This is a genomic window from Chroococcidiopsis sp., assembly GCF_051657925.1.
In the GTDB taxonomy this organism is placed as follows: domain Bacteria; phylum Cyanobacteriota; class Cyanobacteriia; order Cyanobacteriales; family Chroococcidiopsidaceae; genus Chroococcidiopsis.
In genome coordinates this window covers 1-42,715 of record NZ_JBOFLP010000250.1, presented here as the reverse complement: position 1 = coordinate 42,715, position 42,715 = coordinate 1, and the positions used below count along the sequence as shown (strand labels likewise).

Here is a 42,715-nt window from a genome sequence, read left to right as displayed (position 1 = left end):
ACAAAAAAACTAATCTAAATATAAACTAGCAATTTGGGCTATAACTCTTGAGATGGATGTTGATAAAAATGTTTATATATTAATGACTGTTGCTGAAAAGCCTGATTGAGAAACCAAACTGAAGGAGCATACCGTGTAGCATTTTCAGGAGCCTCAAAGTAAGAATAATAGTCATCTTGAAAGCGTTCTTCTTCAGAGGTTTTCCGGTCGGTGGTAACTCTACGAAAAACATGCTATCTATCCTCAATTGGATAGATTAAGTTATGTATTGAAGGTCACATAGACTTGAAACTCTTATATTCGATCTCTTTTGTCTCCATCTCCTTTTACGTCATTTTCCAAGCAGATTTCGACTGAATAGCCTACGTGACTTTAAGGTCATATCTAATTTAGGAGTTACTTTAATAGCGATAATCAACCACTGGACAGATTTCATTTTCATAATTCGGGTAGCAGAATTAACAAGTAACAAAGTTTTTACAAATCGTGATGAATTGGACTGACACGCCTCGGCGTGTTTTTCAGCATGGCAAAAAGAATTGGCGCGATCGCGAAGCATCAACCTATCAAAGTTGGTTGTTCGAGCGATTTCATCAGCCTTTAGTTACAACTCCGCCCCTATCCCAGTGCGAAGTTTGCGTTATCGTTCCCGTGCGTAATGAAGCCGACAATTTAGAGAGTACACTCTTGGCTTTGTACAATCAGCTCGATTTAACTGGAAAGTCGCTCGATCGCAATCGCTATGAGATCGTGCTGCTGGCAAATAATTGCAATGACGAATCGGCTGCGATCGCGCGCAATTTTGCTACTACTCATCCCGATCTGGTTCTACACGTAGTTGAAAAAGTATTTCCTGCGGCTGAGGCTTATATCGGTCGAGTGCGTCAAGTCCTGATGGATGAAGCTTATCGTCGTCTGAGTTCTATTGGTGGTAAAAGACGAGTCATTGCCTCTACAGATGGAGATTCGCGAGTTACACCGACTTGGATCGCTGCTATCTTGGACGAAATCGCCAGTGGTGCTGACGCTGTAGGAGGACGAATTATTACAGATCGTGAAGGTCGCACGGCTTTAGATCCTTATACAAGAGCTTGCCATCTGCGCGAAGTAGGCTACCGCTTTCTTATTGCCGAATTAGAAGCTTATCTAGATCCCGATCCAATCGATCTCATCCCCCGCCACTTTCAACACTACGGAGCAAGCCTTGCCGTCACAGTGGAGATGTATGCTCAAGCAGGAGGAATGCAACCAGTCCGCACTCCTGAAGATGTAGCGTTCTACCAAGCACTATTGAGAGTCAATGCCCGTTTTCGTCACAGTACCCGCGTGCGTGTCTTCACATCAGCTCGGACTACAGGACGCACAGATGTAGGATTGGCAAACCAACTGAGTAAATGGGTGGAAATGGGGCGATCGCAGCAACAATTTTTGGTAGAGTCGGCGGCTGAAGTAGAAGCTCGATTTGAGTGGCGACATCAGCTGAGAGTCCTGTGGTGGAGTTATCTTTATGACTACCAACCAACCCACAATGCGATCGCTCTGGTAGCAAATGCTGTGGGTGTGAATTGGCAATGGTTAATGTCAGAGTTAGCTCAACCTCAGAGCTTCGGTTTACTTTGGGAAAAGGTAGAACAGCGTCAACAAGTAGAAGGAATCTGGAGACAGCGTTGGCAACTCATCCCAATTCAGGAAGCAATCTCAGCTCTGCGCATTCGTTTAGAGAAATTGCGTCACCAGCGAAGAAAGATAAAAGTTAAAAGTTATGTATTTGTAGGGGCGGGTTTTCATCAAAAATTTATGGATTTGGCTGTCAATCTATCTGCTAAACCCGCCCGTACAAAAGTTAAAAAAGAGTAGGGTGGGCAATGCCCACCTCAGGCTTGAAGTTTACGAGATTTTAAATGTATTGTGATTTAGGCTTTATTTCCTTCTACGTAGACGCTGACAACATCATTTTGCCAAGTTGCATTAACACCTGACGCAGCAACAATTGCTTGCCCTATTGGATCTTTTGTTTCTGCATCTCCACAACAAGAAAATGCTTGTCTAACTGTTACCTTGACATTTTGAAATCCAGCAGTTTCGACAATCTTTTGATATTCATCTACTAATAAAGCACCAGCTACACAACCAACATAAGCAGCAATATCTTGTCGCACTGACTCAGAAAGTTGCTGTTTGAGTGCTGTATCGGAAATGGCAATTCTGCCATTTGGTTTTAAAACTCGATAAATTTCTTGGAAAACTTTTGGCTTATCGGGAGATAGATTGATGACACAATTACTAATAACTACGTCTACAGTCTCGTCTGCTACGGGTAAGTTTTCAATTTCTCCCAATCTAAATTCTACATTTTGTACATTCGATTTTTGAGCGTTTTCTGTTGCTTTGGCGATCATCTCTGGTGTCATATCTACACCGATCGCTTTGCCTGTAGCACCAACTTTTGTCGCAGCAATAAAGCAATCGAAACCCGCACCCGAACCTAAATCGAGAACAATCTCACCTGGCTTTAGTTGCGCTAAATCGGTAGGATTACCACAACTCAGTCCTAAATTCGCCTCGGCTGGAATTGTATTGAGTTCCGCTTCTGCATAACCTAAAGCCACAGCAAATTCTGTTGTGTCAGCGGTAGGAGTACCGCAGCCACAACCTGTTTGTTGTTGAGCAATCTTACCGTAAGCCGCTCTCACGTTTTGTTTTACTGCATTGCTGTCCATAGTTTTAATCTCCTCAATCGTTAAAAAGCTGAGTGAATTTTATGATTTAAACATTGGGTTTTTCATTTCTAAGAGATTGAATAAGTTGCTCTACTCTTTCCTTAATTTGCGATCGCACCTGTCGAAAAGTTTCTATTGATTGCCCTTGAGGATCTTCCAATTGCCAATCCTGAAAGACTTCTCTTAATACCCAAGACTCGGGTAAGTTGACACCACAACCACATAGAGAAATAACGACATCGTAATCTGCTGGATTGAAATTGTTTAAAAGCTTAGAGGTCTGGCTGCTAATATCTATGCCAACTTCTGACATAACTTGAATTGCTAGTGGATCGATTTGATTCGTTTCTAAACCAGCACTCATTACTTGAACTTTTCCTACTCCCAACTGTCGAGCAAAACCCTCCGCCATCTGGGAACGACGGGAATTTGTTTTACAGACAAACATGACTCTTTTCATAAGTCAAAAGTTAAAAGTTAAAAGTTAAAAAATAAGTCAACTATAGCCTGTCTAAACCAATTGTGAAAATACCGTTCATCTGTCTGTGACACGCTAATTGCGCTTTCACAAATGATAAATGACAATCCTCACTTAAAAGCACTGACACAACGCGGATCGCGCAGAGAAGCTTTTTCTGGCTCGCGAGGAAACCAAGCTGCTGTACGCTTACAAATTTCTACTAGCATGAGCATAACTGGTACTTCAATCAAGACTCCCACCACAGTAGCCAAAGCAGCGCCAGAATTTAAACCGAATAACATCACCGCCGTAGCGATCGCCACTTCAAAATGATTGCTGGCTCCGATCAACGCCGCAGGTGCAGCATCTTCATAAGCAAGTTTGAGTTTTAATGCTGCTACGTAGGAAATTAGAAAAATAAAATTCGTCTGAATAAACAGCGGTACGGCAATTAAAACGATATGTATGGGATTGTTGACAATTAGCTCACCTTTAAAGGCAAACAGCAACACGAGAGTCATTAAAAGTGCAGCAATCGCACCGGGACTGAGATATTTCAAAAACCGCCGTTCAAACCACTCTCTACCCTTATGTTTCAGTATCCAATAACGACTGTACATTCCCGTAGCTAAAGGCAAGCTAACATAAATCAGCACTGATAGGACGATGGTTTCCCAAGGTACGCTGAGATCGTTTGCTGCTAACAACCATCTTCCCAAAGGTGCATATAAAAACAGCATGGCTAGAGAATTTACTGCTACCATCACCAGCGTATGTCCTTGATTACCGTAGGAGAGATAACCCCACATCAATACCATTGCCGTACAAGGGGCTATGCCTAGTAAGATTGCCCCAGCAATATAGGAATTCGCCAACACAATTTCGTTACCTCGGATAATTTCCGTACCAGATAGCAAAGGACGAAATAACCATCCCAAAAAAAACTGCGCGAATACAACCATCGTAAATGGTTTAATTAACCAATTCACTACCAAAGTGAGAATTACAGGTTTGGGCGATCGCATTGCATTTGTTGCCTGAGTGAAGTCGATCTTCACCATAATTGGATACATCATGAAAAAGAGGCAAATAGCGATCGGAATTGACACCTGATAAATGCTCATGGCATCGAGAGCCACTGCTATGCCCGGAAACAACCTACCCAAAAGAATTCCGGCAATAATACACAGAAAAACCCAGACAGTCAGGTATTTTTCAAAAAAACTCAGACGGTTGACAATCGGCTTTGATGCAAAACTGTTAATACTCATGATAAAAGTGTGGGGAGTCGGGGATAAGAGAGCTGGGGGAGCGCAAGGTTGCTGAGGGAGCTAAGGGAGCAATTACCAACTACCCATTACCCATTACCCATTACCAATAACTAATCTTCTTTTGCTTTCCAGGCGATCGCTTTTTGGGGTTGCGGATCGGGTAATTTCAAAGAAATTGCAGCCGCCATCAGTACGAATGCCATCGACACCCACAAACAACCCACTAAGCCAAATAGCTGAAAGATCAAACCAGATAGCACTGTACCCGCTAAGCGCCCACCAGAGTTAGCCATATAATAAAAGCCAACATTTAATGCAACCTTGTCATCATCGGTGTAGGCAAGGACGAGATAGGAATGAATTGCTGAATTGAAGGCAAAGATAACCCCAAAAATTGCTAGTCCTACCACAATTGTTAAAGCTGGGGAAACTCTGAGTTGAAGGGAAAGGGCGATCGCGGCGGGAATCGCACTCAGCACAAACGTCCAAATTTGAATCGTTCTTCCTTGGGGAGCCGCTCCCGAACCCAACCAGCGCAGCAGATCGGGCGCTAAAAATTGTACCGTTCCGTAGCCAATCACCCAACAAGCCATAAATCCCCCAACCTGCTCGAACGTCCAGCCAAGCGTGCTGTAGAGAAACACGGGGAGGGCAACTACAAACCAAACATCCCTCGCACCGAAGAGAAAGAAACGAGCCGCAGAGAGAATGTTAATCTCCCTACTTTTAGAAAAGAGCTGGGTAAATTTAACTTTCGCCTTAATCTTACCCATGCCTTGTGGCAGTAGTACCCCCGTACCCAGGATGAGGCAAAGACCACCTGCCATTATCAGCAGGGCATTGACAAAGCCAAATTGAGCTAGCAGCATGCTACCAATAAAAAAGCCAACCCCCTTCAGAGCATTTTTTGAACCAGTCAAAATTGCCACCCATTTAAACAGTGACGACTGTGCCTCCTGAGGTATGACCAAGCGAATCGCACTCTTAGAACTCATCTTAGTCAAGTCTTTGGCAATTCCAGAAAAGGCTTGCGCGACCATCACGTAGGTGACTTGCAACCACACAGCCCATTCTGGATTGAGCAGCGCCAGCATAGCTAAAGCAAAAACTTGTAACCCGATCCCGCCGTAGAGAGTTAGCTTCAGACCAAATTGAGAACCGATCCAGCCTCCGAACAAATTGGTAACAACGCCAAAAATTTCGTAAAACAGAAACAGCATGGCGATTTGCAAAGGAGTGTAGCCCAGCAGATGAAAGTGCAGTAACACCAACATCCGCAACGCTCCATCGGTAATTGTGAAGCTCCAGTAGGCAGCAGTAACGAGGGCATAGTTACGCAAATTGGCTTTATTTCCAGCAGTGGAAGTCATGGTTGTTAGCTAGGGTGAGACAGAAATTAAGCATTTATGTCAGAGATCTCGATCCCCCCTGCCCCCCTTGACAAGGGGGGAGTATATAGCCTCCTTTTTAAGGGGGTTGGGGGATCGATCTAAGCTTTGCAATATCTGTAAAGGTTAGTAGCAACGGGCAATCTTGCGGGCAAGTTCAACCATGCGATTTGCATAGCCCCATTCGTTGTCATACCAAGCTAAAACTTTGACTTGTGTTTCATCGATGACCATTGTTGATAGTGCATCCACAACAGCCGATCGCGGATCGTCTTTGTAGTCTACAGAAACTAAGGGACGTTCTTCGTAACCGAGAATGTCTTTGAGTTCTCCTTCTGCCGCAGTTTTGAGCAAACCGTTAATTTCTTCTACTGTGGTGGGACGCACGACTTCAAACACGCAATCGGTGAGGGAGGCATTTAATAACGGTACTCGCACTGCCAAGCCGTTGAGCTTACCTTGCAGTTCGGGATAAATTAACCCGATTGCTGTAGCGGAACCCGTTGTCGTTGGAATTAAAGATAAACCCGTCGCTCGCGCCCGTCGCAAGTCTTTATGCGGCGCGTCTACGATTGTCTGCGTGTTGGTGTGGTCGTGGACTGTGGTAATGACTCCATGTCGAATTCCCAATCCTTCATGGATGACTTTTACGACTGGAGCCAGACAGTTTGTGGTACAAGAAGCCGCTGTGAGTAAGTGGTGCTTGTCATGTTCGTAGAGGCGATCGTTGACTCCCATAACGATGTTTAATGCCTCTTCCTTAACGGGTGCAGCCACGATGACTTTTTGCACTCCCCGCTTAAAATAGGGTTCGAGTAAAGTTGGGGTGCGGAATTTACCAGAACACTCCAATACGAGATCGACTCCCAACTCATCCCACGGAACTTCCCCTGGTGTGGGTGACTCGCTGAAACTCAAATACTTGCCGTCAATGGAAATGCGATCGCCCTCCGCTGCTACTTCTGGTGTCCAACGACCGTGAACCGAATCAAATTTAAGTAAATGGGCAGCAGCGACTGCACCACCTTTAATTTCGTTGATATGTACGAAATCTAGTTCCGACCATGCCCAAGCAGCCCTTAGTGCTAATCGCCCGATCCTACCAAAGCCGTTGATACCAACTCGAATTCCCATGACTTTACCTGGTTGTACTTAAAATTTTGCTTGTCTGCGTAATAACTGCCCAATTGTCAAACCAATTTGGGATTTGCCTTCAAAGACAGTTCCCACTTTGCCTCGATTGAAGTAGATATAAGTCAGGCGATAGCCTTCCGCAGGTAAGGGGATGTAACCTACGGAGCTAACTAAAGTTGGCGCACGCTGAATATAGAAATCGACAAATCGCCGCACGGCAGGTTTGAGCTGAACCGATCTGGCATTGACGTAGATAAATAATGGTCGAGACAGAGGCTCGTACTGTGCCTTTTCTACTGCCTGTCGCGATGGTAAAACTGCACCCCTACCGCTATCTACTGCCAGAGCCTTCAGCTTGTCCTGGTTTGCCTCGTAATAAGCAAAGCCAAAATACCCCAACGCATTCAGGTCTTTGCTAACTCCCTCTACCAACTCATCATCATCTTCGCTTGCCGTGTAGTCCTGGCGGCTAGCCCTGGCTTTACCGACTACTGCTTCAGTAAAATAATCAAACGTACCAGAATCTTTTCCAGCACCGTATAACTTTAACGGGCGATCGCTCCACGCAGACCTGATTTGCTGCCAATTCGTAATTTTTCCCTCTGCCGCTGGCTCCCACATCTTTTTCAATTCGGCTACAGTAATATTTTTAGCCCAGGTATTTTGCGGATTAACGGCGATCGTCAGCGCGTCGTAGGCTACAGGTAGTTCGATATATCTAATTTTGTTGTTGTTGCAAGCTTCCATCTCGTCAGTGCGGATTGGTCTGGAAGCATCGCTAATGTCTGTTTCTCCGGCACAAAACTTTTTAAACCCAGCACTCGTACCAGAAAAATTCACGAGCAACTGTGCGTTCTTGCCCGTTGCCGTCGATTTAAACTCCTCGGCTATTGCTTTGGTGATGGGGTAAACCGTGCTAGAACCATCCGTCTTAACTGTAGCTGTGGGTTCTGAATTATTCGCTTGAGCGAACCTTAACGGTTGCTTGGTTGGACTAACTGCGTTTGGCATTGCCATAGCAGTTGCGATCGCAACACCACATCCCGCCAGAAAAATAGAAATACTGGCTATCGTTTTCATATGCCTCACCCCTACACTTGAAATCAATTTGCGATAGGGGAGTTTACCTTTCTATCATTTCAAAAAAAATTGATTTGTCAAGAGGGGATGTTTGGTTCAGGATGAGGGCGTATCCTCGCAGGGACGGGCAGGGAGCAATTGACTGAAGCGGCGATATTCTGATAAATATTGTTCTAGTGCAACGAACTGTGATAAATTCAAGCTGTAGTAAATCCAGCGTCCTTCCTGACGCGATCGCACTAAATTAGCTTCCTTTAGGGTTTTGAGGTGAAAAGATAGCTTAGATTGAGCAATTCCCAGTTCCTCCGACAATTCGCACACGCAAAGCTCTGAGGAGCGTAAAAGTTCTAGTATCCGAATGCGTAACGGCTCAGACAAGGCATGAAAACCAGATGCGATCGCGTCGGAGGTGACTGAGAAAGAAACTTGCATCAAATTTTATTGAAATTTACGTCTGACTATATGCTATTCTTTTTCGCGCAACACAGCTAGCATTTGTTGCCTGACGGCTCTTGCCCACAAGTCAAAGTTAAAATCTTCTCCATTGGCGATCGCTGAGTTTGCTGGATGATTGCGGTCTTTCTGGTTGTACTTGGCTTCGACTTTTGTTTCTTTCATGATGGCAAACAAAATGATAGTTTAATAAGTAATTTTACTCACACATAAATTACTGTAAAAAAGCTTTACTCAAATGTAATTTATGCATTAGCATTGGTAAGAATAAGCTATCAATCGCTTTGGGAAAAAACTTCTCTCCCTTGGATGAGATCGCTACTAGTATTATCAAATACAAAGTTATTGAGATCGACTGTTAACTCTCAAATTCCACTTTTAAGAAATTGCCTTTGCTCAATGAATGTAAAAAAACTATAAAAACAAATTAAAAGTGTAGCCGACCGCGATCGCAATCATTGGTATTTTATTCAAAATCAGCAAAAATAAAAATTATCAAAAATAAAAATTAATTATTTTGCGGAATATAAACTTATTTTGTCATCAACCCATACAGCTTTGAGCCTCATGGTTATAATTGTTGTTGCCATAAATTTAATTTTATCTGTGCTGCTTTGCTATGTAGCGCAACGAATTTGGCAAATTCGACGCAAATTAGCACGGACGGCTGATACACTAATTGCGATCGAGCGTTGCACTCGTACCGTACTGCGCGACGCACCAGAAATAATTTATTGCGGACAAGACAGTATTTATCGCTTGAGACAGAGTGGCGAACCACTGCAAATACAACTACAACAACTCAGACAATTGATGTCACTCTCGGCGATCGGATGGCAAACTTGGGCTAGAGTTCGGAATTCGGAATATCCTTTTGGAGCAGCAAGCTACAAAATTCGGAAGTCATGAATGCCTATTTATTGAACTTACTCATTAAGTCAAAGTAAGAACTTCATCGCACAGCATATCACTCTAGCAGTGGCAAGAAAACCCAACAAACGACTGTTATGGTCGAGCGCCCGATTCCCAAGCCGCTTGAAAGAAATCTCGCTCGCACAACATGGCATAGCGATAAGTTTTTTGTACGGTATCGGAGTTGCTAGTGTAGCGATCGCTCAATTTTTCGAGTTGTTGTGCTAGCTGCTGGAATTCTGGGCTGTTGTAGGTACGAATCCAATCGCTGTACTGATGTGTGAGAATACTCTTAGTTGCCAACTTCTGTCCCAAATAAGCATAAAGTCTCATACAAGGTGACATTGCAGCAGCGGTTAAACCCACATCTTGACTCCAAGCAGTAGCCGACAAAAAATCGATATAGCGACGAGTGGCTGTACCTGGTTCGACAGAATTAATATTGACTCCCCATGTGGCTGCATACCCTGCATGAAGCTGAAGTTCTTGCAGTACGCCCCCAGCTAAGCCGTGAAACAAATTAAATCCTTCCCAATCAGGTGCTTTAGCAGCGGCAATACTGTAGGCACGGGCAAAGGCTTCAAGGAAAAATGCATCTTGTCCGACATAGTAAGCAAACTTTTCTCGCTCCAAGGTTCCATCGGCTATACCCTGGACAAATGGATGATTTAGACAAGCTTGAGCTAAATCTTGATTAGTTTGCCACAATTCGCTGGATAGAGACATATGGGGAAGTTGTAAGTCGTAAGTCAGCGGTGATGGTAGTTGGTAGTTGGTAGTTGGTAATTGGTAATTGGTAATTGGTAGTTGGTTTTCCCCTGCTCCTCAGCTCCCTCTGCTCCCTGCTCGTGCGCTCCCTCCTAGTTAGGTTACAACAAAAACCTTAATAAAACTGAAGTTACGCCACCGAGGAAGTTAAAGAAATTGGGTTTGCTCTTGGGTGTTTCTGTTTGCGGTGCTTGCAGTTGGTTTACAAAGGCTTGGGCGGTGTCATAGCCTTCATTATTTCTCTGCCGTAAAAATAACCATTTGGCGCGTTGAGCATCCTGCATCGCTCCCGATCGGTCTAGCAGTTGGTAGCGGGCAATACCTCGCGCCATGTAAGCTGGGGCGTATTTGTCGTTTAAGCTAAGAGCTTGATTGAAATAGCCAATTGCGCCTTTGGGGTCGCCTTTTTGTCCTTGAGCAATGCCCCAACGATAAAATTCTTCAGGCTTTGCTGCTTGGGTAGGAATGGCGATCGCCCCCTGCAAACTAGTACCGCTAAGATTAGCTGTCTTCAAGTCTACATTAGCTAAATAGGCATCACGCAGATCGGCTCCACTCAAATCTGTTTGCTCCAACTTAGCACCACTCAGATTTGCCCCAAACAGAGAAGCACCACTGAGGTTTGCACCGCTTAAGTCAGCCTTGCTCAAATTCGCCCGACTCAAATTAGCACCACTTAAATTCGCCCCCCGCAGATTCGCCTGACTTAAATTAGCTAAGACCAGACCCTCACCACTAAGATCGCATCCTTCGCACTGTTTTGTTGCCAGAAGTTGTCTAGTATGTTCCAGATCTCCCGCACGAGCTGGAGGTGCGAAGTGCAAAGCAGTCAAAACAGTAGTGATGACGATGAGTTGAGTTTTCATAGGTGAGGATAGAGTCAATTGCTAGGCGATCGCAGATGGACAATACATCTTAACCCAGAATTTTTCGAGAGTCGGGAGTCAGTTGTCAGTGAAGAAAGGGTGTGGGGTGTGGGGTGTGGGGTGTGGGGAGAATTCCGAATTCAGAATTCGGAATTAATGCGTGAATTTTGAGTTGCTTCCTCTGCCCCTCTGTCCCTCTGCTCCTGAAGCTCTCTTTTCCCTACTCCCTACTCCCTACTCCCTGCTCCCTGATAACTGTTACCCGTCAACCAACAACTAACCCTTTTTCAAAGTTTTCAAACTCAACGTATAACAACCCAGTCTACCTGGAATGCGCTGCCATCGTCCTTGGGTAGCTCCTCCCCAGAGGGTTTTACCAATTCGGTCTTTAGCTTTGACTAAGGCGCGTCCGTCAATGTCATCGCCATATAGCACTTTGGCAACTTTCTCAGTGGTAATCACTTCACCAGGATGCTCGTTCACCACCACTTCTACAGCCGCAGTCAGACTGAGATGATTGTAGCGAGGGAGCATATCATCGCTTTTACCACGCCGCGACGGTCGCCGACGAGAACTTACGGGTAAGCGGGAGGTGTTAGCCGTGGCAGATTCGGAATCTGCTGTAGGTTCCACTAGGCTCAACTTGTAGGTATAGCAAGCTGGTTGATCTGGGACTTTTTCCCAAATCCCTTTATCCGTACCTTGTCCGAGGGTATCATAGATCCTGGGTTTTTCTGCTTTGACCGCTTCTGCATCCATGTCTCCATACAATGACCAGATGATATACTCCACAGTTAAAATCTTGCCCTGGTTTTCCCGCAATAGCTTTTCCACTGCTTGAATTTTCGTCAGATTCTGATATTCTGCTTTCATCGGAGTTTTAATAGCCGAGGGAGATCTGGCAGTATCCTCGCTCGTCTCTCCTACCTCCAGAGGTGTTTCGGCAACTTCTGCTTGGAGCTGTGATTGGGCAGGTTCAGCTTCTGTTTGGGGCTGTGGTTGGGCAAGTTCAGCTTCTGTTTGGAGCTGTGGTTGGGTAAGTTCAGCTTCTGCTTGGGGCTGTGGTTGGGCAAGTTCAGCTTCTGTTTGGAGCTGTGGTTGGGCAAGTTCAGCTTCTGCTTGGGGCTGTGGTTGGGTAAGGTCGGATAGAGGCTGAGAGAATGATTCGGGTTCGGGTGCAGTTATACCAGATAGGGTTTGCCGTGGCTGTTCTTCAAAAGCAGTCGTTGGCAGCTCAAATGCATGTTGCATTGGAGGTAAGCTCACTTGGTCTGCGAGGAGAGCATTAACGTGAGTTATTTGTTCTCTAGCATGGGCTGCTTGGCGTTGGTTCGCTTCTAGTTGAGCATGACATTGCGATCGCATATCGACTAGGCTTTGTACAAACTGTTGATTTTCTACCAACTGTGCTACTAGTAACCCATTGACATGCGACAATTGCTCTTTGAAGCGAGCTACCTGTTTCTCAGACTCTACGAGCTGGGTGTGGTAAAGCTCTTTCAGAGCAATTAAGTTTTCGATTAAGTGTTGAAGTTGTCTATGAAGAGGCATTTTTTTCGGTATTAAACTCCTTTCTAGTTAGCATATTGGATACACCATAGCTAGGTTTTGTTTGTCATGCCATCCAAAAAGGTTTTTGTTCGAGAGTACACAGTCCGCGCCCACGAACGTACAATCCATACTCGGTTATATAAATTCATCTGCCAGCAATGCAGTCAACCCACGGAACGGGAGAGTTATGGTCCTAGACCTCTGTATTGTGAAACTTGCCGTCCTCCCATGTCTCGTATGGTGGAAGACCCGAAATACAAAAAGAAAAAACCTAGACCCGTACTGGTTAAGCAGGCAAAAAAAGCTCGGTCTAGGTAGTCATTTGTCATTCGTCATTTGTCATTTGTCATTTGTACTGATAGAGAACTGGTGCTACTAGACGATCGAGAAATCCTGGTGGTATCAGCGATCGTCCGCAGATAGGAGACAGAAGGTAAGAGTAAAAGATCTTAGTAATTTATAACTAACTTCTCTCACCTCTCACCTCTCACCTCTCACCTCTCATGACCAATGACTAATGACTAATTATGATTCGACTTTTACTCCACGCCAGAAGGCAATGTAACCCTCAATATTTTTTGCCTTCTCTTTGGCTGTGGGATAGTACCAAGCAGCATCTTTGTTGACTTGTCCATCAACGACAACATTGTAGTAGCTAGCAGTTCCTTTCCAAGGGCAAGTTGTATGAGTGGAAGATTCTTGAAAATACTGCTTGTCGATCGCATCGGGAGGGAAGTAGTGGTTGCCCTCAACGATCTCTGTTGTGGAGCTTTCAGCTAATACAGCTCCATTCCAAGTTGCTTTTGCCATATATTTTTCGTCAATTCATAAACTCTCCAGATACATTATTACCCTCTTGAGAGTGAGTCGTGAGTGGTGAGTCGTGAGTGGTGAGTCGTGAGTCGTGAAAATCCAAATGACAAATGATAAACGACAAATAACTACTCATTCCTCTTCGTCATCAAAGTAGAAAGGAGGTGATTTGAGACGATTTTCTTCTGGGATGACTGTATCTTTGTCGAAGTCACTATCTGAACTTTTGTTGAAGTATGTGGGTAAGGGTTGCCTTGATTCTGCTGGAAGGCGATCGCGACTATGGCGATTAGGGGTGCTACGGGTGAAATTTTTCCAGGCTGCTTTTACACCTGTGAAGACGCTGCGAGTATTCACCTCAACGCTTCTTGCTTGTTCCTTGGCTCGATCTAAACTGCGATCGACTTGTTTTGCAATTTGTGCCGCACTTTTTACCCCATCGCTCACATCATCGGTCAAATCGCTAATTTCTAACCCTGTCAAGCGAATTGCTTCTAAAGTTGGAGGCAAATCTCGTTTGAGCGTATCGAAGAGTTTTTCGGCGCTGCGGGCTGCCCGTGCTAATTCATGAAAAGCTGGCACGGCTGCCACTAAAACTGCTGTGAGGCTAATAGCAACTAGCAGTAGTGACAGTCCGAGCCAAAACAGTGGATCGATCGCAGTGGCACTACGGGCGATCTGTATAAGCAGTACGGGAATCGGAAGTAATCTCATTATTTTGCCGTTTGATGGCTTGACGCTCTTGCTGACTGGCTTCAACCCCAGCCGCGATCGCCTCTCGCAATCGTTCTAATGTATCATCCCAACTACGTAATGCCGATCCTGAAAGACGGTCTGCCTGGAGTTGCACGCTAGTCGATAAATCTTCTGCTAGTTCTGGGATAGCATTAGCAGATTTTTTCAACAACTGTCGCGCTTCTCGTCCGCTACGTGGGGCGATTAACATTCCAGTTAAAGTGCCGACGGCAGCACCTAATAAAAAACCGCCGATAAAGACTCCTGAACGGTTGTTAGGCATATATGAGGGTTTTCTCTCTACACTCATTGTAAGGTCAGTTGTCAGTTGTCAGTTGTCAGTTATCAGTTATCAGTGAAGAAAGGGTGTGGGGTGTGGGGTGTGGGGAGAATTCAGAATTCAGAATTCGGAATTAATGCGTGAATTTTGAGTTGCTTCCTCTGCTCCTCTGCATCTGAAGCCCCTCTGCCCCTCTGCACCTGAAGCTCTCTTTTCCCTACTCCTTGCTCCTCATCTCGTATATCGATGCTTGACTCCTACGGGGAAGTATTCTGGATCTCCCGTGGGGGCGAGGGAGATTTGGGGGATTTGATATTCAGGGGGAACGTAATTGGCAAATTCGCTGTTGAGTCGGAGCAATTGCGTGTGAATTGAGGTGGCGATCGCATTTCTTTTTGCTTCATTTCCCTCTACTCCTGGTGCTAACTCTACCACTATAGAGAAGAAACGGTTTCGATCGGCATCTTCCTTCACTTCCATGACGAATTTACCTGTCACCCATTCTTGAATCTGCGATTGTTCTAAGCCAACGATGACATTTTCGGGATAGATATTTGCGCCAAAGTAAGAAATAGTAAAATTAGCACGCCCAAACACGTAGACGAAAGGTAGAGCATGGATGCCTCTCGTTCCTTGTTGCTGTAAAGTGACGATCGGGTCGAATCCGTGCGATCGCAAAAATTCCAGCATGGCATCGTAAGCAATGATTCCACCTGTATCGGCAATATGATATCGCACGAGGGGAATGCCATTATCGCCCGAAAATAGCAGCGTGCCGTCCTGCACTTCAAAATAGCGGCTGAGCGGATCGTATTGTACTAAGGTGGGTAAGCGCGATTCCCCAAATAAGCTACGGGCTACTTCTGGATGAGCTGCTAAAAATCGGCGGATGCAGATACTCAAAGGTGTTTCATTTCCTAACACGCCAGCATCAGCCGTGCCGTAGAGTGAAGCAGAATCATAGTAGGGATTGTTTGCTCCCACTCGCTCCCCTACTAAACTCCGCCACTCTTCGCTGAAGACTTCTCCTGCTAGAACCAATTTGATTTGGTAGCGCTGCCACTCTATGCCGTTAGCTTTGCCAGTATCAATGACATCTTTGAGAAAGGGCGGATATCCCAGCAATACTACTTGCTCAAATAAACTACCCAGTTCTTGCACGACACGGCAGATTTCTGTTTTGTTATTCCCTGGAGTTACAACAGTGATGGGATAACCCTTACTTGCCAAGTGGCGACAGCAATCAGTTGTAAACATCCCACCTACCCAAGTTCCCAACGTAAAACAGACAACTGCTAGAGTGGGGCGGGTGTCAGCAGAAAAGCTATCGTGAAATATTTGTTCAAAGCGGGTGGCAATTTGCAGTTCGTCGGTTAGGTAGCGCAACCAATATGTTGGTTTCCCCGTAGAACCCGATGATGCTGCTACCATATCGCATCTTTCTAGTTGTCCGTGCCGACAAAAATTTGGTAGGGAATGACAACGTAGGTAGTTGTCTTTTGTCAGTAGCGGCAGTTGTTGAAAGTCTGCCAAAGTTTGAATTGCTGTTGGTTCAATTCCCCGTGCCGTCAAAAAAGTTTTGTATGCTGGTACAGTTGCAGCCACATCGCGAAATAACTCTAAGGCAGCAGCTTGAGGAGAAACTTGTTGATGCTTGCTTAGTTTCGTTGCTAGAGGTGTAGTGAAAAACTCTTGCAAGGCTGTTAATACGCGATCGCTTTGTTCTTGCTGCATTACCTGTGATTGTTTTCGATCAACCGGATTGGAACGATCTTATCAAGACTATTGCATCAAAGTCGATTTACCTAAACCACTTTGTTGTTTCATTCTTCTTGCTTTTTTGCTGTTTGCTTTTCTCGGCGATCGTGTTGTTACTCACTAAAATCTCTACAATGTTAAGTAAGGTAAAGCTGTTGTTTAGAGATTGAGAGTTAGGAAAACAATAATGATATTCGGATTTGGTAAAAAAATCGCTATGCCTTCTCCCCAGGAGGCTTTACCAGGACGGTCGCAAGCAATGCCCGTACCTCAGACTCACTACACAAATGGAAATCCTCTCAAGCCGCCATATCCTGCCGGTATGGAGACAGCAATGTTTGGTATGGGCTGTTTCTGGGGTGCAGAACGCAAGTTTTGGCAGTTAGATGGCGTTTTTATCACTGCTGTTGGCTACGCGGCTGGCTATACCCCCAACCCCACTTACAAAGAAGTTTGTTCGGGGATGACGGGTCACAATGAAGTTGTGTTTGTCGTCTACGATCCCAAAGTCATTAGTTACGAACAATTGCTGAAAGTTTTCTGGGAAAACCACGACCCAACTCAGGGTATGCGACAAGGAAACGATGTCGGAACCCAATACCGTTCGGGAATTTACGTCTACTCTGACGAACAGAAAAAATTAGCGATAGCAGCGCAAGATGCCTATCAGCAAGCCTTGGCTCAGGCAGGATACGGCAAGATAACCACTGAAATTATTGATGCTCCCGAATTTTATTGGGCAGAGGAATATCATCAGCAATATCTGGAAAAGAATCCTGGCGGGTATTGTGGTTTAGGGGGTACGAACGTTGCTTGTCCAGTGGGATTGATAGCAGGTTAGTACAACATAGGGAGCGTTAGTAGCGCTCCCTAGTATATAAAATATTTATAACTAAAAATAAAGTTAATAATGACTCAACTCATTTTATTTTTCTTGACGCGATCGCAACAAATATCTTTAAAGTTTCACTGCAATAACACATAAAGTTTTTCTTAAATTTTCCTGACGCGGCTCTCTACCTCCTATGTCTTTGTTCGTAAAGCTTTTTACCATCAAGCAATCTATCGCGAGTTAGATGAGAATTTTTTTTCTTCTCATTTGAATTGCAATAGTAAAAGCTTTGCATTGTCTGAATTAAAGATAAATTCAGACAGACCTTGCTGCACGAATAACTATTTCAAATCTAACTAAAGAGCTATTTTATATTTACTGAAAACACATCTATCTTTGGATGATTAACAAAAATTAACAAACTCGTATATGATAAGGGAGGTTTGCTTAAAATGCTCTCAAGTTTGGCTTGTCTACTTCTACGTTTGCTAAGGATTCTACTCTGACATGGTTGCATCGATTCCGAACCCTTTACAACAAAGTGCTTTAAACCAAAGTGAAACGCGATTGAATATCGGTTATTCATATACATATAAGGGGATTGTAATTGCCTTAACGATTATCGTGACGTGGATAGCTAGTTTATGCTTTCTCCTCTCAAGTCAATTAGAAAAACTGGGAATCTGGGGAATTCTATTAGCAATAGTTTGGCAAACATTTTTGTATACAGGCTTATTTATTACAGCCCATGATGCCATGCATGGACTAGTCGCTCCAAATCATCTCCAAATAAATCGCTGGTTTGGTAGAGTAGCTGTAAATTTATATGCTTTATTTCCTTACAATCGATTGCTGCAAAAACACTGGGCACATCACCGACATCCAGCCAGCCAACTCGATCCCGATTTTCACAACGGCAAGCAGAAAAACTTTTTTGGCTGGTACTTGTATTTTATTGGAAACTATTGGAGTTGGCGACAAATCATTGGATTAACCATCCTTTTTCAGGGCGCAAATGTATTATTAAATATATCTAGAACCCACCTCATTTTATTTTGGGCGTTACCAGCAATTCTCAGTTCGGTACAGTTGTTTTACTTTGGTACGTTCTTAACTCACAGAGAACCAAGAGCAGGCTACGAAAATATTCATCGCGCCCAATCAACTCATATAGTGTCTTTCTGGTCGTTTCTTGCTTGCTACCACTTTGGATATCACGAAGAACATCACGAATATCCCCAAGTTCCTTGGTGGAAATTACCAGAAGTCTATAGGATGAAAAGAGAAGAATCAGTTATCAGTGACCAGTGACCAGTTATCAATGGAGAAAGGGAGTAGGAAGCAGGGAGCAGAGGGAGCAGAGGAGAATAATGACCAATGACCAATGACTAATGACCAATGACAAACGTAGCAATGACAATTGCTGGATCGGATAGCGGCGGCGGAGCTGGAATTCAAGCAGATCTAAAAACTTTTGCCTTTCATTGCGTACACGGTACGAGTGCGATTACTTGCATCACGGCTCAAAATACTTTGGGTGTTACGCGAGTTGATGCTCTACCAGCCGCCGCTGTTGTCGCTCAAATTCTAGCGGTGGTTGAGGATATCGGGGTTCAAGGTGTAAAAACTGGGATGTTGCTCAACCAGGAAATTATTACGGCTGTAGCCCAACAAGTTGAGAGCTTGAGTTTAGATAAATTGGTGGTCGATCCCGTGATGGTGTCGCGCACGGGAGCGCAGTTAATTGACGATGCAGCAGTAATAAGCTTGCGATCGCAACTCATCCCTCTAGCAACTATAGTCACCCCTAATCGCTACGAAGCGCAAATTTTGAGTGGGAAAGAAATTCATAGCTTAGATGACATGAAAACTGCGGCTGAGGACATTTTTCGCCGGACGGGAGCAAAGGCTGTGTTAGTCAAGGGTGGAGGAATGTTAGGAGAGGCGCGCGGCGTTGATGTTTGGTTTGATGGCGATCGCTTGGAGATAATAACGACAACCCAAGTCGATACAAAGAACACTCACGGTACGGGTTGTACCCTAGCCGCCGCGATCGCAGCCAATCTCGCTTTGGGGAAAGAGCCATTGATAGCTGTACGACAAGCAAAAGAATACGTTACCACAGCCTTGAAACACGCCCTCAACATTGGCAAAGGACAAGGACCTGTCGGGCATTTCTTTCCCCTAAAGGAGAGTCGGTAAGTCGGTAAGTCGGAACTAACTGCTCGTGCGCTCCCTACTCCCTGATAACTGAAAAATATTACAAATTAGCTGTGAAAGTAGCAAAATCTGGCTAGACTGGTGGCGAATATTTCTTTTGACGGCGCTACCCATGCGATCTAGCTCCAGCTCTGCTCATCATCATCCAACAAATTCTCATAACTATATGCCCTCTGTGCCACTTTCGGTCTATCGGGAATTGGCATTGGAGTTGCAAGCTACCCAGGAGACAATTGACGCTCTCAAGTCGCAAAATCAGCAGCTAGCCAGACAAAATCAACACCTCCGCCAAGAAATTGAAAAAGTCGTACAGCACGTTTCCTATTTACAACAAGTGGTTGATACGACTGTGGCGAACCAAATAGAAAACGATCGCCCCGAACGAGAGTATCAGGTTAAACCAAAACGCCCGCCGTCTGGTCGTGCCGGACACCAAGGCGGTGTGACAATGAAAACTGGCGGCGGACATGCTTCAGAATTTGTAGCAGTTGAAGAAGTGGAAGCGGATAATCACCATCACCGTTCCCAATCGGACGCTGCTCGAATGAATGGCTGGGGATTGGCGATCGCAGTTTCAATCGTAGTCGTGACAGCATTTAGTACTGGATTTCTCCTGGTTCGCCCTCTAACATCCAATCGTTGAGCGATCGCACTGACTGCCTTCTTCTAAAAAATGTATTAATTAATACGATACTTCATACTAGAGGATGATACTACAAATAAGTTCCAGCTATTGCATTTGGGATCGATCGAGTGTAGAAAAACAGGATGGAGGCAATCTACGCAGCAATTCAAACAGTGCGATCGCACTCAAACTAAGAGATAATTTTCCTTTGGTGAATCACAGCAGTAAAACACACCAATATAAAACGATAAACAAACGGGAGTGAGAAAATTGAAAAAGGTAGAAGCAATTATCCGACCCTTTAAACTCGATGAAGTGAAAATTGCCCTCGTTAACGCTGGTATTGTGGGCATGACGGTTTCAGAAGTCCGAGGCTTTGGACGACAAAAAGGACAAACAGAACGCTATCGCGGTTCCGAGTATACGGTAGAGTTTCTGCAAAAACTCAAAGTAGAGATCGTCATCGAAGACGCACAGGTAGACATGGTAGTAGACAAAATCATCGCCGCCGCCCGTACTGGAGAGATTGGCGATGGCAAGATCTTTATCAGCCCTGTAGAAGAAGTTGTCCGCATTCGGACAGGTGAAAAGAATCTGGAGGCAGTTTAGGCAGTTATCAGTGACTAGTGGCTAGTGGCTAGAAAAGAGTCTAGCTGCTAGTCACTATCCACGCACCACTTCTTGCAAATGGGGAATCAGGGCTTGAAAGGCTCGTCCGCGATGGCTGATTTCGTGTTTCAGTTGGGGTGGCATTTCGGCAAATGTCATTTGCCGATCGGGAACGTAGAAAATCGGATCGTAGCCAAAGCCTCCTATGCCCCGTGGTGCAGTCAAGATTTCACCGCGACAAATGCCTTCGGCTTGCAGGACGATCGCGCCATCGGGACGGGCGATCGCGATCGCGCAGACAAATTGTGCCTGTCTATTTGTCGCGTCTCCTAGTTCCTGTAAAACCCGTTCGATCCTCTCTGCATCGGTTTTAGCATAGCGGGCAGAGTAGATCCCAGGAGCGCCACCCAAAGCATCGACTTGTAAACCAGAATCGTCAGCGATCGCCCATTTTCCAGTTGCTTTTGCTACCTGAGAAGCTTTTAAGCAAGCGTTGGCGACAAAAGTATCGCCCGTTTCTTCAACTTCCAATTCTGGCGGTTTGAGGGTCAATTCCCAGTCTAAATCGGTCAGGTAAGCTTGCATTTCTTTTAACTTACCTGGATTACCAGTTGCAACTACTAGGGATTTTAAATTTTGGATTTTGGATTTTAGATTCATTTACTTTTATCCGTCTATAGCCTACGGCGAGCTATGTATTGACCGTGGACGTTGACGCAATAAGGCATTAGGTAGGTCAGCACTCCAGACATCCAGCGTTCTCGATCCATTTCTCCACGCAGCAATGCTCCACCATGATTAATCGTAAACAAGATCGTGCCTACAAATAGAGCAGTCTTCAAACCCGTAAAGACAAATTTCCGATCGAACAAACTGCGGAGGTATCCTGCGATCGCTTTCATGGAGAAGTGACGAATAACTAGTGAGGGAATTTTAAATTGAAGGGTGAAGAGTGAAGAGTGGCGAATGCAACCATTTTGGATTGGTAATTGGTAATTTCTCCCTCTGCTCTCCTACTCCCCTGCTCCCTCTGCTCCCCTGCTCTCTTCCCCAACTCCCGACTCCCGACTCCCGACTCCCTATCCTTCCGCCCAATCTTTCGCCCAATTGAGGGTTTGATGCACCTGTTCAATTGTCGGTGCTTCGCAGTATAGGCGCAAGACAGGTTCAGTGCCGCTAAAGCGAATCATCAGCCAGCTATCATCATCCAAGCGGAATTTGTAGCCGTCAATGGTTTGACAATTGACTACGGCTTTTCCAGCAATTTCTTTGAGGGGCTGAGTTTGCAACTGCTCCAAGAGACGCGATCGCACTTCCATACTTGCTAAGGGTAGATCGATGCGATCGTAGGCAGAGTGAAAGTTCGTTTTTGACTGGAGTTGCTGGTAGAGGGCGCTTAAATCTAGTCCAGATTGCGTAACTGCCTCTAGCACATATAAAGCAGAAAGTAAAGCATCTCGTTCGGGAATATGCGTTCCATAACCGATCCCGCCTGACTCTTCCCCCCCAAGTAAAACTTGAGTTTCCAACATGCGATCGGCAATATATTTGTATCCCACCGGAGTCTCGGAGACTGGGATCTGGTGTAAAGCTGCAACGCGGGGCATTAAGTCAGAACCACTGACAGTTTTGACGAGTTCGCCTTTCATTCCCCGATTTACTGCCAAGTGTTCGATCAAAATGGGAATCAAGACTTGGGAACTGAGAAAATTGCCTTGTCCGTCTACAGCCGCAATCCGATCGCTATCGCCATCAAATACTAAACCTACAGCTAAGTTGCCTTTTTCGGCACTATGGGTACGGATGGTTTCAAATAAACGAGAAAGGTATTTTGGCAATGGTTCTGGCGCACCGCCACCAAATAACGGATCGCGATCGCTATTCAGTTCGTTGACTGGTACTTCTAATATCTGTGCTAGTCCCCCTGCGGCTGCACCGTGCATCACATCAGCAAAGACTGTTAGTTTACCTTGAGTGATATACGAGCGAATGCGATCGAGATCGACTTTTGCCCGTAGAGTCTCGCAGTAACTAGACCAAGGATTGAATGTTTCAATTTTCCCTGGTTTATCACTGGTAGGCAGTGGATAATCTAGCAAAGATTCAATATTCTTCGTCACCTCTGGCGGGACAGAACCGCCAAAAGCGCCTTTAACTTTCAATCCTGAATAGCTACCTGGGTTGTGACTAGCAGTAATGACTAAAGCACCCAGAGCATTATGCTGTTTTGCCGCTAGACTAAAAGCTGGAGTAGGAGCATAGGTTTCCGATAAAAGTACGTCAAACCCTACCGCTGTAACGGCTTGGGCTGTTGCACGGGCAAAATCCTCTGACATGAAGCGGCGATCGTAGCCCACAATAATCGTATTACTACCTGTAGTATTACCATACGTTCGTGCTAAAACTTGAGCGGCGATCGGTGCAACTAAGGCTAAGCGTTCAAACGTGAACTCATCGGCAATGATACCGCGCCAACCATCCGTACCAAACTTGATTTTATTGCCAATTCCTGGCATGGTATTTACCCCAGAACCCTAACGCTGGATCTTAACATCTCTGGTTTAATAAGCAATGAAGAAGTTCGCGCCTCTGGATTACGTTTGATGAATGTGAGGAACTTTTATGGAATCTATTTGCATATTCTGCGGTTCCAGTACGGGTAATCGTTCTATCTACCAAGAAGCTGCCCAAGCAATGGGTGAGGCGATCGCGCGTCGAGGATTAAGCTTGGTTTATGGTGGTGGTAATGTAGGTTTAATGGGTATGGTAGCCGATGCCGCTTTAGCTGCAGGTGGTGAGGTAATTGGGGTCATTCCCAAGTTTTTAGTTGATAAGGAAATTGCTCACAATGGACTGACGCAACTGCATGTCGTCGATTCCATGCACGATCGCAAAGCATTGATGACAGAATTAGCCGACGCATTTATTGCCTTACCTGGCGGATATGGCACGTTGGAAGAATTTTGCGAGATTCTCACCTGGGCGCAGTTAGGATTGCATCAAAAACCCCAAGGTTTATTAAATGTTGAAGGCTATTACGATCCGCTATTACAGTTATTCGATCGCGCCGTTACAGAAGATTTTTTAAAATCGGAATTACGTTCTTTGGTATTAGAATCGTCGTCATCTGAATATTTACTTGATTTGTTAGCTAACTATCAGCCAATAACCGTTGAAAAGTGGTTAAGGCAGGATACTGAGGCATAACCTTTCTATTCGGCGATACATATCTTAAACTATTGTCGAAGTTTGTTCGATATAAGTGTAGTAAGTAATTGAATATTGGGCGAATAAAGTTCGCAGCTATGCAAACTAATTCCGCGTGCGCGAACTGAAAGAAAATGAGATAACTTCAACCTACGGAGGCAGGTTTTGCCTGTGTAGCCGCGACTTTTAGTCGCCTAATATCTAAGTACGGGGGGAATAAAATTCGCGTCTACACAAACTAAGTCCGCGCAGGCGAACTCATGAAACATATGTTTTCTCTTATAGAAATTCAGACATCTCGTCTTAAACTCCGTCCATATACAGTGGAAGATCTAACTACGTTACATCGCATTTTTGTCGATCCTCAAGTCAGAAAATACTTGTGCGATGATAACATTATGCCGCGAGAGTGGGTTGCCACAGAAATTGAAAATAATACTAAGTGTTTTGAACAACACGGTTTTGGTCAGTGGAGCGTCTTTTTAAAAGAAAATTCAGAATTAATAGGTTTCTGTGGCTTCCGATTTTTCTATGACAATCCACCAGAATTACAACTACTCTATGGCTTTTCACCTCAATATTGGGGACGAGGACTAGCAACAGAAGCTGCAACAGCCATGATTCAATATGGATTTACCGAACATAAATTTCAGCAGATTATTACCAATACTGATGTTGAAAATATTGCTTCGGTGCGAGTCATGGAAAGAGTCGGTATGAGATTTGTCCAGCGCGTTAATAAAGAAGGATTAGACTTGCTGTATTATGCTATCTCTCGCGAAGAGTATCAATTCGATCGCTCTTTATATAGTCTGCATATAAAATCTGACTTTTCCCACCATAGCTAGGATTGCTTGTAATTGGCTACCCTCTGGAGTTAAACAATAATTTTGTTGCATAATTTTGATAAGGCTGGCTCAACAACAAAAGCGTTACTAAAGCCGAACAATTGCTTTGCTCAGTAATGCAGATTATTGAGCAAAGGATTGGCAAACAGTTCCAACTGCCCTTGACCTATTACTGAATAGGTTAGGAGATAGAACTATGACAACCACTGAGTCTTATTCTATCAAACAGGAGATTTTGGCATATTTACTGAAACAAGGACAAGCAACGGCACAGCAGTTGGCGAAAGCTTTATCGATTAGTCGGCAAGCAACACAGCAGCATCTGAAAAATTTGCAGAATGAGCAGCTGATTGAGTATCAACCGATGCCAGTTGGCATGGAGCGACCGCATCTTGTCTATGTAATTCCAAGGATAAATTTGTCCTCACCGAACATAACTGCGCGATCGCCAAAATTGCCAAGTCATGTCCCTTTGTTTGCGGTCATGAGTTAGAAATTTTTGCGGCGGTTTTGCCAGAGTGTATTATCGAGCGCACCCAATGGATGAATAGCGGCGATCTCTGCTGCGGCTACTCGATTCAAGCGAAATGATACATGTAAATTTATTCATCCTCAAAGCTTGTTAGGAATTGCGATTGGCATCGCCTGACGGCTACAAAGACGATCTTGCTTCCTTCCTGCTCGAAATCTTCTATATGCGCTAGCTGAGCGAGTTTGGCAGTCTTGGCTGTGGCAAAAGGTCCAAAGTAGTAGGTACAAAGGGGGCGATCGGTCACGATTTCTGCCCACCATTCCAAGTTTTGTTGCTCTAGTTGAGACATGAAATGCTCTCGAATTCAGATTATGCTTAACTCCAATCTGGTTTGATGTTTTGGCGTTGGTTTAGGTATCGGTCGATCGCCATTGCTGCAATACAACCATCTGAAGCTGCAACTACTGCTTGCTTAAACGGCGTATTGCGGATATCGCCGATCGCCCATACTCCTGGTATATTGGTCTGCATCATGTCATCTACCCGAACGCCACCATCCGGTTTCAGTTCGATTTGACCGCCTAAAAAATCTGTAATTGGTTTGGCTCCCTGTAGATAGATAAAGACACCATCAACTGGAGCGATTGAGACAGAATTCTGACCTTTGGGAAGTATTTCAACCGCCGTGACACCGATTTCCTCACCGTGGATCGCCAGCAGGCGGGTTTTGCTCCAAAGCTTAACCGACTGATAAGCCAGAAGATCCTCAATATGACCATTCGTTGTTGTTGGGTCTTTAGGATTTACCCAGTGGATTGTAGAAGCAAATTTAGTTAGCACGAGGGCTTCTTCAATTGCTTCAAAGCTACTACCGACCACAACCACCTCGCGATCGCGAAAGAAAGCCCCGTCACAGGTAGCGCAGTAGCTCACTCCCCGCCCGAGATACTCTGCTTCGCCAGGAATCGAAGCAACTCGACTCATTGCACCAGAAGCAAGTACGAGAGCGCGGCATCTGAACGTACCCTGTGGAGTGTACACTTTTTTCTGAAGATCGCTGAAATCGATCGCGAAAACCTGTGCTTGCCGATAGTCAGCTCCAAATTCAAGTGCCTGAGTGCGCATCACTTCCAATAACTCGTGCCCGCCTACTTGACCCCACACGCCTGGATAGTTAGCAATCTTGTGGGTAACAGCCAAGGCTCCAGCAGCCGAATTTTTGTCGAGAATGACTGTCTTCAATTCAGAGCGTGCCGTGTAGAGCGCACAACTACAACCTGCTGGTCCGCCACCAATAATGACGACATCATAATCAAAGTATTCCATAGTCCAGGTTTTCCTGCCTTAGTCTACTAAAGTGCAGTTGCCCTCACACAAGTGCTAACAGTTGTGGGAGCCGATCTCGCCGTGCTCGGAATGAACTGATGATTCGCAGACGCGAAGGCGATCGCAAGGAATTTTATCCGACAGAATCGAGCCGCTCGCCGCACCTGTATGAATTTCTAACCGGGCATCTGGTACGGCTTCAAATAATAATCTTTGCCCTGGAAACACAACTCGCTCAAACCACCAGTGAGGAATATTGGTAATGCGGGCAATTTGAAGGCTGTTAGTAGCATTGGTATAGCAGCACAGAACGCTACTTTGGTTTGTTGCAGCGCAATCGAGTACTTGAATCATGATTATGGAAACCCTTGAAAACTCAGTTTACACCCGAAGAAATGCCACATTTGAGTGCTGAATGCTGATTTTACTGGGAGTTCGCTCTTTTATGCCAAATCTGCTGAAACCGTCAATGTTTCTGGTTTACAGCGTTTGATTGTCGCTGTAATTCCTGTAGCTCCTTCTTGTTCTAAATCTTCTACATAACCAGTCTCAGCAGCTTGAGCTTCTCTAGCAGTGAGGAAGGGACCGAAGTAATACGTACAGATTGGATTCTGGGTGTCAATTTCTAGCCACCATGCCCAGCCAAAGTTGTGGCAGAAGTCGATCGCACCCTCTTTAATGTTGTTCCGGATGGTATTCATATCTTTCCTGTAACTGACTGGATCGCAAGTTCATAGGTTCAGCAGCACCTTTTCTGCCTTACTCACTTCCACTTGCCCTGGCTGCTCTACTTCTATAGACTTCAGCACGCCATCTTCGATAATCGCGGCGTAACGCTGCGATCGCAGACCAAACCCTTTTCCTTGTAGGTCAAATACCTGACCAATTGCCTTGGTAAATTCAGCATCACCGTCAGCTAGCATCAGTACTTTGTCACCGACGTTGTGACCTTTACCCCAGGCATCCATGACAAATACATCGTTGACAGCGACACAAGCAATAGCGTCAACGCCTTTGGCTTTCATATCATCAGCAAGTTGCACGAAGCCAGGAAGATGCTGCTCCGAACAGGCTGGTGTAAATGCACCAGGAACGGCGAACAATACTACTTTTTTTCCTTTGAACAGCTCGTCAGTAGATATGGTTGTGGGTCCGTCAGAACCCATCCAAGATAGAGTAACTGATGGAATCCGCTCGCCAACTTGAATGCTCATCTACTTTTCCTCTGTAGCTAAACCTTTAGTGGGTTAGGAATAAAGCTTGCCAACCCTTCGATCGCGTTACTGTGAATCCGAATCTCAACAAAAACGCAATCCGCTTTTGTCTCGATTGCAAAACTCCTCTCCACACTACAAGCTGGTGCTTTGACTATCTTGCTCCTCTTGGCAATAACTCAGTGCCGAGCCAAAGACAAGATATACTGTTTCAAAGCTTTACCCAGCTAACTGCGTATAGCTCAGCGAATGCGTGCATCAGATAATTGTCAGAGCGTCTGTTATTCACTTAAACAACATATCTGTTGTTTAAGTTGTTGACTAGTTTAGCAACATACTTGTTGTTTAAGTCAAGTGAGCATGATGGTGATTTATTGTGCCGAATTGTCTAAAAATGCTCTTAAAACAACCTTGATTGCTTATTTACTCCTTTTATATCGGTTTTAATAAGTATTAGTGTTAAACGTTCTTTCTTGGCAAGGAAGCGCTAAAAATTGACCTACATGTGTTTGCAGCGCTCGTTACTAGCAGAAGTTAGTCGGATCTTCCACACTTTTTTCTAACAATTGATAGTGCTGTATATATGAAATTTATGTCATCTAACTGAAAGGCGATCGCTAATTTTAACCAACCAGAGCGGCTAAAGTTTTTAAATCAGGTACTTCTAGATCTGCACCAGAATCTTGCTTAACTCCGCGCCGATTTACCCACACCGCAGTCATACCCAAAGCTTTAGCGGGGACAATATCGTGATACACGCTAGCTGCAACGTGTAAGATTTTCTCTTTAGGCAAGCCGATTCTATCAAATGCTGTGTAGAAATTATTATGAGAGGGCTTATAACTTTTTAGCTGTTCTGCTGTAATAACATAATCAAAATCAACTTGTAAATGTTTCACTGTTTCAGCAAACAAAGCGTCATCCACGTTAGAAATTACAGCCAGTTTAAATTTCTGTTTTAAGACTTTTAACGCCTCTACACTATCAGAAAAGGGTTGCCAACTAGTTAAAGAAATGGCTAGCGCATCTACTTCTGTGGGATTTGGTGTAAAGTTGAAGCGATCGCCCATTTTTTCTACAACATTTCTCAGCACTTGCCGATATTTAATATACTCGCCCGCTTCTATCTCATTTTCGATTTCACCAAAAGCATCAAATATCTGTTCGTTGGTTAGTTGTATATTATGGTTAGAAAGAATGGGGGCGATCGCTGTTAAAACTCCAGTTTCCCAATCAATCATCGTACCGTAACAGTCAAAGGTTAAAGCTTCATAGTTGTTCAAATCGAGCATCATGTTGTCTCCTCATATCGAATCTTTGCATTATGTCAGAGCAAAACTGCATATGATTTTTATATTTTAAAAGTTTTTGATTTCTATTTTTTTAAATGTTTAATCAATTCTTCCCCATCGGCATTATGTTCCTTCGCAATTCGTTCGGCAATAGCTGTATTTCCAGAACAAATTGCTTCAATTAATAACCTATGTTGTTCGATAATTTCTTCGACATCGGGAATCAGAGTATTACAAGAGGCAATATACAAGCGAATTTGTTGTCCGACAATTTGATATTGTTGTAGCAATCTCTGATGTTCTGATAGCTGGACGATCGCTTGATGTAAGGCAAAGTCTGCATCTGCAACTTTACCACGGCGATCGCTTTTTGTTGCCTCGATCAGTTGTTTGAAACTACTATTTAAAATTTCCGCTTTATCGGCTGTCATTGCAGCAGCAGCTAATTTGGCGGCTAAACCTTCTAATGCACTGCGTAACGTATACAGTTCCCAAGCATCTTGAGAACTCAGTTCCAACACAGCACAACCTTTGTAGGGAATTTGTACCACCAAACCCTCGTAAGTCAGCTGTTGTAATGCAGAACGGATCGTTCCCCGACTGAGATTGAGTTGTTCTGATAGCGGAATTTCTAGCAGGCGCGAACCAGGCGGAAATCCACCACTGAGAATTTGTTCCCGAATCGCCTCAGCTGCTTGAATGTCCAAACTTTTCGCGACTATTGCTAGGTTCGAGTGTCTGCGTTCCACCACTTCGTACCTCTTAATACCTCAAAAGGTTAGCACTACGAAGAATGATAGATTGTAGATTGTAGATTGTCAACAATCTACAATTTCTAGTTATAGTTATGAAATCTTGCACCACGATATGTAAGGGCGCACAGACGTGCGCCCTTACAACGTACACCTACAACGTACACTTACTTGGGAATGCGATCGCCAATTTCTCCTGCCCAGGTTGCTAGTTCGTCTGTATTTCCTGGGATTTTAGCTGGAGATATCTCAGAATGGTGTTGCTGCTTATCGACCTCTATACGTAGCTGGGTAATTCTAGCTGATAAACTACTCAAAATTGCTTGTGTTTGTTTGCGTAAAGAGCTAATTTCTTTAGCAAGACGCTGAGTCATTTCTGCATTTTGCTCGTAGCTTGCTTGTAGTTCTGAAGATGGCTGGCGATCGCAATTTTCAGTTTGTGCGGTTGAGGCTGTTGCAATTATACATTGGAGTTTTTGACTGACCGATTCAACCTCTCCTTTCAGAGATTTTGTGACGCGCTTAGATTCTATCAAGCTATTTTTAACTTGTTCGTTAAGTTCTTCTAATTGTGCTATCCGATTTAAGAATTCAATGAATGGTAAACCATTAAACTGCCGCTCTAACTTTTGAACTTTTTCATTAGTTTGCGTCTGTTGAACTCGATCTTCGGCTTGAATATCTGAGTAGCTTGCTACCTGAATACTTAAATCTTGAATCTGCTGAGTCAACGTCTTAAGTTTATCCTGAAAGTTGTTGGGGGCTAGTGTATAGCTTTGAAAACTATTTGACAATTGTTCTTCTAATTGAGCAATCTGTTCTTGTAATTTTAGTTGTGATTCTAATATTTGACCCTGAGTGTATTGCCGTTCCGTCCTTTTAATGTTTGCTTCTACCCCGTTGAGAAGTTGCTGTAAATTTAAGTTTTGAGTTGCAAGCCTGTATGGTTTTAAAAAATCTTCTATGCTAACAAATCGCTGCTGAATTTGAGAAAATTCTATATAGAGTTTATCGATTTCGGATAATGTAGCTTGGATGTCAGCAAGATTAGTATCGCGAGATAGGACAAGCTGTTCTAGTTGAAAAACTCGCTCTTGTGGCTGACGACTTTCATGCAGATACTTTTGTTTAGATATATTAGCGTGCAGAGATAAAAATAAAAAGATCGGCGTTAGAATAGTAAAATTATTATTGCCTGAGAAAGAAGCAATAAAACTAAGAATAGAAATTGCTATGAGTAAGTATTCTAATTTACTCAACCATTTGCGATAGAGAAGACTGAAAACACCAGACATAAGTGAATTTTTGTCAGATTCCGAGCTATTCACATCTAAATTAGAGTATGCCTGCGGCAAACTTCCTCAGTAAAACTGCTGGATAGTCGGCAAATAGAGTGTGAAGCGATCGCCAAAATTTCGGAGACGGTCGAAACGGTTACAATCGAGATTGGTAACTACTGCTTTCAAGTCAAGCAAGACCATGCGATCGCACACCTTCGTTCAATTTCTCGATGCCTATGATGTCGTTGTCGTCGGCGCAGGGCATTCTGGTTGTGAAGCTGCCCTAGCTGCGGCACGCCTGGGTTGTAAAACTTTGCTGCTAACACTGAATCTCGATAAAATTGCTTGGCAGCCTTGCAATCCAGCAGTAGGAGGTCCCGCTAAATCCCAACTCGTTCATGAAGTGGATGCCTTGGGTGGAGAAATTGGCAAAATGGCAGACCGCACGTATCTGCAAAAGCGGATACTGAATGCTTCTAGAGGACCGGCTGTCTGGGCGTTGCGGGCGCAGACAGATAAGCGGGAATACGCGGCTGTCATGAAGCGCATCGTAGAAAATCAGGAGAATCTGACAATTCGTGAAGGGATGGTGACAGATTTAGTTCTGGGTGCAAACGATGAAGTTGTCGGGGTAGAAACTTACTTTGGCGTAGCGTTTGAGTGCAAAGCAGTCGTACTGACAACAGGAACGTTCCTCGGCGGACGGATCTGGGTAGGAAATAAATCTATGTCCGCCGGACGCGCCGGAGAATTTGCCGCAGAAGGATTGACGGATACTTTAAATAAGCTGGGTTTTGAAACCGGACGATTGAAGACGGGAACTCCCGCCAGAGTAGACAAGCGATCGGTAGACTATAGTAATTTAGAAATTCAGCCAGGAGATGAACAAGTCGGCTGGTTTAGTTTCGATCCTCAAATGTGGGTAGAACGGGAACAAGTGCCTTGCTACCTTACCCGCACGACGGCAGAAACCCATAGAATTATTCGGGAAAACTTACACATGTCGCCCGTGTATGGCGGTTGGGTGGATGCGAAGGGACCGCGCTATTGTCCCAGTATCGAAGATAAGATCGTCCGGTTTGCCGACAAGGAAAGCCACCAAATCTTTATCGAACCAGAAGGACGAGATATTCCCGAACTTTATATTCAAGGGTTTTCTACAGGGCTACCAGAAGTAATTCAGTTGCAAATGCTGCGATCGCTACCCGGTTTGGAAAACTGTGCTATGCTGCGTCCTGCTTATGCGGTGGAGTACGATTATCTACCCGCAACGCAGTGCTATCCCACGCTGATGACGAAGAAAATTGAAGGCTTATTCTGTGCGGGACAGATTAACGGTACGACGGGTTACGAAGAAGCCGCCGCCCAAGGTTTTGTCGCTGGGGTGAATGCAGCGCGATTTGTCCGTCACCAAGAATTTATCGTATTTCCCCGCGAACAGAGTTATATCGGCACGTTAGTTGATGACTTGTGTACCAAAGACTTACGCGAACCATATCGGATGCTGACCAGTCGTTCGGAATATCGGTTATTGTTGCGATCGGATAATGCCGATCGCCGTTTGACTCCCATAGGTAGAGAAATCGGCTTAATTGACGATCGCCGTTGGGAATTGTTTACATGCAAGCAAGCAAATATCGCCGCTGAAAAAGAACGGTTGCATACGACACGGTTGAAGGAACACGACGAGATCGGAATTGCGATCGCCTCTGCGACTCAACAAGCAATTAAAGGTTCGATTACTCTGGCCGATCTGTTGCGTCGTCCTGGTTTCCACTACACCAATTTAGAAACTCACGGATTGGGCAATACCGATCTGAGTCTGGTAGAAAAAACAGCGGCGGAGATTGAAATTAAGTATTCTGGCTATTTACAACGCCAGCAAAATCAAATCGACCAAATCGCCCGTCAAGCAAATCGTCCCTTACCTCCAGATTTAGATTATGGGGCAATTGACACCCTCTCGAAAGAAGCGCGGGAAAAACTGGCTAAAGTTAGACCGCTGACTATCGGACAAGCAGTGCGAATTGGTGGTGTAAATCCAGCGGATGTAAACGCACTGCTGGTTTACTTGGAGGTGCGTTCTCGTCGTACCTCTACTGAATCGACAGTATTAGCATAGACAGTAGGGTGGGCATTGTACCCACCCTACATTTATTACTTGGAGTTCTCACAGTGGGTTTATTTGACGATTTCAGCCGTTTTTTAGAAAGCCGTTTAGAAGAATTCTTGCGGAACAATCCCCATCTAGAAATAGAAGCGCTATCGGAACAGTTGCGGCAACAAGAGGAAGATACTTTAAAGTTAATTGCAGAACTCCAGTTACAAGAAAAGCGATCGCAGGACGAAGTTCTCACTACAGCACAAGAAATTCAAAAATGGCACATTCGGATTGAGAAGGCAAAAGCGGCTAATCGGCTTGACTTAGCAGAACCAGCACAGCAGCGAGAAGCAGCGTTATTGCGCGAAGGAAATCAACGCTGGGGACAAATGCAAGGAATTAAGGAACGGATTAGTCAAGCTAAAGAATTACTCAAAAAAGTGCAGCAACGCCGTCAGGAGGTACAAGCAAAAGCCGCACAAGCGCAGGCTAATCGTGCTACTCAGTCTTCTCAACGCTTTGATACGGCTGGCTGGAATCAAAGTCGCAGCTTCTCCAGCGGTGCAGACGATTTGGATGCAGCTTTTCGCCGTTGGGAAACTGACGATGAGTTGGAAAAGCTAAAACGGAATTTGGGTAAATGAGAAAGGCAACAGTTAAAAGGTAAAAGTCAAAATACTGAAAACAAGATTTTTCAGATTTTATCATTAAACCTAGTTGCCGACCTGATGAGAGGCAATGGCGATCGCCCAATAGGAAAAGGATTTTGACGCGATCTTTTTGAGGCGATATCTTTGACGTGCGATCGTGAAAGCGTTTTGTCTTAAGATCGTTCAATTGAGTGGTAGAATAATCCCATTTGGCAATTCGATTTAAGCTATCTTAAGTTGTTAGCAGTCTGTTGTAGATAAAGATGAAAATATAGCTAAAGAGTATTAATAACAATGAAAACTAAAAAAAGATTCAATCAAAAAGAATTTCAAAAAGTCCTTTCTGGATTGTTTTTTTTACTGGGAATTCATCTGGCTATTTTAACAGTATTAAAAATCGTAGCATTTTTTGTTAGCACGTTTAATCCTCTGTTAGCTGCAAATACAATTTTAGTAGGATTCTATTTAGGAATATGGCAATTATTTTATGCGATTCCTATTATTTTTTGGTTAAAACGCACGCAACAGTGGGGCAGAATGAAAGGAGTCATTATTGGTGCAGTAGTTACATTTATGACAAATATTTCTATTTTTATGAGTTTTTTAAACTGATAGAAACAGCGAGTAACGATCCAGAGAGTGGTGTGTGGTGCGTAGCTGAATTCTTAGTATATAGTCACCAGCCACCAGCCACTAGTCACTAACAACTGATTACGATTTTGTTTCATCTAAAATACGATCGCCACTATCCGATCCAGATCGATCGCCAGGATAGTCAGCACCAGCTAAGAGATCGTCAATAACTTTACCAAAAATACTTTTGTTAGAATTTGAACCGATCGCTAAAAACAATCCTCCTAATATATAAATAGGTAGCGGCAGGGACAAGTGTTTCATCCAGTCGAATAACTGAGCGATCGCAAATAGGATAAAAAAGCAGGCGATCCAGATTCTCATCTCCACTTCCTCACAATTGTAGCTAGATAGAGGATAATCGATTTCTCACCTAAATGACAGCTTCTATGGACGATCTGGTAAAAACGCGAAGTCTCCTTTGCGCCTCTGCGTCTTTGCGCGACATTACATCTCAGCAGATATTACCACTCTGGACGCGATCGCCAGATTCATTTGGCTTTGTTCCCAATTTAACTCGATAAATGTCATTTTATTATACGAAATATTGCAAAAGATTGACATCACAAAGATTTTCTCCATGACGCGCTCATGGAAATGATTGCTTCATGTAATATTAATTAGTGTAATAAAATATTTATTAAGAAAACAACTGTTTCTATAATTATTAGTAGTTAAATTTACGTGAATGACGTTCAGTTATCAAATGCAAATATTAAGAGGAATAAGTCAACAATGCAATTGCGTTCGAGAATTGCCCCGACGCGATCGCGGCTTCGATCCGGCAACAAGTTTAGAACTCTATGCGATTTCTGTATAAATTCCCTACCCAAGTCTTAGGTAAGACTTCTTTACAAAATCTACTTCTAACTGCTTTTGTGTTGCAAGTTATTGCAGTAGTAGGATTGGTAGGAAATCTTTCGTTTAAAAATGGACAAAGGGCAGTCAACGATCTTGCCGAACGATTGCAAACTCAGATTGCCGAACGCCTTTACTTACAGCTAAAAACTTATTTACAAACACCACATCTACTCAATCAAGTCAATCAAAACGTCATTGAAGAGAGTTTAACAAAAGCACCTTTAGATGAATTTGAAAGCTTATTGCTAAACCAAATGCAGTCGTTTGAGATCGTTCCCTATACAGCGTGGGGAAATCAGAAAGGAGAGTATGTCGGGATCGATCGCCTCAGAGATGGCAGGCTGCATATTGAAGTTGTAAACGATCCATCTAATCCCAAATATTATACATATACAGTCAACAGTCAAGGAGAGCGAGGAAAACTCGTTCAAGTCACTCCATATTACGAGCCAAGAACTCGTCCCTGGTATAAAGAAGCAGTTCAAAAGGGTAAAGCTGCGTGGAGTCCTGTTTATATTTGGTTCAATCAAAAAGAGATGGCGATCGATGCAGTTTTACCAGTTTACGACCAAAACAGAAATCTACTTGGGGTCTTAGATACTCCTTTAAAACTCTCAAGAATTAGTGATTATCTACAACATATTTCAATTAGTAGATCGGGACAAATTTTTATCCTCGATCGCTTTGGTTTATTGGTAGCCTCTTCAGATAGTTACCAGCCATTCTCGATTGCGCAAGGAGGCAAATTGCAACGCCTCAAAGCATCAGAAAGTAAAAATCCATTAGTTCGATCTACGGCGCGATATCTAACTACAAACTCGAACAAATTAATAAATATCGCTCGCCCACAACAGCTGGAATTTAGCCAAGATCGCCAGCGATATTTTGTAGACGTACATCCTTTTCGAGATAGTTGGGGGATTGATTGGCTGATAGTCGCAGTCATTCCAGAAGCCGATTTCATGGAGGATATCTACGCTACGACTCGGACAACAGTTCTACTGTGTGTTATGGCTTTACTCGTAGCAGTCATAATTGGAATTTTTACAACTCGATGGATTGCCAAACCAATTCAACGCTTAAACGCTAGTGCTAAACATATCGCCAACGGAGAATGGGATAAAACAGTAGAAGAACTCGGACGTTCTGATGAAATTGGAGAACTGGCTAAATCCTTCAACAGTATGGCAGTGAAATTGCAAAAGTCTTTTGCCGAGATGCAAGACTTGAACGCAGCGCTATCAGCTAGCGAACGGCAATTGTATCAGTTTTTAGAAGCTGTACCAGTTGGCATAATCGTTCACGATCCAACGGGGAAAATCTCTTACGCCAATCAAACAGCACAGCATCTACTCGGGAAGATTATCTCGGATGCTACATCAGAACAATTAGTAACACTTTATCAGGTCTACCGTGGCGATCGCCCCTACCCGACTGAGGAATTACCAGTAATGCGGGCATTAAAAGGCGAAACTGTAACTGTTGACGATTTATCGCTGCATCGGGATGGTAAAGTCATTCACCTTGAAGTCCGCTCTACACCAATTCGAGACGATCGCGGTAATATTGTCTATGCGATCCTTGCCTTCGCTGATATTAGCGATCGCCGACGAGCCGAGCAAGAAATTAGAGAATTAAATCAAAGCTTAGAACGCCGTGTCAGCGATCGCACAGCCGAACTTGAAGCCGTTAACAAAGAATTAGAGGCATTTTCTTATTCAGTTTCTCACGACCTGAGAGCGCCATTACGACAGATTGATGGCTTTAGTCAGATATTACTCAGTCGTTACACAGACAAGCTAGACGATCGCGGTAAAGATTATCTCCAGCGCATCCATGGTAATACAAAACAGATGGGCGAACTCATAGATGGTTTGCTAGCTTTGTCGCGGGTGAATCGGAGCGAGTTGCAACGTACGGAAGTCAATTTGAGCGAATTAGCAACTGAAATCGCCGCCAAGCTTGAGGAAACGCAGCCAGAAAGACAAATTGAATGGGCGATCGCGCCAGAAATAATTGTTAGTGGAGATGCTAGATTGTTGGGCGTGCTGCTAGAAAATTTGCTGAATAATGCCTGGAAATATACAGCGAATCAAACCCAACCTCGGATTGAATTTAGTACTTTGCGGCAAGAAAACGGTCAAGTCGTGTATTTTGTTTGCGACAACGGTGCGGGCTTTAATATGAATTATGCTAGTAAACTCTTTGTAGCTTTTGGGCGCTTGCATTCACCTGCTGAATTTCCAGGTACGGGGATTGGATTAGCCACCGTCCAGCGGATCGTTCACCGTCACGGGGGGCAAATTTGGGCGGAAGGTAAGGTGGGAAAGGGTGCAACTTTCTATTTCACGCTTTAGTTTGGATGCGATCGCGCAAAGACGCGAAGGCGCAAAGAATGCTTAGCGTCTTCGTGTCTTTGCGTGACATTTTACAAACAAGGATTTCCCGTACCTCCAGGATTCCAAACCCGGCGATTTCTTCCTTGTTGGCTGTACTTGGGATTTTGCGTTCCACAGGCGACACGGTTGCGGACGACAAAAGCGGTATCTGGGTTGTCGCTGAATAAGCCATCTACACCCAAGCGGAAAAATTGCTCGTATTCGGCTTCTGGGTTATTGTCATAGTCAATAGCTAAAAAGAAGGATTCGTTGCGGAAAGTATACGGATGGACGAGTAAACCTGCGGCGTGTGCGTCATCGACTAAAGATGTTGGTTCTGCTGCTAAGCGTCTGTCAGCTTCGCTCAGTTGTCCGTCGCCGTTTACATCATCTGGCTTGCCATCTCCATCTTCATCCACAGGTTCGCTAGGAATAATTAATCTTTTAAAAGGTCCAATTCCATCGGCATATTCGGCAATTTTTGCTAGTTCTTCAGGAGATGTTAGATCGCCATAGGTACGCGAATCGCCACTGACGACAAAATCGTAGGGTTTGGCATCAGCTTCATCGAATAATTGTACTAGTGGAACATCAACTAATTTGTTTAATTGCTTTAAATTTGCAGTTTCAAAAGATTGAATAAATACTGGATCGTCAGCATCATCCAAATTATTTTTTCGCAATACTTTGGCTAAAGGTTCTTCCAAAGATAGATCGATGGAATCAAAGTAAGTAGGATGTTTTGTTTCGGGATAAATTCCGATGACTCTTCCAGTTTCAATACTTTTGCGTTTAGCTATATCGATGACTTCTTGCAAAGTTGGTACTTTATAAAGTCCGTCAAATTGTGCCGAACCTGGACGCAATTCGGGTATGCGTTCTTTAGCTCTAAGAGTTTTAATTTCTGCTAGTGTAAAGTCTTCAGTAAACCATCCAGTTATTTCTGTACCGTCAATGATTTTAGTCGTTTTGCGCTTGGCAAATTCAGGACGATCGCTGACATCTGTTGTTCCGGTAATATCATTTTCATGCCGTGCAATCAGAACCCCATCTTTAGTAGAAACCAAATCCGGTTCGATATAGTCAGCACCCATTGCGATCGCTAACTCATATGCTGCTAAAGTGTGTTCTGGACGATAACCGCTTGCACCTCTGTGTCCGATCGCAATTGGCGGCTTACCTGTTAATGTATCGGCTGGCGATCGCTGTGCATCCACCTTATCTGCACCAACTAGTGCTACAACTGCTGATGCTAGCACGATTAAGCGAGAAAGACGCAACATATTTTCACTCCTCATGACAAAGTGGTAATTGGTAGTTGGTAATAGGTAATTGGCTATTAATTCTCAGGAGGACTGATTGGTAATTCAACCAACCATTAAATTAGCTATACCTCAGTGAATATACGGTTTTATAATTAAGATATGATTAACTAAAAATTAAAATTATTTTTATTAGTTGAAATAATTAATATTCTGAAATATAGAAGTTCTATTTAATGCGTGGAATATCAATATATAGCGGGCAATACCCTTTGATAAAACTACCTATCGTTTGCGAACGATCTGAAATTGCTAAAAATATCAAATAAACAGATCGAGTCAATTTTTAGGTTATGTGTCTATGTAATTCAATTTGCGTAATTCAATTTGCTTTGTTTAAACTTGTCAGGAAAAACAATCAAGATTTAGTGAGATTTTCTACAGTTTATTGCGTAAAATAGTACAAATAAACTAAAGTCAGTCCTCTATAGAGGCGACGATATGGATTAAACTCAGTAACCTAGAAAAGAACGCTAAGTGCGATGTAGAAGGAGATGTTGGTGGAACAGCGAGTACGGGAATTGCAGCAGTTATTGCAAAACGCTAGCTATGCTTACTACGTTCTAGACAACCCGATAATGGAAGATTCGGTTTACGACCAACTGTATCGGGAATTACAGGAACTTGAAACCCACTATCCGCACTTAGTTACGCCCGATAGTCCGACGCAACGGGTGGGAGAAAAACCCGCTACCCAGTTCTCCTCAGTGCGTCATAACATCCCGCTTTACAGTCTGGAAAATGCTTTTAACATTGACGAATTGAAGGCATGGGAACAACGCTGGCGGAGAAATGTGCCTGTAGAGACGTTGCATTCAACGTCTCTACAGGAATATGTATGCGAACTCAAAATCGATGGTTCGGCGATCGCTTTAACTTATGACAATGGGTTACTCGTGCGCGGGGTAACTAGAGGTGATGGCGTGATGGGTGAAGATATTACCCAGAATGTCAAGACAATTCGTTCGATTCCTTTGCGGTTGCAGGTGGAAAATCCTCCTACAAGGGTAGAAGTGAGAGGAGAGGCATTTTTACCCCTAGATGTATTCGAGCAAATCAATCAAGAGCGATCGCAAAAGGGCGAACCACCATTTGCTAATCCTCGTAATGCGGCGGCGGGGACGTTGCGCCAACTCGATCCTCGCATTGTCGATAAACGGCGATTGGATTTCTTTGCTTATACGTTGCACGTTGCTGGTAGAGATGATGCGAGCGTGTATCAGACGCAGTGGGAAGCTTTAGAGTTATTACAGCAGATGGGGTTTAAGGTGAATCCCCATCGCAAGTTATGTCCTACAGTGCAGGAAGTTGCCGAATATTATCGCTATTGGGATACCGAAAGGTTGAACTTACCCTACATGACAGATGGGGCAGTGGTGAAGATAAATTCTCTACCCCTACAAGAGCAATTGGGATTTACGCAAAAGTTTCCTCGTTGGGCGATCGCCTTGAAATATGCAGCCGAGGAAGCTCCTACCCGCGTCGAAGAAATTGCGGTGAATGTAGGACGGACGGGGGCGCTGACTCCGATGGCAATCATGCGTCCGGTGCAGTTGGCAGGAACGACGGTTTCTCGCGCGACTTTACATAATAGCGATCGCGTGGCTCAGTTAGATATCCGCGTCGGCGATACGGCAATTGTCCGTAAGGCTGGGGAAATAATACCTGAAGTCGTGCGGGTACTACCAGAACTACGCCCCGCAGGAACCCAACCTTTTCAAATGCCTACCCACTGTCCGACATGTAGCCAACCCGTTATCAAAGAAGGGGCAGTTACCCGCTGCGTCAATGCTTCCTGTCCGTCAATTCTCAAGGGAGCCTTGGAACATTGGGTAAGTCGAGATGCTTTAGATATTAATGGCATGGGGGAAAAGCTAGTCCACCAATTAGTCGATCGCGGTGTGGTTCGTTCTGTTGCCGATCTCTACAATCTAAATGCTGAAAAATTGATGCAGTTAGAACGCATGGGGCAGAAATCAGCAGAAAAATTAGTGCAGGCGATCGCCGCTTCTAAAATTAAACCTTGGTCGCGGGTATTATATGGTTTGGGTATTCGTCACGTAGGTAGCGTCAACGCTCAGGTATTGACACAAAAGTTTTTTACCGTCGAGCAGTTAGCAGCAGCAAAAACCACAGAGATTGAATCAGTTTACGGAATTGGGGCAGAAATTGCTCATTCGGTCTATGATTGGTTCCGCATTCCAGCAAATCAGTCTTTAATTGCTCGACTGCAAGCAGCTGGTTTGCAGTTAGCTGGGGAAGCGGTTGAGGAGTCTCGACAAAACGATGCATCCTTACCACTAGCGGGTAAAACTTTTGTCATTACTGGGACTTTACCCACACTGAAGCGGGATGAGGCAAAAGAATTGATTCAAAAGGCTGGAGGTAAGGTTACAGATTCAGTCAGTAAGAAAACAGATTTCCTCGTTGTCGGTGAAGAAGCTGGCTCTAAATTAGACAAGGCGCAAAAACTAGGAATTTCTACACTAAACGAAGCACGGTTGATAGAAATGGCAAACAGTTGACAGTTATCAGTGTAGAGACGTTACATGTAACGTCTCTACAAAGCGATCGGTTATTAGTTAAGCCTTAAAAAGAGAGGACTTAAAGCTTAAAGCCCCCTTTTTAAGGGGGTTGGGGGATCTTCAAGAGCTATGCATTCTAACCGAGAAGTATTGATTAGTGAAGAGTGATGCGTAGCGAGTAGAACTCACAAAAAAATTAATGAATTTTTTCGTATTAATACTGAGGTTAGTTAAAAAAACTTGCCCTTCTAATAGTGAAGGTACAAAGTATAGAAACTAGGCATCTTACTTGATACTTTGACTTTTAGAAGATGAATAGAAATAACACTTATTATTTTGGTTGCAGCTTTATGCAATATTTACATTGGCATACTTCTGCATCCAAGTCAGTCCGATCGCACGCTAGCACCCAGTCATCCAGCAATTGCCATTCTCAAACCAACAGCATCGTCCAAACGGAAAGTTGAACTCACTACTTACTCTCCAACGATAGCTGTTGAGCTGTATCAAGTTCTACTAAACCTGGAGCCAAGATCGGTTAATTTAGATTGATGCCTCAAATTGTAATTCAGGCTACATCATCATGCGGCTAGAACAGTTGCAAGCCTTTTTGGCGATCGCGGAATCAGGTAGCTTTCAGCAAGCAGCACGCAAATGTGGAGTTACCCAATCGACAATTAGCCGGCAAATTCAAGCCTTGGAAGCCGACTTAGAAGTGCAGCTGTTTCATCGGACAGCGCAGGCTAAGCTGACGTTGGCAGGAGAGAGACTGTTACCCCGCGCCCGTAAGATTTGCCAAGAATGGCGCTACGTTACGGAAGAGCTAGCAGATTTGATGGCGGGAAAACAACCGGAACTGTGTGTTGCAGCAATCCATTCTTTGTGCGCCCACTATTTACCTCCAGTACTACAAAAATTCTGTCGCAATTATCCCGATGTCCAACTGCGCGTCACGGCGTTGGGTAGCGATCGCGCTTTAAAAGTCCTCAAGGATGGATTGGTAGATCTGGCGATCGTCATGAATAATCGTTTCTTAACTACTAGCCCAGAAATGGTGACAGAAGTGCTATACGATGAATCCATTGAGGTTTTGGTGGGAGCAAATCATCCGTTGGCACAATACGAGCAGATTCCCTGGTCGGAACTCATCCTCTACCCTCAAGTTGTATTTAAAGATGGTTACGGGATGCAGCGTTTAGTACAGGAGCGTTTCGATCGCCTGGGTGCTACGCTCCAAGCCGTGCTGGAAGTGAATACTCTCGATGCCTTTCGCGGAGTAGCGCGACAAGGAGAACTGATCGCCTTATTGCCGCAGTCTGCCCTAGTAGAGTCGCGTCTCGATCCTACCCTTGCCGTTCGTCCAATCGCTAACACTGACA

The 42,715-nt window shown here is 44.2% G+C and carries 45 protein-coding genes and 2 pseudogenes; 18 read left to right on the top strand and 29 right to left on the bottom strand.

Translation table 11 applies throughout. From position 1 onward, the window contains the following. The first annotated feature begins 489 nt into the window (after window positions 1-489). Entirely contained in the window at window positions 490-1,857 is a 1,368-nt protein-coding gene (locus ACRC32_RS20505) for a glycosyltransferase (RefSeq protein ID WP_438555706.1), read from the top strand. 56 nt (window positions 1,858-1,913) lie between these two features. Here the strand turns inward: ACRC32_RS20505 and arsM are convergent, their stop codons facing one another. The 8 genes from arsM to ACRC32_RS20465 form a co-directional block, all read right to left on the bottom strand. Continuing rightward, a complete protein-coding gene (arsM, locus tag ACRC32_RS20500) occupies window positions 1,914-2,720 on the bottom strand; it encodes an arsenite methyltransferase (RefSeq protein ID WP_438555703.1) in 807 nt (268 codons plus the stop codon). Window positions 2,721-2,766: 46 nt separating this feature from the next. Next, a complete protein-coding gene (gene arsC / locus ACRC32_RS20495) occupies window positions 2,767-3,180 on the bottom strand; it encodes an arsenate reductase, glutathione/glutaredoxin type (protein ID WP_438555702.1) in 414 nt (137 codons plus the stop codon). Between the two features lie 128 nt (window positions 3,181-3,308). After that, the gene (gene arsB, locus ACRC32_RS20490; RefSeq protein WP_438555701.1) at window positions 3,309-4,451 is read right to left on the bottom strand and encodes an ACR3 family arsenite efflux transporter; all 1,143 of its coding nucleotides are present in this window, start codon (window positions 4,449-4,451) and stop codon (window positions 3,309-3,311) included. Window positions 4,452-4,561: 110 nt separating this feature from the next. Beyond that, entirely contained in the window at window positions 4,562-5,821 is a 1,260-nt protein-coding gene (gene arsJ / locus ACRC32_RS20485; RefSeq protein WP_438555700.1) for an organoarsenical effux MFS transporter ArsJ, read from the bottom strand. Between the two features lie 144 nt (window positions 5,822-5,965). Continuing rightward, window positions 5,966-6,973, bottom strand: coding sequence for an ArsJ-associated glyceraldehyde-3-phosphate dehydrogenase (locus ACRC32_RS20480; protein ID WP_438555699.1), 1,008 nt, complete (start codon window positions 6,971-6,973; stop codon window positions 5,966-5,968). A gap of 18 nt (window positions 6,974-6,991) precedes the next feature. Continuing rightward, the gene (locus tag ACRC32_RS20475; protein ID WP_438555698.1) at window positions 6,992-8,053 is read right to left on the bottom strand and encodes a PstS family phosphate ABC transporter substrate-binding protein; all 1,062 of its coding nucleotides are present in this window, start codon (window positions 8,051-8,053) and stop codon (window positions 6,992-6,994) included. 96 nt (window positions 8,054-8,149) lie between these two features. After that, complete coding sequence (locus ACRC32_RS20470; RefSeq protein WP_015154861.1) at window positions 8,150-8,485, bottom strand: ArsR/SmtB family transcription factor; 336 nt, start codon at window positions 8,483-8,485, stop codon at window positions 8,150-8,152. A 33-nt stretch (window positions 8,486-8,518) separates the two neighbouring features. Then, on the bottom strand, window positions 8,519-8,671 hold the full coding sequence (locus tag ACRC32_RS20465) for a hypothetical protein (RefSeq protein WP_438555697.1): 153 nt from the start codon (window positions 8,669-8,671) through the stop codon (window positions 8,519-8,521). Window positions 8,672-9,073: 402 nt separating this feature from the next. Between ACRC32_RS20465 and ACRC32_RS20460 the strand changes: the two genes are divergently transcribed. After that, entirely contained in the window at window positions 9,074-9,415 is a 342-nt protein-coding gene (locus tag ACRC32_RS20460; RefSeq protein ID WP_438555696.1) for a hypothetical protein, read from the top strand. 96 nt (window positions 9,416-9,511) lie between these two features. On the opposite strand, the gene ACRC32_RS20455 is transcribed toward ACRC32_RS20460, so the two are convergent. From ACRC32_RS20455 to ACRC32_RS20445, 3 genes are all read right to left on the bottom strand, one after another. After that, complete coding sequence (locus tag ACRC32_RS20455; RefSeq protein ID WP_438555695.1) at window positions 9,512-10,144, bottom strand: TenA family protein; 633 nt, start codon at window positions 10,142-10,144, stop codon at window positions 9,512-9,514. A 143-nt stretch (window positions 10,145-10,287) separates the two neighbouring features. Further along, window positions 10,288-11,052 carry a pentapeptide repeat-containing protein gene (locus tag ACRC32_RS20450; protein ID WP_438555694.1) on the bottom strand — a complete coding sequence of 255 codons (765 nt, stop codon included), beginning with the start codon at window positions 11,050-11,052 and terminating at the stop codon, window positions 10,288-10,290. Window positions 11,053-11,328: 276 nt separating this feature from the next. Beyond that, window positions 11,329-12,603 carry a hypothetical protein gene (locus tag ACRC32_RS20445; RefSeq protein ID WP_438555693.1) on the bottom strand — a complete coding sequence of 425 codons (1,275 nt, stop codon included), beginning with the start codon at window positions 12,601-12,603 and terminating at the stop codon, window positions 11,329-11,331. Window positions 12,604-12,669: 66 nt separating this feature from the next. Here ACRC32_RS20445 and ACRC32_RS20440 point away from each other — a divergent pair, with 66 nt between their 5' ends. Next, entirely contained in the window at window positions 12,670-12,921 is a 252-nt protein-coding gene (locus ACRC32_RS20440; RefSeq protein ID WP_317106677.1) for a hypothetical protein, read from the top strand. 207 nt (window positions 12,922-13,128) lie between these two features. Here the strand turns inward: ACRC32_RS20440 and ACRC32_RS20435 are convergent, their stop codons facing one another. The 4 genes from ACRC32_RS20435 to ACRC32_RS20420 form a co-directional block, all read right to left on the bottom strand. Continuing rightward, window positions 13,129-13,413, bottom strand: a complete 285-nt coding sequence (locus ACRC32_RS20435) for a DUF427 domain-containing protein (protein ID WP_438555692.1) — start codon at window positions 13,411-13,413, stop codon at window positions 13,129-13,131. Between the two features lie 135 nt (window positions 13,414-13,548). Beyond that, window positions 13,549-14,130, bottom strand: a complete 582-nt coding sequence (locus tag ACRC32_RS20430) for a DUF948 domain-containing protein (protein WP_438555691.1) — start codon at window positions 14,128-14,130, stop codon at window positions 13,549-13,551. Then, entirely contained in the window at window positions 14,084-14,434 is a 351-nt protein-coding gene (locus ACRC32_RS20425) for a YtxH domain-containing protein (protein ID WP_039716885.1), read from the bottom strand. Before ACRC32_RS20425 ends, ACRC32_RS20430 begins: the two co-directional genes overlap by 47 nt. Before the next feature lie 228 nt (window positions 14,435-14,662). Beyond that, entirely contained in the window at window positions 14,663-16,165 is a 1,503-nt protein-coding gene (locus ACRC32_RS20420; RefSeq protein WP_438555690.1) for a phenylacetate--CoA ligase family protein, read from the bottom strand. Between the two features lie 208 nt (window positions 16,166-16,373). Between ACRC32_RS20420 and msrA the strand changes: the two genes are divergently transcribed. The 5 genes from msrA (at window position 16,374) to ACRC32_RS20395 (ending at window position 20,475) form a co-directional block, all read left to right on the top strand. After that, a complete protein-coding gene (gene msrA / locus ACRC32_RS20415) occupies window positions 16,374-17,030 on the top strand; it encodes a peptide-methionine (S)-S-oxide reductase MsrA (RefSeq protein WP_438555705.1) in 657 nt (218 codons plus the stop codon). A 498-nt stretch (window positions 17,031-17,528) separates the two neighbouring features. Next, window positions 17,529-18,332: a beta-carotene ketolase CrtW gene (crtW, locus tag ACRC32_RS20410; RefSeq protein ID WP_438555689.1), complete on the top strand. Its 804-nt coding sequence runs from the start codon at window positions 17,529-17,531 to the stop codon at window positions 18,330-18,332. Window positions 18,333-18,419: 87 nt separating this feature from the next. Next, window positions 18,420-19,223: a bifunctional hydroxymethylpyrimidine kinase/phosphomethylpyrimidine kinase gene (gene thiD, locus ACRC32_RS20405; RefSeq protein ID WP_438555688.1), complete on the top strand. Its 804-nt coding sequence runs from the start codon at window positions 18,420-18,422 to the stop codon at window positions 19,221-19,223. A gap of 184 nt (window positions 19,224-19,407) precedes the next feature. After that, window positions 19,408-19,884 carry a hypothetical protein gene (locus ACRC32_RS20400; RefSeq protein WP_438555687.1) on the top strand — a complete coding sequence of 159 codons (477 nt, stop codon included), beginning with the start codon at window positions 19,408-19,410 and terminating at the stop codon, window positions 19,882-19,884. 252 nt (window positions 19,885-20,136) lie between these two features. Continuing rightward, window positions 20,137-20,475, top strand: a complete 339-nt coding sequence (locus ACRC32_RS20395) for a P-II family nitrogen regulator (protein ID WP_039717719.1) — start codon at window positions 20,137-20,139, stop codon at window positions 20,473-20,475. A 54-nt stretch (window positions 20,476-20,529) separates the two neighbouring features. Here the strand turns inward: ACRC32_RS20395 and rdgB are convergent, their stop codons facing one another. From rdgB to ACRC32_RS20375, 4 genes are read right to left on the bottom strand one after another with little or no spacing between them, the layout of a single operon-like run. Further along, the gene (gene rdgB, locus ACRC32_RS20390) at window positions 20,530-21,135 is read right to left on the bottom strand and encodes an RdgB/HAM1 family non-canonical purine NTP pyrophosphatase (RefSeq protein WP_438555686.1); all 606 of its coding nucleotides are present in this window, start codon (window positions 21,133-21,135) and stop codon (window positions 20,530-20,532) included. A 14-nt stretch (window positions 21,136-21,149) separates the two neighbouring features. Beyond that, window positions 21,150-21,377 (bottom strand): nitrate/nitrite transporter NrtS, encoded by a 228-nt coding sequence (gene nrtS / locus ACRC32_RS20385; protein ID WP_039716879.1) that lies wholly within the window; start codon window positions 21,375-21,377, stop codon window positions 21,150-21,152. Between the two features lie 31 nt (window positions 21,378-21,408). After that, window positions 21,409-21,582 carry a hypothetical protein gene (locus tag ACRC32_RS20380; protein ID WP_438555685.1) on the bottom strand — a complete coding sequence of 58 codons (174 nt, stop codon included), beginning with the start codon at window positions 21,580-21,582 and terminating at the stop codon, window positions 21,409-21,411. Then, window positions 21,555-22,991: a phosphoglucomutase/phosphomannomutase family protein gene (locus tag ACRC32_RS20375; protein ID WP_438555684.1), complete on the bottom strand. Its 1,437-nt coding sequence runs from the start codon at window positions 22,989-22,991 to the stop codon at window positions 21,555-21,557. The genes ACRC32_RS20380 and ACRC32_RS20375 overlap by 28 nt, the downstream gene beginning before the upstream one ends. A 106-nt stretch (window positions 22,992-23,097) precedes the next feature. Between ACRC32_RS20375 and ACRC32_RS20370 the strand changes: the two genes are divergently transcribed. The 3 genes and pseudogenes from ACRC32_RS20370 to ACRC32_RS20360 all read left to right on the top strand — a co-directional run bounded on the left by ACRC32_RS20370 (window position 23,098) and on the right by ACRC32_RS20360 (window position 25,121). After that, window positions 23,098-23,682, top strand: a complete 585-nt coding sequence (locus tag ACRC32_RS20370; RefSeq protein ID WP_438555683.1) for a TIGR00730 family Rossman fold protein — start codon at window positions 23,098-23,100, stop codon at window positions 23,680-23,682. Window positions 23,683-23,942: 260 nt separating this feature from the next. Continuing rightward, window positions 23,943-24,530, top strand: a complete 588-nt coding sequence (locus ACRC32_RS20365) for a GNAT family N-acetyltransferase (protein ID WP_438555682.1) — start codon at window positions 23,943-23,945, stop codon at window positions 24,528-24,530. A gap of 196 nt (window positions 24,531-24,726) precedes the next feature. Next, window positions 24,727-25,121: pseudogene (locus ACRC32_RS20360) on the top strand (winged helix-turn-helix transcriptional regulator). Between the two features lie 11 nt (window positions 25,122-25,132). Here ACRC32_RS20360 and ACRC32_RS20355 read toward each other — a convergent pair. The 8 genes and pseudogenes from ACRC32_RS20355 to ACRC32_RS20320 all read right to left on the bottom strand — a co-directional run bounded on the left by ACRC32_RS20355 (window position 25,133) and on the right by ACRC32_RS20320 (window position 30,881). Next, window positions 25,133-25,351 (bottom strand): DUF1816 domain-containing protein, encoded by a 219-nt coding sequence (locus ACRC32_RS20355; RefSeq protein ID WP_438555681.1) that lies wholly within the window; start codon window positions 25,349-25,351, stop codon window positions 25,133-25,135. A 26-nt stretch (window positions 25,352-25,377) separates the two neighbouring features. Continuing rightward, a complete protein-coding gene (locus ACRC32_RS20350; RefSeq protein WP_438555680.1) occupies window positions 25,378-26,328 on the bottom strand; it encodes an NAD(P)/FAD-dependent oxidoreductase in 951 nt (316 codons plus the stop codon). A gap of 108 nt (window positions 26,329-26,436) precedes the next feature. Next, window positions 26,437-26,682: pseudogene (locus tag ACRC32_RS20345) on the bottom strand (DUF1830 domain-containing protein); the annotation flags it as partial. 89 nt (window positions 26,683-26,771) lie between these two features. Next, window positions 26,772-27,029, bottom strand: a complete 258-nt coding sequence (locus tag ACRC32_RS20340; RefSeq protein ID WP_438555679.1) for a DUF1816 domain-containing protein — start codon at window positions 27,027-27,029, stop codon at window positions 26,772-26,774. Between the two features lie 30 nt (window positions 27,030-27,059). After that, complete coding sequence (locus ACRC32_RS20335; protein ID WP_438555678.1) at window positions 27,060-27,542, bottom strand: peroxiredoxin; 483 nt, start codon at window positions 27,540-27,542, stop codon at window positions 27,060-27,062. Between the two features lie 623 nt (window positions 27,543-28,165). After that, a complete protein-coding gene (locus ACRC32_RS20330) occupies window positions 28,166-28,837 on the bottom strand; it encodes a haloacid dehalogenase type II (RefSeq protein ID WP_438555677.1) in 672 nt (223 codons plus the stop codon). Between the two features lie 80 nt (window positions 28,838-28,917). Further along, window positions 28,918-29,541 (bottom strand): GntR family transcriptional regulator, encoded by a 624-nt coding sequence (locus ACRC32_RS20325; RefSeq protein ID WP_438555676.1) that lies wholly within the window; start codon window positions 29,539-29,541, stop codon window positions 28,918-28,920. 212 nt (window positions 29,542-29,753) lie between these two features. Continuing rightward, a complete protein-coding gene (locus ACRC32_RS20320) occupies window positions 29,754-30,881 on the bottom strand; it encodes a hypothetical protein (RefSeq protein ID WP_438555675.1) in 1,128 nt (375 codons plus the stop codon). Between the two features lie 184 nt (window positions 30,882-31,065). On the opposite strand from ACRC32_RS20320, the gene mnmG reads away from it, so the two are divergent. From mnmG to ACRC32_RS20305, 3 genes are all read left to right on the top strand, one after another. Continuing rightward, window positions 31,066-32,988 (top strand): tRNA uridine-5-carboxymethylaminomethyl(34) synthesis enzyme MnmG, encoded by a 1,923-nt coding sequence (mnmG, locus tag ACRC32_RS20315; RefSeq protein ID WP_438555674.1) that lies wholly within the window; start codon window positions 31,066-31,068, stop codon window positions 32,986-32,988. 53 nt (window positions 32,989-33,041) lie between these two features. Then, a complete protein-coding gene (locus ACRC32_RS20310) occupies window positions 33,042-33,611 on the top strand; it encodes a TIGR04376 family protein (RefSeq protein WP_438555673.1) in 570 nt (189 codons plus the stop codon). A gap of 300 nt (window positions 33,612-33,911) precedes the next feature. Beyond that, the gene (locus tag ACRC32_RS20305; RefSeq protein ID WP_438555672.1) at window positions 33,912-34,229 is read left to right on the top strand and encodes a hypothetical protein; all 318 of its coding nucleotides are present in this window, start codon (window positions 33,912-33,914) and stop codon (window positions 34,227-34,229) included. Between the two features lie 99 nt (window positions 34,230-34,328). Here ACRC32_RS20305 and ACRC32_RS20300 read toward each other — a convergent pair whose 3' ends face one another. Beyond that, window positions 34,329-34,574, bottom strand: coding sequence for a hypothetical protein (locus ACRC32_RS20300; protein WP_438555671.1), 246 nt, complete (start codon window positions 34,572-34,574; stop codon window positions 34,329-34,331). A gap of 53 nt (window positions 34,575-34,627) precedes the next feature. On the opposite strand from ACRC32_RS20300, the gene ACRC32_RS20295 reads away from it, so the two are divergent. Beyond that, window positions 34,628-34,774 (top strand): hypothetical protein, encoded by a 147-nt coding sequence (locus ACRC32_RS20295; RefSeq protein WP_438555670.1) that lies wholly within the window; start codon window positions 34,628-34,630, stop codon window positions 34,772-34,774. Between the two features lie 279 nt (window positions 34,775-35,053). Next, on the top strand, window positions 35,054-37,468 hold the full coding sequence (locus ACRC32_RS20290) for an ATP-binding protein (RefSeq protein WP_438555669.1): 2,415 nt from the start codon (window positions 35,054-35,056) through the stop codon (window positions 37,466-37,468). A 71-nt stretch (window positions 37,469-37,539) separates the two neighbouring features. Here the strand turns inward: ACRC32_RS20290 and ACRC32_RS20285 are convergent, their stop codons facing one another. Continuing rightward, window positions 37,540-38,772, bottom strand: coding sequence for a glycerophosphodiester phosphodiesterase (locus ACRC32_RS20285; protein ID WP_438555704.1), 1,233 nt, complete (start codon window positions 38,770-38,772; stop codon window positions 37,540-37,542). 533 nt (window positions 38,773-39,305) lie between these two features. Between ACRC32_RS20285 and ligA the strand changes: the two genes are divergently transcribed. Further along, entirely contained in the window at window positions 39,306-41,336 is a 2,031-nt protein-coding gene (ligA, locus tag ACRC32_RS20280) for an NAD-dependent DNA ligase LigA (protein WP_438555668.1), read from the top strand. A 583-nt stretch (window positions 41,337-41,919) separates the two neighbouring features. Beyond that, on the top strand, window positions 41,920-42,715 hold a 796-nt coding region (locus tag ACRC32_RS20275; protein WP_438555667.1), incomplete at its 3' end, for a LysR family transcriptional regulator.

What these genes read in the sequence shown, in the direction of transcription:
- ACRC32_RS20425 (WP_039716885.1), bottom strand. Translation starts at nt 14,434, where the DNA reads ATGCCTAACAACCGTTCAGGAGTCTTTATCGGCGGTTTTTTATTAGGT.
- ACRC32_RS20365 (WP_438555682.1), top strand. Translation starts at nt 23,943, where the DNA reads ATGAAACATATGTTTTCTCTTATAGAAATTCAGACATCTCGTCTTAAA.
- ACRC32_RS20355 (WP_438555681.1), bottom strand. Translation starts at nt 25,351, where the DNA reads ATGTCTCAACTAGAGCAACAAAACTTGGAATGGTGGGCAGAAATCGTG.
- ACRC32_RS20470 (WP_015154861.1), bottom strand. Translation starts at nt 8,485, where the DNA reads ATGCAAGTTTCTTTCTCAGTCACCTCCGACGCGATCGCATCTGGTTTT.
- ACRC32_RS20455 (WP_438555695.1), bottom strand. Translation starts at nt 10,144, where the DNA reads ATGTCTCTATCCAGCGAATTGTGGCAAACTAATCAAGATTTAGCTCAA.
- arsB (WP_438555701.1), bottom strand. Translation starts at nt 4,451, where the DNA reads ATGAGTATTAACAGTTTTGCATCAAAGCCGATTGTCAACCGTCTGAGT.
- nrtS (WP_039716879.1), bottom strand. Translation starts at nt 21,377, where the DNA reads ATGAAAGCGATCGCAGGATACCTCCGCAGTTTGTTCGATCGGAAATTT.
- ACRC32_RS20370 (WP_438555683.1), top strand. Translation starts at nt 23,098, where the DNA reads ATGGAATCTATTTGCATATTCTGCGGTTCCAGTACGGGTAATCGTTCT.
- ACRC32_RS20505 (WP_438555706.1), top strand. Translation starts at nt 490, where the DNA reads ATGAATTGGACTGACACGCCTCGGCGTGTTTTTCAGCATGGCAAAAAG.
- ACRC32_RS20475 (WP_438555698.1), bottom strand. Translation starts at nt 8,053, where the DNA reads ATGAAAACGATAGCCAGTATTTCTATTTTTCTGGCGGGATGTGGTGTT.
- ACRC32_RS20295 (WP_438555670.1), top strand. Translation starts at nt 34,628, where the DNA reads ATGACAGCTTCTATGGACGATCTGGTAAAAACGCGAAGTCTCCTTTGC.
- ACRC32_RS20305 (WP_438555672.1), top strand. Translation starts at nt 33,912, where the DNA reads ATGAAAACTAAAAAAAGATTCAATCAAAAAGAATTTCAAAAAGTCCTT.
- crtW (WP_438555689.1), top strand. Translation starts at nt 17,529, where the DNA reads ATGGTTGCATCGATTCCGAACCCTTTACAACAAAGTGCTTTAAACCAA.
- ACRC32_RS20300 (WP_438555671.1), bottom strand. Translation starts at nt 34,574, where the DNA reads ATGAGAATCTGGATCGCCTGCTTTTTTATCCTATTTGCGATCGCTCAG.
- ACRC32_RS20430 (WP_438555691.1), bottom strand. Translation starts at nt 14,130, where the DNA reads ATGAGATTACTTCCGATTCCCGTACTGCTTATACAGATCGCCCGTAGT.
- ACRC32_RS20375 (WP_438555684.1), bottom strand. Translation starts at nt 22,991, where the DNA reads ATGCCAGGAATTGGCAATAAAATCAAGTTTGGTACGGATGGTTGGCGC.
- arsM (WP_438555703.1), bottom strand. Translation starts at nt 2,720, where the DNA reads ATGGACAGCAATGCAGTAAAACAAAACGTGAGAGCGGCTTACGGTAAG.
- ACRC32_RS20320 (WP_438555675.1), bottom strand. Translation starts at nt 30,881, where the DNA reads ATGTCTGGTGTTTTCAGTCTTCTCTATCGCAAATGGTTGAGTAAATTA.
- ACRC32_RS20465 (WP_438555697.1), bottom strand. Translation starts at nt 8,671, where the DNA reads ATGAAAGAAACAAAAGTCGAAGCCAAGTACAACCAGAAAGACCGCAAT.
- ACRC32_RS20480 (WP_438555699.1), bottom strand. Translation starts at nt 6,973, where the DNA reads ATGGGAATTCGAGTTGGTATCAACGGCTTTGGTAGGATCGGGCGATTA.
- ACRC32_RS20445 (WP_438555693.1), bottom strand. Translation starts at nt 12,603, where the DNA reads ATGCCTCTTCATAGACAACTTCAACACTTAATCGAAAACTTAATTGCT.
- ACRC32_RS20440 (WP_317106677.1), top strand. Translation starts at nt 12,670, where the DNA reads ATGCCATCCAAAAAGGTTTTTGTTCGAGAGTACACAGTCCGCGCCCAC.
- ACRC32_RS20460 (WP_438555696.1), top strand. Translation starts at nt 9,074, where the DNA reads ATGGTTATAATTGTTGTTGCCATAAATTTAATTTTATCTGTGCTGCTT.
- ligA (WP_438555668.1), top strand. Translation starts at nt 39,306, where the DNA reads ATGTTGGTGGAACAGCGAGTACGGGAATTGCAGCAGTTATTGCAAAAC.
- ACRC32_RS20420 (WP_438555690.1), bottom strand. Translation starts at nt 16,165, where the DNA reads ATGCAGCAAGAACAAAGCGATCGCGTATTAACAGCCTTGCAAGAGTTT.
- rdgB (WP_438555686.1), bottom strand. Translation starts at nt 21,135, where the DNA reads ATGAATCTAAAATCCAAAATCCAAAATTTAAAATCCCTAGTAGTTGCA.
- ACRC32_RS20330 (WP_438555677.1), bottom strand. Translation starts at nt 28,837, where the DNA reads ATGATGCTCGATTTGAACAACTATGAAGCTTTAACCTTTGACTGTTAC.
- ACRC32_RS20285 (WP_438555704.1), bottom strand. Translation starts at nt 38,772, where the DNA reads ATGTTGCGTCTTTCTCGCTTAATCGTGCTAGCATCAGCAGTTGTAGCA.
- ACRC32_RS20435 (WP_438555692.1), bottom strand. Translation starts at nt 13,413, where the DNA reads ATGGCAAAAGCAACTTGGAATGGAGCTGTATTAGCTGAAAGCTCCACA.
- thiD (WP_438555688.1), top strand. Translation starts at nt 18,420, where the DNA reads ATGACAAACGTAGCAATGACAATTGCTGGATCGGATAGCGGCGGCGGA.
- arsC (WP_438555702.1), bottom strand. Translation starts at nt 3,180, where the DNA reads ATGAAAAGAGTCATGTTTGTCTGTAAAACAAATTCCCGTCGTTCCCAG.
- mnmG (WP_438555674.1), top strand. Translation starts at nt 31,066, where the DNA reads ATGCGATCGCACACCTTCGTTCAATTTCTCGATGCCTATGATGTCGTT.
- arsJ (WP_438555700.1), bottom strand. Translation starts at nt 5,821, where the DNA reads ATGACTTCCACTGCTGGAAATAAAGCCAATTTGCGTAACTATGCCCTC.
- ACRC32_RS20290 (WP_438555669.1), top strand. Translation starts at nt 35,054, where the DNA reads ATGCGATTTCTGTATAAATTCCCTACCCAAGTCTTAGGTAAGACTTCT.
- ACRC32_RS20450 (WP_438555694.1), bottom strand. Translation starts at nt 11,052, where the DNA reads ATGAAAACTCAACTCATCGTCATCACTACTGTTTTGACTGCTTTGCAC.
- ACRC32_RS20350 (WP_438555680.1), bottom strand. Translation starts at nt 26,328, where the DNA reads ATGGAATACTTTGATTATGATGTCGTCATTATTGGTGGCGGACCAGCA.
- ACRC32_RS20335 (WP_438555678.1), bottom strand. Translation starts at nt 27,542, where the DNA reads ATGAGCATTCAAGTTGGCGAGCGGATTCCATCAGTTACTCTATCTTGG.
- ACRC32_RS20340 (WP_438555679.1), bottom strand. Translation starts at nt 27,029, where the DNA reads ATGAATACCATCCGGAACAACATTAAAGAGGGTGCGATCGACTTCTGC.
- ACRC32_RS20400 (WP_438555687.1), top strand. Translation starts at nt 19,408, where the DNA reads ATGCCCTCTGTGCCACTTTCGGTCTATCGGGAATTGGCATTGGAGTTG.